Raw genomic sequence first — 57,671 nt, 5'->3', positions numbered from 1 at the left:
ACTTTTTTGAAGAAAACCAATCGCTGCGTTTTTCTAGAATTCCAATTTTTGAAGGAACACGTGATCACATCACTGGTATTGTTTTAAAGAGCGAGGTTTACCGTGAGATGGCACTAGATAATCACACAACAACTCTTAAAGAGATAGAACGTCCTATTTTAATAACAAAACGTAATTTGCCTATACCAGATCTTTTTGAAGAACTTATTTCTACAAAAAATCACATTGCCCTTGTGGTAGATGAGTATGGTACTATGAGTGGTCTGGTCACAATGGAAGATGTTATAGAAACTCTTCTTGGACTAGAAATTATGGATGAAAGCGATAGTGTAGCAGACTTACAAACGCTAGCCCGTCGCAACTGGCAAAAAAGAGCCAAAGCTCTAGGCCTTTATGACGAAAATAGCCCTAAAAGTGAGTAAACGCGCCATTTTATGCGGTTACGATATGCTTGTTTTTAATATTACGTACTAGCACGCTTAAAAACAGGGATACATCATAGGGTTTTACGAGAATGTCATCCATTCCTGCTTTATAGATTTTATGTCTTATCTCTTGTATCTCTACCGCTGTTAAGGCAACTATAGGTGTAGAATTATCAAATGTTCTAATTTCTTTTGTGGCCTGTATACCGTCTTTTTTAGGCATATGGATATCCATAAGTATAAGGCTATATTCTTGTTTTTTTGCCATCTCTACGGCCTCTTCACCATCACTGGCTAGACTACACAATAAACCTTTGCTCTCAAGAAGTTTTTGAGTGATTTTTTGGTTAATACGGTTATCATCTACCACAAGAATATGAGCATCTTGTAGCGTGTGTACGCTCTCTGTCTCTAACAGCTTATTTGATGTAATAACTTGACGAGGTAACGCTGTGCTCTTAGGTTTTTCAAATTTTATGACAAATGAGAAGGTTGCTCCTTGCCCCTCATCACTTTCTAGTACAACCTCACTGTTATATAATGCGAGTAGCTTTTTTACAATAGGCAAACCTAAGCCTGTACCTTGGTAATTATAATTTTTATTCTCAATCTGAGTAAACTCTTCAAAAATAGTTGCCTGACTGCTTTTGGGGATTCCTATACCATCATCTTTTACTACAAACAAGATGCTATGACTCCCATCATTTGTGCGAGCTTGCTGATGTATATTTACCCAGATATTGCCATTTTCATTAAACTTTATGGCATTACCTATAAGGTTCATTAGTATTTGAGAAAGCCTTACAGAATCACCTTGAAGCTCGTTAGGCACCTCTGGGTCAATATGTAAATGAAGTTTATTGTTGTTTTGCTCAAGGCTAAACTCGAATGAGCGTGTAATGCTATGTAATAAAGTAGTGAGTTTAAAAGGTGCGTACTCAAGTTTTATATCTTTTGCCTCCATCTTACTCATAAGGAGCACATCATTTATGAGAGCAAGTAAATAATCTGCCGAAAACTTAAGCGACTTTAAGTCATCACGATGGGTCTTAATTTTTTTATCCTCTAGTAAGATGGTTGCTATACCTATTACTCCATAAAGCGGTGTGCGTAACTCGTGGCTTATGGTAGAAAAAAATTGTGTTTTGAGCTTAGAGAGCTGTTCGGCTTCGTTTTTTGCTTTTGTAAGTTCTATGTTTTTTTCGCGTAAGCGATCACTATAGTTTTTACGGGATTTATACATCGTGAAAATGATAAAAAGCCCTAAAAACAATAAGGAGGAAGCCACAATGAGGACTGTATTTGCCTTGCGAGAACTTGCTGCGAGTATATCTGTAAGGCTTTTTTCTTTTTTGGTAATTTCTAGTTCGCGCTTATTCGCTCTATAATCAAACTGAGCACTTGCTTGTCTTATTTCTTGCTGCGTTTGTATTTTGTACAGTTGGTTTGCCAGTAATAATTGCCTTTGTGAGTGGTAATAGGCAGCCTCAAATTTTTTATCTTTTTCATAGAGTCTTGCTATTTGATGCTGTGCCTCCTCCTCTTCGGCAATGAGCTCTTGCTCAAAAGAAATATCTATGGCTTCTAGCAAAGCTTCTTCGGCTAGGGTGCTTTTGTCTTTGGCTATGTAGTACTTCCCGAGTAACGTAAGTATTTGCGCTCTGGGTTTATAATTTTGAGTATCCCTAAGGCTCATCATTTTTGCTTCCATAAGCGCAGGATACGCCTTTGCAATATTATCTTGAGCGAGATGCATACGGCTTAAGTCTATATACGACTGTAGTGCCATATCTCTCAAGTTGAGCTTTGTATATGCATCTATACTTTTTTTAAATAGAGCTGTTGCCCTTTCTTCAAATTCGGGGTAAATACTATAGGTCTTACCTAGATTGCTGTGAGAAATAGCAAGTAACGTGTCGTTTTTTGACTTCTGTGCCATTGTTAAAGCTCGTTCAAAAGCTTCGTGAGCACTAGGTGTATCTTTGAGTGTGAGATAAATGTCGCCTAGTAAAGTGTACCCTTGAAATTGCACTTTTACATCTTCTTCTACCAGCGGAGAGTTAAGTAATGTATCTAGCGTTTTAATGGCGCTGGTATATTCCTTTCTTTTATGCTGCTCTTGAGCCACATCTATTGTATACACACTACCTTCGTCTAGAACAAGTGCATTATCTTGCCCATAGACTAGATGGCTAGATAATAGTATAATAGGGATTATAAACAATATCAATAGACGCATACACCTGCCTTTAACTGTCAAATGTACTGACTTACAGCACAATATACAACATACTTAATCCCTATATTTGAAACTATGGAAGCAGCTATTATATCAACACCTCTAGGTTTATTATTATTAAAAGGAAGCCAAGAAGGACTTTGTGCTGCTACCTTTATTGAAGAAGAAGAAGCGATTACAAAAGCAATTCCAGTCGCTCTTCAAGAGGCTGTAAAACAACTTAAAGAATACTTTGCAGGAGAGCGGAGTCATTTTGACCTCTCTCTTACCCCTAAGGGTACTACTTTTCAGCAAAAGGTCTGGATGGAACTTTGCACCATCCCTCACGGCAAGACTACGACCTATCTCGCTATGGCAAAACAACTGGGTGACCCTAAGGTAATACGTGCAGCAGCCAGTGCAAATGGTAAAAATCCTATTTCTATCATCATTCCTTGTCACAGGGTAATAGGCAGTGATGGCTCTCTCACGGGCTATGCTGGAGGACTACACCGCAAGAAGTGGCTCTTAGAACACGAGAGTCCCGTGACGCAAGGTTCTTTATTTTAACTTAGGCTTTTATTAATAGGAGAGTAACGCTTTCGCGAAAGCAAAAAAATAATACTTTTAAAATATCAATCTTTACAAAATGAGGTATCTGAAAAATTTTTTTAAAGGCTTACTTTTTTTTATTGCTATCATTATAGCGGCTCTTTACATCACAGACTATGACTACATTTTAAAAGGTGTGCGCGTGGTATATATGACTGGCCATACTACGGCTTTTATAGACGACTATGATTATTTTGATAACGCAACTATTGAACCTAGCACCCCACAGACCTGGCCAAAGCATAAGCAATATAACAACGTTGTACCTACAGAGCGTCTATCTTCTGTTAATAGTGAGCTTGAGACTATTGCCTTTTTAATTATTAAAAATGATAGTATTTTATATGAAGACTATGCCACGGGCTATAGCGAGAAAAGCAAGACTAACTCCTTCTCTATGGCAAAGAGTATAACCAGCGCGTTGCTAGGTAAGGCCATACAAGACGGCTATATAAAATCACTAGATCAACCGGTGAGTGATTTTTTTATAGAATTTGCTGGTTCTGGTATGACTGTGGGAGATCTCTCCTCTATGGCATCTGGTCTTAACTGGGATGAGAGTTACTCTAGCCCCTTTAGCCTCACAGCGCGATCTTATTATGATGATGACCTTGCCGAAACTATTTTAAATCTCAAGGTTACAGAGCAACCTGGTCAATCTTTTAAATATCTCTCTGGCAACACACAATTGCTAGGTATGGTGATACAGAAATCTAGTGGCATACCGCTCCCGCAATACCTATCAGACAGCTTCTGGAAACCTATGGGTATGGAGCAAGAAGCACTATGGCAGCTAGATGATGATAATAACAAGCTTGCAAAAACCTATTGCTGTGTAGCAAGTAATGCTAGAGACTTTGCCCGTTTTGGGAAACTCTATAAAGATGGTGGCTCTTGGAATGGCAAAAGATTACTTCCCGAAGATTTTGTGACAACCAGCATACAACCACGTTTTGCTGAAGATACAGAGTATGGATACGGCTTCTGGCTAAGTAACTATCGCGATAAAAAAATATTTGCAATGCGAGGTATACTAGGGCAATATGTAATTACCATACCAGAAGACAATCTTATCATTGTAAGACTAGGGCACCATCGTGGTGACTGGGTAGAAGGAAAACCCTTTACTCAAGACTTTTATGATTACATAGACGCAGGGTATGAAATGACCCAAAACGTTGATTAGTATGGAGTTCTATTAATTTATTGTATTTTTCAATACATTCAATCATCAATCAATGCGATTATTTTCCCCTTCAGAATTTATGATTAAAGCACTCGCTGCTTTTAAGAGATTTCCGGTGACACTCATCTGGGTTATATTATTTACACTACTGCTAGTTGTACTTGCAGAAAGAGATATAGATGACATTTTTGAAACCTATAACAACATCTCACTAACAGCGGTATTAGGTGTGAGCTGGCTTATAGGAACTCAGTTTTACATTGAGCAGTTTAAAAGAAAAGGACTCTGGTGGATTAAGGTTATTATCATATTACTCCTTGTTGCATTCTATTTTACATTACCTGACTATGACTTTAAAAATAATAATGAGACCCCATATATAAGGTGGTTTGTACTACTTATAGTAGGTCATCTAGCGCTACTCTTTGCTCCTTTTATTACTGTATGGCATCCTAAAGCCTACTGGAATTATCTGGCAGATATGCTTATGGCAATCGCTAGGAGTGCCTTGTTTTCTGGAGTGTTTTATTTAGGTATTGTACTTGCGTTGCTAGCCATAGAGTACCTTTTTGATGTGAAAATAAATGGTAGGCGCTACTTCCAGTTATTCCTCCTGTGTTTAGGAATCATAAATACGTGGGTATACCTTTCAGATTTTCCTAAAGAGATACAACATAACATACATCTACACTTTCATAAAGCTATTGAAGTCTTCGTAAAGTTTATACTCATACCGCTTGCCGCTCTCTATATCACGATACTGTATGCCTATGCTCTTAAAATCTGTATACAGTGGGAATTACCTAAGGGCTGGGTGAGCTACCTTATTATCGCACTTGCTGGGCTTCTATTTATCATTCAGTTTATTATTCACCCATTAAAAGCAACTCATATCTCTAGGGTCTTTAAAAACTTTCAGCCGCTAGCATATTGGTTATTACTACCCCTGCTCATCTTGTTTTATGCTGCGATTTATAAAAGAGTATCAGATTACGGCATCACAGAGCCGCGATATTTTCTTATAGTAATCGCAATTTTTATAACAGGCGCTACGCTTTATTTACTCTTCAGTCGCAAGCAGCAGCTTCGGTTTTTACCTATCGCTCTTGCGGTTATGGGTTTATTGAGCACTTTTGGGTTTTGGGGAGCCTTCTCTGTGAGTAAACGCAGCCAGATGGATGAATTTGAAAAGATGTATACCGCTTTCGAGAAAGCAGAAAATAAAGAAAACTCAGACCCTATAGCTTATAGAAGATTTTCATCTATCACAAGCTACCTCGTAGTACACGATGCCGCAGAAGATCTAAAACCCATCATAGGTTACAACCCGGTAGAAAAACATACCGATGTAAACACCTGGAAGTTGTCTAACTATATTTTAAAAGACTTAGGGTATAAAATGACGGCTAGTGATATAGAGAAAAAACGCGTACACTTTAACAACGCCTCTAGTGCAGCATATAATATACGTGGCTATGACTGGAAGCAAGACTTTCACTTTAACCTCAACGGTCAGTCAGAATATATAGAAGAAGGCTTTTCTATGATGCTTAATGGGAAAGAAATTCTTATCACAACACAAGACAGCACAGCACTCACGATACCCACACAGGCATTTTTAAAACAACTAGAAAGTGAGGATATAAATAAACCCATTAACGACCGAGATAAACTTACACTCCGTAAAACAAATGGTCTTGTGGATGTAAAAATAATATTCAACTCCATAAATTTAAAGGTTGATGGTGGTGGTCAACGCGTTATAAATTATGCGAGTGGCAGCGTACTTTTAAAAGTAAAAAAATGATACAAAGGCTTCAACTAGAACATATCCTTTTTTTGGATATTGAGACAGTACCTCAACATCCAGATTTTTCTGATCTAGACGATGTAGAAAAGGCACTTTATGCAGATAAAACAAGATACCTACGCAAGGATGAGTTTACACCAGAAGACTATTACGAGCGTGCCGGCATCTGGGCAGAATTTGGAAAAATAGTGTGTATCTCTGTAGGCTATTTTAATACCAGTACAGATGGAAAACGCTTTAGAACCACCTCCTTTTTTGGTGATGATGAGACCAAGCTACTTAATGAGTTTAAAAACCTACTTGAAGATCATTTTAACCGCCGTGAGCACTTACTCTGTGCGCATAATGGTAAAGAGTTTGACTTCCCGTATATCGCGCGACGTATGATTATAAATGGAGTTACGCTACCACAAAAGCTTAATCTTTTTGGTAAAAAACCTTGGGAGATACCTCATATAGACACCCTAGATTTATGGAAGTTTGGAGACTACAAGCACTACACCTCTCTCAAGCTTATGACCAAAATTTTGGGAATCCCTTCTCCAAAAGATGATATAGACGGCAGCCAAGTGCGACAGGTATATTATGAAGAAAATGACATAGACCGCATAGTCGTATATTGTGAGAAAGACACCGTTGCCGTGGCTCAAATTTTACTCAAGCTACGCAACGAGCGCTTGCTAGATGAAGATGAAATAATATCGGTTTAAAAAATCCATAGTTATGAAAGTAAAACATATACTCGCTCTTTTTATTTTAGGGTTAATCTGTACTGTTCTAGGCGCATTATTTAAAATTATGCACTGGCCAGGAGCCCCAGAATTATTAACCGCTGGGACCTTCTTACAAGTTATCGCTGGCTTTTTGGGCATCTGGAAACTCTTTACTAACAAAGGGTTTAAGAACTTCTTAAATAAATAGTATTGCTTTATTTACGCTTTCGCGAAAGCATAATAACAACAAAAAAAAATCCCGACCTCATCTGAAGTCGGGATTTCTTATGTTTATAAATGACGGGCCTTACTTTTTGATAAAGCGTTTAATCATTTTTGAACCTTCAGTCTCTACTTGAATGACATAAACGCCAGCTTCAAGTCTCGACACATCAATTGTGTTTTCAAAATTACCTTTATGAACCGCTTGACCTAGAAGGTTAAATATAGTTACAGAGGTTGCTTCTGCTCCTTGTAAGCTTATATTTAATTCCCCACGAGTAACTGGGTTAGGAAAGATTGAGAAGTCTCCTTTTCCAAAGTCTGTAAATGCCGTATCACCTTCTGTATCTCCACCAAAGGCTGCACTACTTGATACATTTACAATGTAGTCTTCTACCTCTCCATAGTTAAAGCTTCCACAAGCAGCTGGCACAGCGTTATATCTCATAACTACTCTCATACGAGTCGCTCCTTGAGCCGCTCCAGATGGTACTGTGATAGTACCACTTACTGGTGTAGCCTGCGTTGCAGAGATGGTAAGAGCCGTTTCTCCAGCATCTGCAAAGTCACCATCACGATTCCAGTCTACAAAAACAGCATAACCTTCACTGTATGTGCTTCCTGGCCACTCTGGTGTTATAGTGATTGTTGCACTACCACTTAAGGCTGTTGAGATATTTGTAAAGTCTTGGTATCCGGCAGCATTTCTACCAGAGGCGTTATCTATACTTCCTATCTGCACACGTGCGATGTACTCTTCTGTACTGTTATTACCATTTGCTGCACAGTAGCCTGTAGGTGGAGTAGTATCACCACCTCCGCCACCGGCAGTAAGAGCAACGTTATCTATTGCAACATCAGACTGCCACGTGCTACCCGTAATACGGTTAAAACGTAACTGAACTGTACCTCCCGTATAAGCATCTAAGCTCACGGTAACTGCATTCCACTGGTTGCCTTGGTTTCCTGTCTGGTTCCATAGGCTTGTCCAGGTAGTACCACCGTCTGCACTCGCTTCTAGATCTACCTGACCTCCATTTGTAGAACCATACATATGATAATCAAATGTAAAGTTTGCTTCTGTCTCTGTAGATAGATCAAAACAAGGAGAGTTTAATATCGCTCTCTTGTTTGGGTATCCTGCCCCGTTACCAGATGCTTCTACAAACATATAGAAAGATCCTTGTGATCCAGAAGATGGTCCTGTACCACTAGAAGGTGTTCCAGATGCATCACGCGTCCAGTTTATATCATCACTGCTATCTTGAGTCCATTGACCAAGTCCAGCTTCAAAACTTTCACTATATCCTGCTCCAGCGGTTGCTGTACAACCCGATGGGACTGTAGTAGTCTCTGTAGTTGCTGTTGCCGCATTACTAGCTCCAGAAACATTACCTGCTTCGTCTTTTGCTCTTACAGTAAACTGGTATGTAGTTCCCTCTGCAAGACCAGTAACATTTGCGGTAGTCACTGTAACTTCTCCTAGGTTATTAGACCCTTGGTATACATCATAAGCAACAACACCTATATTATCTGTAGAAGCGTTCCAAGATAATGCAACACTAGAGGTTGTCACATCTGTAACAACAAGACTTGTAGGAGCTGTTGGAGCTTGCGTATCTGCCGGAGCAGTACCTTCTATAGCAAATCCATCTATAGCAATATCACCTTGCCAAGAGGCAGATGTTGTTGCTCTAAATCTCAATTGTGTCGAGGCATCATATGCCGCAAGGCTTACCGTTGCATCTTGCCAAGCTGCTCCTTGATCTCCACTTAGTGACCATAACTCTGTCCACGTTTGTGAGCTATCATCTCTAGCTTCTAGTCTCACTGTACCTACTGAGTTACCTGTCATCTGGTAACTGAAAGTAGCCTCTGGAGCATTTACTCCTGCAAGGTTAAAACAAGGTGAATTTATTGTAGTAGTCTTACTTCCAAAGTTAGGACTAGATGCTTCTACATAAATATAATATGATCCTTCATTTGCTCCAGAAGGTCCTGTACTGTTAGAAGGTGTTCCTCCTGTACGAACTGTCCAGTCAAAATCATCTGATGTGTCTTGTGACCAAGCTCCTAAGGTATTTTCAAAACTTTCAGAATATGGGAAAGAACTCACAGTAGAGTTACAAGATGCTGGTGGTGGTGGTCCAGAACAACCACTCGTAAATGAAGCGACTTGATCTGTATTGGTATTTGTACCACCGTTACTATTTTCTACAGCATCTACACCTACGCCTCTTCTTGCAAAAGCATCCCATATTAAACAGTTATATTGTCCTCCATAAAGATCTTGATCTGCTTGTAATATTCCATCACGTCCAGAAACATATCCAGGGTTATTAGCCGTATTCTTAAGACCTTCTATAACAAGAGCCATTGCGATATTGTTTCCACCTGTACCATTATACTGGTCATTGTCATATCCTTCTAGATCTATAAGATCCCAAGTCATATCCCATAGTATCGTTGCAAAACCATACCCAACACCGTGAGGTACTACAAGGCTACTAACATCATTATAAGTTGTACCATTTACAGCAAGATCTGTAGCATATCTTGTAGGTCTAATTCCTGCACCTGTAGTAGGCTGCCCTATAGCATATGTACCTACCCCTCTGGCAGTATCTCTAGTATCTCCTGGGCGTATAGTCATCACTAGACCTAACCAGTCTGACCATCCTTCACCCATTTGCTCACTACCTCCTAAAGCATTTGTGCTAGGACCTCCTACAAGACGTGTAGAAATACCGTGACCATACTCGTGAGCAATAATAACATTATCTAGGTCTCCATCTCGAGTAGGGTTAGTAAATAAGAACATTTGCATTCTCGGGTTACTACCATCTGGTGGTGTTGCAAAGTTTGCATTATTTGTACCACTACCATCTTGGGCATCTGCATTTACAGAATCACTCCCTATACCACCTTTTCCATAGTTATTTTCTTGAAAGTTACCTGCTGCCTCTGTAAACCCATACTGGTACCACACATCGTGCATAATATTATTCCAGTAAAAAAGGTTTGTAGTTGCTGCTGGTAAAAACGTTGAAGGATTATTATTAAGGTTAAGTGCAAAGTCAAAGTTAAGAGCACTACCACCATTAGGACTTGTTCCAGAACCATTGTTACCATTTGTATCATCTTGAGCTAGAACGTTATTTCCTCTTGTAGTAGTAAACTCTGCTCCTGCAGAACCGTTTGTATCGTGCCACCCGTATGGTGAAGCATTTGCCACAGCAGGATCTGTTACAATCGCGCGATTACCGTGACTAGGGCTTTCTATACCTAGTGGATATACATTATAAGAGCCTCCACCCACTACTGCAGCTGCAGTAGTAGCTTTTACTGGACCATAAACTACATCTTCTTTTACATTAGAACTAGTATGATTGTGCTCGCTGTGATTTGGGTCTTCCCAAGAGCAAGACACTACCCAGTCTTCGGTTTTTAATATCTCACCAGAAGTAGCATCTACATTAACATTCCACCAGTGTTGAGCATCTAGTTGATAGATTGATACATTCCAAGTAAGGTGTAATTTGTTTCCTACAGATAGGTATCGCTTTTCTACTTTAATAGGCTCTATACTTATACCTGAGTTTGCATACTCAAAAGTGTTACCACTAGATTTTGTTACAGAAAGATTGCGAGGTGCTTGCATCTTATGATGCTGTACCACTTTTTGTATCGCATTTTCTGGAGATAAGCTAGCTGTGCTGCCTGCGCTTTTTTCTGCTATGTCTTTAACAAACTGGTTAATCTCATAAGTTACCTGTCCATTTTTTACAGTAAGCTTATATGTTCCGTTTTGGATTGGAACTCCTTGATACTTTTGCTGTACGTAAACGTGCTGTATCTCGGGGTTAAGTGATGGGACAATATCTGTTATTTCCCATTGTGCAACGTCTGTAGATTTTAGACCTACTTCTTCTGCATTTCCGCTCAAATATTTTTGGACTACGCCATCTACATTTTGAGCAATTGCTGTCGATCCTGCTAGGAGTACCAGTAGGACAAAAGAGTACAATTTTTTCATAAGTTGATTATTTAATTAATGTTGGAGAAGATTGATTAAAAACGGATTATTTATAATTTTTTAATCAAAACTTTGTATTTGGATAGTAAATAACGTGAAATCTTTAAAGAAATCGTAATTTTTTCGATGAACTACACAATTTTTTTTAACAAAAAATTAATATTTAAGCTATGTTCTACCTTAATTAACTTATTGCTCAACAAAAATTAAAGATTTCACATTTGTATAATAAGGCTCAGACGCACTCACTATAATCTCATATGCAATCTGGTATTTAAAAAACGTATTTTTGAGTTATGCAATCTCAAGAACTTCTTTCTGTAAAACAGCTTCATCTATCTTTTCGACAGCAAGGAGAGGTCAATGAAGTGATACACGGTATCTCTTTTGATTTATACCGTAATGAGATACTTGCCATTGTAGGAGAATCTGGTTCTGGAAAAAGTGTTTCTTCACTAGCCATTTTAGGTTTACTTCCTAAAAAACATACTCACATAGGTGGGCTTATCTCATTTAATGGGCAATCACTAACCACACTTTCTGAAAAAGATTTTCAAACCATACGAGGGAATGAAATCTCTATGATTTTTCAAGAGCCTATGAGCAGTCTTAATCCTTCTATGCGCTGCGGAGATCAAGTAGCGGAGATTTTAAGAAGGCATACTACGCTTTCGCGAAAGCGTATAAAAGACGAAGTACTAGCTTTATTTGAAAAAGTAAAACTCCCTACAGTATCAAAAATTTATGAGACTTATCCTCACGAAATTTCTGGAGGCCAAAAACAACGAGTAATGATTGCAATGGCCATTGCTTGTAAGCCTAAAATTCTCATTGCAGATGAGCCTACGACGGCACTAGATGTCACCGTACAAAAGGAAATTATTTTACTTCTTAAACAGCTACAACAAGAAACCGAAATGAGTGTGATCTTTATATCTCACGATTTATCGCTGGTAAGTGATATTGCAGATCGCGTACTTGTTATGTACAAAGGTGATATAGTAGAAACAGCAGAAGCACAACAACTCTTTAAGTCACCTCAACATCAATACACAAAAGCATTACTAAGCGCAAGACCTTCACTTGACGAGCGACTTAAAAAGCTTCCCACAATACAAGATTACCTCGATAATAAAACACTATCTCAAGTAGAAACAGCAGATGAACGATTTGCACATCTTAAAGAGCTTTATGAGCAACCTCCACTTCTAGAAGTTCACAATGTAGAAAAAACTTATTTTTCTAATAGTGGCATCTTTACCAAAGCTGAGGGCTTTAAAGCAGTAGATGATGTTACTTTTAAAATCTACGAAGGAGAAACGCTAGGTCTAGTGGGTGAGTCTGGATGTGGAAAGTCTACGCTAGGTAATGCGATCTTGCAACTGGACCGAGCAACCGCAGGTCATATTTTATATAAAGGAACAGACATTACACGTTTACGTGGCAAAGCGCTACGTAGTTTACGTAAAGAAGTGCAAATCATTTTTCAAGATCCATTTGCTTCTCTAAACCCTAGGCTTACCGTGGGTCAAGCTATTATAGAACCGATGGAAGTGCACAAACTATATGCCTCTACAAAGGAGCGTAAAGAGCGAGTGATGCAACTATTAGAACGCGTAGGCCTTGAGAAAGAACACTATAATAGATACCCGCACGAGTTTTCTGGAGGGCAGCGCCAGCGCATAGGGATTGCACGTACCATAGCTGTAAACCCAAAACTTATTGTGTGTGATGAGTCTGTAAGCGCGCTAGATATCTCTGTACAAGCGCAAGTACTCAATTTACTTAATGAGCTCAAAAAGGACTTTGGGTTTACTTATATTTTTATTTCTCACGATCTCGCAGTAGTAAAATATATGTCTGACCAACTTGTGGTTATGAATAATGGTAAAATAGAAGAAATAGGAGATGCAGATGCAATTTATAAAAACCCCATAAAGGCCTACACTAAGCGATTAATAGGCGCTATACCTAAAGGCATCTAGTCACTATGATTATATCATAAAGACCTTTCTTGCTAGTTTTATACAGTTTGATGTAAAATAGAAAGTATTTTGAACTCCAGTTGCGAGTTGTCTGGCTGAGTTTGTGATTTTTTTCATTCTTGCGTCAAATAGGGATTAAAACAAAATCCGCAGGGCTCCCCCCGCGGATTTCTAACAAATCATAACTCAAAACACTCTTATACGTTTAAGCTATACTATATAATGAAGTGAAATGTAGATTATCGAATATACTTTACACTTCATCGGAATCAATTACTTGATTTGGGAATGTAAATGTAAGATAATATTATAAATAGACAACAACCAAAACAGTAGAAATAATCATCAAATGTTAATATTTTGTGTATTTCGTCGAATAATTAAGTTTTTAGTCGGCTTTTTGTCGAAACCTTTAAAATTAATGCAGGTGTGTTTTCATAAAAAAACTACTCTAAGAGTGGTTAAATATTTGTGAGATTCTTCTGTTTTTCCGTTTTCCTTTCTTTCGAGTATCTGTAACCTCTTCTACTTCATAATAACTTCTTCCATAATTAGACCTTTTATCTTCACCTAATCTTTTTACAACTTGGTTTGTCATTCTTATGACAAACTCCTCCTCTTTATTAGGATATGAGATGTCATTGCCCGCACTGTCTATTTTTTTCTTTCGAGACGTAATATTAAGTTTTCTAGCTTTATAATCGTCTGTTTCAAACAGTTCATTATAGCAGTGTATAAGCTCGTGCGCAAGTACAGCCATAGGAGAATTGTACCCCTTATTTTTTGAAAACCATCGCTTACGATGATTTTTTCTAAAAACGATACCGTGTGTATCGTAAAATCCCACCGTATTTGTAGACGGCCTATAATAATTCTTGCGCTGTGAGTACACGATATTAATACCATTTGCAACATCTGCAACGAGCACATCTATAATATCAAGTGTTTTCTTTTCTCCCTCGTCTATATATGTAATGGTAAGCGCATTTGTTTTGTAAAGAAAATCAAGTGCTTTATACGTATTTTTTAAAAACCTATCACTTAAACCCTGGTAGTCTCTATCTACCACATACGTATAATTATGAGGCTTATTATTTAAGTCATAGATAATCATTAGTTACAGCTGCATCTCTAGCACATCACCATCTATAATAAGTGTTCCCTCTGTGGCTGCTTGTATTTCTTCTACAGAAACTCCAGGTGCGCGTTCTAATAGTTTAAACCCATCTGGTGTCACCTCTAGTACCGCAAGGTTACTTACTATCTTCTTTACACAACCTACGCCTGTGAGTGGAAGACTGCAACGTTTAAGAAGTTTAGACGCGCCTGCTCTATTAGTATGCATCATTGCAACGATTATATTTTCTGCGCTTGCTACAAGATCCATAGCACCCCCCATACCCTTTACCATTTTCCCGGGTATTTTCCAGTTTGCTATATCTCCATTTTCGGCGACTTCCATTGCTCCTAGTATGGTTAAGTCTACGTGCTTACCACGTATCATACTAAAACTGGTAGCACTGTCAAAAAAGCTAGCGCCAGGCAGTGTTGTAATGGTTTGTTTTCCGGCGTTTATAATATCTGCATCCTCTTCTCCATCATAAGGGAAAGGTCCCATACCTAATACTCCGTTCTCACTTTGAAACTCTACTTCTATATCATCACGTACATAGTTTGCAACTAGTGTAGGTATACCTATACCCAGGTTTACGTAGTATCCATTTTGCACCTCTTTTGCGATGCGCTGTGCGATTTGATTTTTATCTAATGCCATAATTAATCTCTTGTTCTTACCGTGCGTTGCTCTATTCTCTTCTCGTACGTCTCTCCTTTAAAGATGCGTTGTACAAAAATACCTGGTATATGTATCTGGTTAGGATCTAGCTCACCTACGGGTACAAGTTCTTCAACTTCGGCCACAGTGATGGTTGCTGCTCCACACATATTAGGGTTAAAATTACGTGCCGTTCCTTTAAAAATAAGATTACCCGCTGCATCACCTTTCCAAGCTTTGACAAAAGCAAAGTCTGCCTTAAATGCGTGCTCTAGCACGTACATCTTTCCATCAAACTCTCTTGTCTCTTTACCCTCTGCTACTTCTGTACCATAACCAGCTGGTGTGTATATTGCTGGGAAGCCTGCTTGAGCAGCTCTACAGCGCTCTGCAAGTGTACCTTGAGGTATTAACTCTACATCAAGTTCTCCGCTAAGCATCTGGCGTTCAAACTCGGCGTTTTCCCCCACATAGCTAGAGATCATTTTTTTAACCTGCTTCTTTTGTAATAACAACCCTAGGCCAAAATCATCTACTCCCGCATTATTTGATATACAGGTGAGATTATCTACATTAAGTTCTACTAGTTTTGCAATAGCGTTTTCTGGAATACCACTCAGGCCAAACCCTCCTAGCATCATCGTCATACCGCTAGTTACACCTTCAAGAGCCGCATCTACTCCGGCAACTTCTTTTGTTATCATATTCTTGGTTTTGAATGATTAAAAATACGGATTTTGTAATTGATTACGCTTTCGCGAAAGCGTACTTATCATATTGATAGGCAAAAAAAAGAGTGTGATAGACTACCACACTCTTTTAAAACTTTATTGATACTACGTTTATTAAAAATCTAACTCATCTGGAAGCTCATCATTTACACTTTCACTTTTATAGTTTTCACAATCTATGGTAATAGAAAGATCCTTAGGCTTATCAAACTCACTTTTTGAGACTTTTAAATCTTCATTCTCATAAACTCCCTTCATATACATACCCCATATAGGTAAGGCCATTGTTGCTCCCTGACCGTAATTAATGCCTGGGAAGTGTACCGCACGATCATCTCCTCCTACCCATACTCCGGTAACGAGGTTTGGAACAATACCCATAAACCATCCATCACTTTGATTTTGTGTAGTACCCGTTTTACCAGCAATTGCGTTTGTAAATCCATAAGGATACCCTGTTACTGCTTTTCTATACACAGGGTCTTTGCCACGCCAGGTATGGCGTAATCTTGATCCAGAACCAGATCTGGTTACTCCCTCCATCATCTGTAAAGTTACATAAGCAGACTCTGCACTTAGTACATCACGTGTTTCTGGCACGTGCTGGTAAAGAATAGTCCCGTTTTTATCTTGTATAGTACTTACTATTTGTGGTTTTACGTAGACTCCCTGATTTGCAAAAGCCCCGTATGCAGAGACCATTTCATAAAGACTTAAATCTGCAGTTCCTAAGGCAATAGATGGTACCGCAGGAATGTTACTAGTGTCTACCCCTAGCTTGCTTACTAGGTCTATTACTGGTTGTGGTCCTACTTTATCCATCAATCTAGCAGATACTGTATTTACAGATTGTGCAAGAGCATCTTTCATAGTAATCATTCCCCCCATCTCGCCTCCAGAGTTTTCTGGACACCAGTCTTTAGTATTACCGTGACTTCCTGCCGCAATACAATAAATAGTATTAGGCAAGGTATCACAAGGAGAGATTTTGAGTTGGTCTACCGCTGTGGCATATAAAAATGGCTTAAAGGTAGATCCTACTTGTCTCTTTCCTAACTGTACGTGATCGTACTGAAAGTGTGTCATATTATTACCTCCCACCCAGGCACGTACTTCACCGGTTTGTGGGACCATAGACATCATACCGGTACGTAAAAACTTTTTGTAATAACGTATAGAGTCACGAGGAGTCATTACTGTATCAATCTCACCTCCCCAAGAGAAGATGGTCATATCTGTCTTTATATCAAAAGACTTTCTTATTACATCTTCAGACTTTCCTTGCGCTTTCATTTTATGCCATCTAGAAGAACTTTTTATCGCGTTGTTAAAAATTCTGTCTACATCGTCTTCTTCTATATCTCTAAAAGGAGCCGTTTTATTTTTTTCGTTTTGTCTATCAAACTCTTTTTGCAATCTAGGCATATGGGCTGCAACAGCGTCCTCTGCAATTTTTTGCATACGCGAGTCTATGGTAGTGGTAATGGTAAGACCATCTCTATAAATATTGTAATAAGTAAGATTACCCTCTAGGTCCTCACCCTTTGGGTTTTCTTTTATCCAGGAGGCCATAAACTTCTTTAGGTTTTCTCTAAAGTAGGTAGCAATCCCATCTGCGTGGCCTTCTGGTGTAAATTTTACTTCCATAGGTAGGGCTTGCAGCGAGTCCTTTTCGGCAGTGGTGATCATACCGTTTTTTTCCATCTGCTTGAATACCTGATTACGTCTTCCTAGAGATTTTTCTCGAGAAATTTTACGATAAGGGTTGTACTGACGAGGGTTTTTAAGCATCGCAACAATTACTGCGCTCTCGTGTAGCTCTAGATCTTCTACATCCTTATTAAAATAAATACGTGCAGCAGAGCTTACCCCTATGGCATTAAACAAGAAGTCTTGTTTATTAAGATACATTGCAATGATTTCTTGCTTTGTATACTGTCTCTCAAGGCGGGTTGCGATAACGTACTCCTTGATTTTTTGAGCATAACGCTTCCATCCTCTCGCTGCTTGACCTGTAAATAAAAGCTTTGCAAGCTGCTGTGTTACTGTACTTGCCCCACCCTTTTGACCTAAATAAGCAAAAGCTCTTGTAGTCCCTCTAAAGTCTATACCAGAGTGATCATAATAACGCTCATCTTCTGTAGCAACGAGAGCATCTACTAGATTTTGTGGTAATTGCTCGTACTTTACAGGAGTTCTATTTTCGTTATAATAAGTCCCTAACTGTTTTCCATCTACAGAGATGATTTTTGTGGCAAGATTGCTCTCAGGGTTTTCTAACTCTTCAAAGGTTGGAAGCTCTCCAAAGGCGTTCCAGCTAGCAAGTAAAAATACGAGTACTACCAGCGCTATACCGCCCACAAAAAGTCTCCAAAACCAAGAAATATATTTACTGTAATCCCCACTACTCTCGGCAGTTTTTTTAGGAGCTTTTTTTGTTGCCATAGTTATTTATTCTTGTTTTTCTATACGTAAGCCTACTTCGGTAAGTCCTTCAAGATTTGCATCTCCATCTATATTACCGTTTTTTCTTACTGCGTGCTTTATGGTAAAGGTGTAGGTTCCGCTTTCGCGAAAGCGCACTCCTTCTCTATATACTAATTTACTTTCTTTAATATCACCAAAACCGTCTCCCATCCAGGTGCCATCTGGGTTTGCCATCTCGTACTCTAGTGTATCTGTAATGGTTCTCCCACGCGGAAACTGCATTTCTGTTATTAAAAACAGGTTACTGTACGGGTATTCATTATTGTTGCGCACAGTGATAAATGTATCGTATACCTGCATACTATCTAGCTCTGTAACTTCTAATACAACGGGCTCGTCTATCTTCCAAGAGTCACCTAGCGAAATATAACTATGGTACACTTGCTTTGAATCGCAAGACGCACAAAGTATGATGAGTATACCTAGTAATACGTTACGCATTAGGTTTTGGTTTATGAGGACGCTTTTTATTTCTGTTATTTGGTTTTGTACCACCTTGTTTTTGTCCTTCTTTTTGAGGTTTTTGTGTGGTTTTAGCCTTCTGGCCGCCTTGCTTAGACTTTTTAGGACCTTTAGTTTGTGTGCGCTTTGCTTGTGGTTTATTATCGCTATTGCTACGCTTTTTCTTGCGATTGTTGCGGCGCTTATTAGAAGTTTTAGGCTTATCAAAACGGGTGAGGCTGTCTTGCCCTACCACGTTGCCAAAATCTACAGTAGTCTCTACAATAAGCTCTGATGCAAATTCTTCTAGACTTGCAACAGGTTCTTTTTTTCTATTTGCAGTGATAATCTCATTTGCGTGATCTGTAGTGAGCTCGTGCCAGTTCATCCACTCGCCTTCATAAGCATACCATAGTCTACCCTGAAAGATGTCTATCTTCTGGCATACTGCTGTACCCTTCTTAGTATAAAGTTTTGTTTCTGTTTTTGGAAAACTCTTTAAGGCATCCATATAAGCATCAAGCTCATAATTAAGACAGCACTTTAATTTACCACATTGCCCTGCAAGTTTTTGAGGGTTAAGTGATAGTTGCTGGTATCTTGCTGCACTGGTTGTTACAGATCTAAAATCTGTTAACCACGTAGAGCAACATAACTCACGACCACAAGATCCTATACCTCCCAGACGAGCTGCCTCCTGGCGTAAACCTATCTGGCGCATCTCTATACGAGTACGGAACTCTTGTGCAAATTCTTTTATGAGCTGTCTAAAGTCTACACGATCTTCTGCCGTGTAGTAAAAAGTAGCTTTTGAAGCATCTCCTTGAAACTCTATGTCTGAGATTTTCATCTGCAGTTGTAGGCGTATTGCGATCTGTCTCGCACGTACCTTCATAGGTTCTTCCTTCTCACGAGCAGTAGTCCAGATATCTATATCACGCTGTGATGCTTTACGATAAATCTTAAGAGTGTCTGGTGTATCTTGTTTTATTTTCTTGCGTTTCATCTGCACGCGCACAAGTTCTCCCGTGAGGGTTACCATCCCTATATCGTGACCAGACTCTGCCTGTGTCGCAACAATATCACCTATACTAAGGGTGATTTTATCATCATTTTTATAGTAGTTCTTACGTCCGTTTTTAAACCGTACTTCTACATAATTAAAAGCTTCTTGTCCCTCTGGAAGAGACATATTAGAAAGCCAGTCAAACACCGTAAGTTTATTACATCCATCTGTCCCACAGGTTCCGTTGTTTTTACAACCCTTAGGAGATCCGTCTGCACCTGTGCCACAATTGCCACACGCCATATTATTTATATTTAGAAGGTTTATCACTCTATATCAATCACTGTGACTGCAACAGTAGTGTAAACACGTTATTTTTTTGTTCAAAACTGAACTATGGATAAAGATAGGTAATCTCAAGCGCCTTTGCCAAACAGAAAATTGTAAGTTCTACTTCTACAGTCTTACTTCTTAAAAGCTAGCTTCTCAGATCTTCCTTTTTTAAATATCTTATTACTATTTCCTTTACCAGAACGTAATTTCTTTTGCTCTTCGTATGGGAGTGCGTTTATCTCTGCACACTCTGTAGAGCAGCAATTTTGGTTTGCTTCTGCACACTCTTCACATTGTATAAATAGAAGGTGGCAAGCCTCATTTGCACAGTTTACGTGCTCATCACAAGGCTTTCCACACTGGTGACAGTTAGAAATCACATCGTCAGAGATGCGCTCCCCACGACGATGGTCAAAAACAAAGTTTTTACCCTTAAATTTATTATCAAGCTTCTCTGCCTCTACCTGGCGAGCATATTCTATAATACCTCCCTCAAGCTGAAACACGTTTTTAAACCCTTTATGTTTAAAATAAGCACTAGCCTTCTCACATCGTATCCCACCGGTACAATACATTACTAGTTTTTTATCTTCTTTGTGATTTTTAAGATCTTCTTCTATAATATCAAGACTATCTCTAAAGGTATCTACATCTGGAGTGACTGCATTTTTAAAGTGACCTATCTCACTCTCATAGTGATTGCGCATATCAACCAGCACCGTATTATCATCTTCTATGAGCTCATTAAAGGTAGATGCATTTACGTGCACACCCTTATTAGTCACATCAAAAGTCTCATCCTCTAGTCCATCTGCCACAATCTTGTGGCGCACCTTTACCTTGAGCTTTAAAAAAGATTTATTATCCTGCTCTCTAGCTATATTAAGGCGTACATTTTCTAAGAAGTTTATACCGTCTAGGTGTTCCTTAAACTCAGTAAATCGCTTTGCCGGCACAGACATCTGGGCATTAATCCCTTCGTGAGCGACGTATATTCTACCTAAAGCCTCCATCGCATCCCAAGCAATGAAAAGGTGATTTCTAAAAAGTTCTGGATTACCAATTTTATGGTACTTGTAAAAGGAGAGTGTAAGACGTTCTTCTCCAGCTTGTTCTATAAGCTGAGCTCTCTCTTTTGCGCTTAGTTTATTGTACAGGTGCATACTATACTTTGTTTAAGTTAAAAGAAAAATAATTGCGGCAAAGGTACATTTTCTAATGTCAAGGCACAAAAAATGCCTTTACATCGATATAAAGGCATTTTTTGTGAATCGTGGCTAATTCAGATTTTTACTTATTTCTTTTGTCATAAGCACTCTTTATATATCACTATGTCGCTTTGGGCCTTCCTTTTCATATGTGCGTGCATCATTTTAAAACGGACCTATGTTAAGGGAATTATTGTTTTAAACGGGTTAATAATTCAACTTTCAATACTACTTCATAGTAAAGACGCCATAATTCTAAAAGGTTGCGTGTTTAAAGAAAAAATTACATTACACACTAGCTGCTAGACATTTACTTCTCTTTTTTAATTAGAAACCTATTTATTCTACACGAGATTGGAATAATTCCTTTTTAAATTAGTAAAGATTCCAAATTTTAGTATCTTCGCCATACAAACTTCCTATATACTTCATTTACATAAGTATATTAATTAAGAGATGATGTTGAGAACTATTACGCTTTCGCGAAAGCGTACCTTGCCAAAGCCTCTTTTAAAAGTTATTTTTACAAGACAAAAAAGAAGATATGAGCAGCGAAAAAGATGCAAAACTAAAAGCCCTAAAACTCACCCTTGATAAACTAGATAAAACTTATGGTAAGGGTGCCGTAATGAAAATGGGTGACCAAGCCATAGTAGATGTTGAGTCTATACCTACAGGATCTTTGGGTCTTGATGTGGCGCTGGGCGTAGGAGGATATCCTCGCGGTCGTGTTATTGAGATTTATGGCCCAGAATCTTCTGGTAAAACAACCTTAACACTACACGCCATTGCAGAGGCACAAAAGGCTGGAGGTATTGCAGCATTTATTGATGCAGAGCACGCCTTTGATCGTTTTTATGCAGAAAAACTAGATGTAGATATAGACAACCTTATTATCTCACAACCAGATAATGGAGAGCAAGCTCTAGAGATTGCAGATAATTTGATACGCTCTGGCGCTATTGATATCGTAGTAATTGACTCTGTAGCGGCGCTTACTCCAAAAAGCGAGATAGAAGGAGAGATGGGAGACTCAAAAATGGGACTTCACGCGAGATTAATGTCACAGGCACTACGTAAACTTACGGGATCTATAAGCAAGACTAATTGTACGGTTATCTTTATTAACCAGCTTCGTGAGAAGATAGGAGTTATGTTTGGAAACCCAGAGACTACTACGGGTGGTAATGCTCTTAAGTTTTATGCTTCTGTGCGTTTAGATATACGTCGTTCTACACAAATAAAAGACAGCAATGCAAACGTAATGGGTAACAAAACTCGCGTTAAGATTGTAAAAAATAAAGTCGCTCCACCTTTCCGTATGGCAGAATTTGATATTATGTATGGAGAAGGAGTTTCAAAAGTAGGAGAGATTATAGATATAGGTGTGAACTATGAGATTATAAAAAAAGCTGGTTCTTGGTTTAGCTATCAAGATACTAAGCTTGGGCAAGGTAGAGATGCTGTAAAAGCATTACTACTAGACAACCCAGATCTTATGGAAGAGCTAGAGACAAAAATACACGCTGCTATAAAAGCTAGCAACGAATAATTTACCCACTCATATTTTATATAAAAACCTCCTGCTCAGGAGGTTTTTTTTATTACCACGCAACCTTTGCACCTTTTTTGCATCTATAAATTGCAAACTAGAATATAAAACCCCTGTTATACGAATAGACGTGATTTTACGGTATCACAAAGTGGAAGAAAGAACCCTTTAAAAAGATATCTGTTCTTATATTTATGAGAACATAAACAAAACCAACAACAGTTGAGTCAAGACCAACTCATAAAAAACTGTAAAAAGAAGCAACCTAAGGCACAGGCCGATTTATACAAGCGCTATGCGAGTGTACTCTTTTCTGTTTGTCTCAAATATGCTCCTAATTACACCGAAGCAGAAGATGTTCTGCAGGATGCGTTTATAACTATTTTTGATAAAATCACTCAGTATAAAAATAAAGGTTCTTTTGAGGGCTGGTTAAAAAGGGTTGTGATAAACACAGCGTTACAGCGATATCGCAAACCAGGAGTTTATAGTCTTGTAAATGAAGAAAATATTAAAGAGGTAGAAGTTGAGGTAGAAGAAGATGCTATCCCACTAGATTACTTACTTAGTATTATACAAGAGTTACCAGATCGTTATAGAATGGTTTTTAACCTTTATGTAATGGATGGTTATTCACATAGAGAAATATCGGAATTGCTTACTATTTCTCAAGGCACCTCAAAGTCAAATCTTGCGCGTGCTAGAATGATATTAAAAGAAAAAATTGAGACGAGTCTGCATAGCTTGCAGAGTAAATCTCACCTATAGTAATGAAGGAGAAGAAGAACATAGACAGACTTTTTCAAGAAAAGTTCAAAAACTTTGAAGCACACCCTAGCGAGCGTGTATGGGCAGGTATTGTCAAAAATCAAAAAAAAGATAACCGCAGAGTTATACCTCTATGGTGGAAAGTGGGTGGTATTGCCGCAGGGCTTTTGTTACTTTTTGGACTTGGCACATTATTACTCCCTTCAGATTCTACTGAGGCGACACCTCTTGTAAATCAAGATATAATCACCACACAATCTGAAACAAATCAATCTGTAGTAAAAAATTCAATAGATACTAGAGAACAACAAACAACAGATCAAATAACGATTACTAGCAACGAGCAGGTTATCGCTACGACCAACTTATCTCAAAGAAATTCTCAAACAAAGAGCAACATAACTACTACTAGTAACGCTAGTGGATTAAAGAGTGGTAAGACATCTAGAAGTAATTCTAAAATTAATACATCGCCCCTTAGTAGTGAATCAAATGGACTTATTGCATACAGCGATGTAAATAATACGACTACATCTTCTACAGAAAAGAAGGCAACTACCACAAATCAAGTAACAAAAGATCAAAAAACAATAATAGGAAAAGAAGATAAGCCTACTACTGTTGCAGCAAATGAAACGGTTGCCACAAAAGAAAAAGACCTCGTAGAAGAAGCAAAACAAATTGAACTTAGCAAAGAAGAAAACACAGTTGCGCTAGAAGAAGAAAACACAAACAACTCAAGATGGGATGTAGGCGCTGTAGCAGCACCTGTATATTATGGAGATTTTGGAGGGTCTGGGCTTGATAAGCAATTTGCAGATAATGATAAGTCTGGTGATGTAAATCTGAGTTATGGAGTACAAGTAAGTTATGCCGTCAGTCCTAAATTAAAAATACGTACTGGTGTAAACAATGTAGATCTTAGTTATAACACAAATGACATTTCATTTTCTACTAACAGCTTGGGGCGTGCACTTAGAGGAGTAAATTATGCAGATAATGCAAAAACTATTGCCATTGCAGACAATAGTACGACTCAAAATAATTTTAATGCAGAGGGCGCTATTCCAAACATTGGAGTCACTGCAAATGGGTCATTACAACAGCAACTAAGTTACCTCGAAGTACCTCTTGAAGCAGTTTATGTGATCTCAGATAAACGCGTGGGGGTATCACTAGTGGGAGGTGTAAGCACATTATTTCTTAATAATAACGAAGTAATTCTTTCATCAAACGAGTTTAGTACCAACCTAGGTACAGCAAGCGGAGTAAATGACGTAAGCTTTACCACAAACATAGGGGTAGGATTAGATTATAAAATGACAGATAAGGTCATATTTAATATAGAACCGTCACTTAAATATCAACTCAACAGTTTTGATAATACAGTGGTAGACTTTCAGCCGTATTACTTAGGGGTATACACGGGTGTTCGTTATAAGTTCTAGTAAGATGCTATGCCAAGTGTAGTTTACTTGGTATTAGGTTAGTTTTTTAGTTGGTTAGGTAATCATTGCGCTTGCAGTGGTAACAAAAAAGGCTCCGCTGGTTACGGAGCCTTTTATTTTTTATGGAGGTTATTACGCTTTCGCGAAAGCGTACTCAAACCCCTTTCAATTCTTCTAGAATAATGGCTCTAGTTTGTTCTCTAAGCGGCTTTTTATCGTCTTGAGTCATTCCTTCTGTAGGTATAAATGAATGTACTTTTGCACGCATCACCCCAGGTTCACCCTCAAAAAATGAATAAGGAAATCTCTTTTTATTATCATAAAACGTCATAGGCACGATAGGCAGCTTATGATCTATGGCAAGTCTAAAAGCACCGTCCTTAAAAGTGTCTAGCACTATAGAAGTATCATCTGGCACGCCACCTTCTGGAAAAATACAGATACTAAACCCCTGACTGAGCCTGCGCTGTGCTTGATCAAAAACCTGCTTGCGGCTACGCGCATTACCTCTATCTACAAGAATACAGGTACGTTTATAGAAAAACCCAAAGAGCGGGAGCTTTGCAAGCTCTGCTTTCCCCACAAACACAAAAGGACTTTTTGCAAGGTGCAACATAAGCAAGATATCCATCATAGAGGTGTGGTTACTCACCAGCATATATCCTTTGCCACGCACAAACTTTTCTTCACGAGTCACTTTTGGAAATAATCCCATAAGGAGCATAATTGTGCGTGCCCATATTTGAGCAAGTCTAAAAAACATACCATACCAGGTTTCCTTAAGGATACTTATAATAAGTAATGGAGATAATATGAGAATGACCACGAGCATTAAAAAGTAAAACCATACTTTCCAAAGTGCGACCGCTATTTTTCTTAATATGTGCATTCTTCCAAAAATAGGTAATTCACCCTATGCAATGAACAGAAAAAGTTAACTTTGCTTTTTACTTAAATTTTATGTCAAGAATACTTACCGGAGTGCAAAGTACAGGCACACCACACTTAGGAAATTTACTTGGAGCTATTATACCAGCGATTGAGATGGCAAATAACCCTGCAAATGAGTCTTTTCTCTTTATTGCAGATATGCACTCGCTCACGCAAATAAAAGACGGAGCACAGCTACGTCACAACACCTACAGTACAGCAGCTACGTGGCTGGCCTTTGGTCTTGACATTAATAAAACGGTTTTTTACAGACAGAGCGACGTACCACAAACGGCAGAGCTTACTTGGTATTTGAGCTGTTTCTTCCCGTACCAGCGACTTACACTTGCTCACAGTTTTAAGGATAAAGCAGACCGTCTAGAAGATGTAAACGCAGGTTTATTTACCTACCCTATGCTTATGGCGGCAGATATCTTGCTGTATGATGCAGAGGTTGTGCCCGTGGGTAAAGATCAAGCGCAGCATATTGAGATGACGCGCGACGTGGCAAGCCGTTTTCACGCAGCTACAAAAACAGAAGTTTTTGTACTACCAGAAGCAAGTCACAATGAGGATACAATGTACATACCAGGTACAGACGGCGCAAAGATGTCTAAGTCTAAAGGAAATATTATAGATATCTTTTTACCAGATAAGAAGCTACGTAAGCAAATTATGGGGATAAAAACAGACAGTACTCCTATGGAGGAACCTATGGAAACTGAGGGCTGTAATGTGTTTAACCTTTATAAATTACTAGCAACTCCAGAACAAGTAGACCGCTTACGCGAAAATTATAAACGTACAGATTTTGGCTACGGTCACGCAAAGCAAGCTGTATATGAGGTAATCATAGAGAAGTATGCTGCACAACGTGAGAAGTATGCGTACTATATGGATAACCTCAACGAGATAGATGCTGCATTAAAAGTAGGAGCAGAAAAAGCAACCAAGGTTGCAAATGGAGTGATTGATCGTGTGCGTAAAGTGGTTGGGTATTAACAAACTAAAATAGAAATAGTATGGACATTATGAGCTTTTTAAGCGGTAACGGTTTGTTCCTCATCTTGGGACTTGTATTGATTATCGTAGTTTTGTACAACAAATTTAGAAACAGACGTTAAGTCGTATAGGTTTCAATTTTCGCGAAAGCGAAAACCAATAATACAGTATGTCAAAAATTAGAATCACAAAACAGTTTACCTTTGAGACAGGTCACGCGCTTTATGGCTATGACGGCAAGTGCAAGAATGTACACGGACACAGTTACAAACTTAGCGTTACCGTAATAGGAGAGCCTATTACAGATACAGGCAACGCAAAGCTGGGAATGGTTATCGACTTTGGTGACTTAAAGAAAATTGTAAATAGAGAGATTGTAAACGTTTTTGATCACGCTACCGTTTTTAATAAAAACACACCGCACGTAGAGCTTGCAAAAGAACTATCTGATCGTGGTCACGATGTACTACTTGTAGATTACCAGCCTACGAGTGAGATGATGGTGATAGACTTTGCTGCAAAGATTCAATCATTTTTACCAGATACAATAAAATTACACTCACTACGCCTTTCTGAAACAGCAACAAGTTATGCAGAGTGGCACGCGGCAGATCAACTCTAGATGACTATTAACCTCCCAAAAGGAAAGAAAATATACTTCTCAAGTGATAATCACTTGGGTGCTCCCACTATGGAGGAAAGTAGACCGCGAGAGCGCATATTCTTGCAGTGGCTGGAGATGGCTCGCAAGGATGCGCAGGCTATTTTCTTAATGGGTGATCTTTTTGACTTTTGGTTTGAGTATAAAACTGTAGTGCCTAAAGGTTTTGTGCGCACACTAGGCAAACTTGCCGAGATGCGTGATGAAGGCATCGAGATTTATTTTTTTGTAGGGAATCACGACCTATGGATGAACGGCTATTTTGAAGAAGAGCTGGGCATTCCCGTTTATCACGACCCTAAGGTGTTTACTATAGATGATAAGAAGTTCTTTTTAGGTCACGGAGACGGCTTAGGCCCTGGAGATAATGGCTATAAGCGTATGAAGAAAGTCTTCCGTGGTAAGTTTTTTCAGTGGTTATTTCGCTGGGGACATCCAGATATTGGGATGAAAATTGCTCAGTATATGTCTGTAAAAAACAAGCTCATCTCTGGTGATGATGATCACGTGTTTCTTGGGGAAGAAAATGAGTGGCTTGCAGCTTATGCAAAGCGCAAACTTGAGACTGCTCACTATGATTATTTTGTTTTTGGGCACCGTCACTTACCTATGACCATACAGGTGGGAGAAAACAGTACCTATTACAACATAGGTGACTGGATTGCACACTACACTTATGGAGTGTATGATGAGAATGGCTTTAAACTCGAGGAGTTTCTCAAGAAATAAATTGTCATAAGGAAAGGCCTAGATATTACTTAATATCTTTTAGTCTGAGCTGGAGGCTTACATTACCATTCCACTCATTTTCATCTATGGCGTAGGCTGCCATAAATGGCTTTTTATTTGTAATTAAATCATACTTATCGCCTAGATTAAAACCTATACACCCTATCTGTGTGCCTCGGCTGTTTTGAACAACAGCCGCTTTAAGATGTGTTTGATCTGCTCCTACTTTTTTACCATAACCCGTATCTGTCAAGTTTTTAGTCATAAAAGTAGGTGACATATTACGTGGCCCAAACGGTGCAAACTGCTTTATAATACGGTGAAACTTAGGCGTAATATCTGCGAGGTTTATCTCACTATCTATAGAAATTTCTGGCACTAGCAAGCGCTCATCACAACTAGCGGCAACCACCTCCTCAAACTTTGCTTTAAAAGCCTCATATTGCTCTGGTAACAAAGTGAGTCCTGCAGCATATTTATGTCCACCAAACTGCTCTATATGCTCCGCACACTCGTGTAGAGCATTATAAACATCAAAACCTTTTACAGATCTCGCAGAGGCTGCATACTTATCACCACTTCTTGTAAAAACAAGAGTGGGTCTGTAATATGTCTCAATAAGTCTAGAAGCCACAATCCCTATCACCCCTTTATGCCAGTCTTCTTGAAAAACAACGGTAGTTTTATTTCCCTCCTCTTGATTCTCTATAATTTGATCTAGAGCTTGCTGAGTAATACTCTTATCTGCTTCCTTTCGGTCGGAGTTATATTGCTCTATCTCTGATGCAAACTTGGTTGCTGTCTCTAGATCTGTCTCTCGTAATAAGCTCACCGCGTGGTTACCGTGCACCATTCTTCCCGCGGCATTTATACGTGGGCCAATAATAAAAACAACATCTGTGATGGTAAGGGTTTCCTTTTTGACTTGCTTTATAATGGCTTCAAATCCGGCTCGAGGTGCTTGGTTAATTACATTAAGCCCGTGATAGGCAAGTATTCTGTTTTCGCCTGTGATAGGTACAATATCTGCGCCTATTGCGGTGGCAACAAGATCTAGGTAAGGAAGAAGCTCTTCAAAATTTTGCTTTCGCGAAAGCGCAATTGCACTTATAAGTTTAAAACCTACACCACACCCGCATAACTCATCATAAGGATACGTGCAATCTTCTCTTTTTGGGTCTAAAATAGCAACCGCATCCGGCAGCTGATCACCGGGTCTGTGGTGATCACAAATAATAAAGTCAATTCCTTTTTCTTTTGCATAAGCGACTTTCTCAATCGCTTTCACACCACAATCTAGTGCGATAATGAGTGTCATATCATTATCTGCAGCAAAGTCTATACCCATATAAGAAACACCATAACCCTCTGCATAACGGTCTGGAATGTAGGTTGCCACCTGCGGGTGAATGGTGTCGAGATAAGAACTCATCAAGGCGACACTCGTGGTACCATCTACATCATAATCACCAAATACTAGGATGTTTTCGCCTTGAGCTATTGCCTGCTCGATACGTGCTACAGCTTTATCCATATCTTTCATCAAGAATGGATCGTGCAAAGCATCTAGCGAAGGTCTAAAAAAGCTTTTTGCTTTCTCAAACGTGTCAATATCTCGCTGTATAAGGAGTGTTGCAATAGGAGCTTCTACTCCCAGCTCTTGTGCTAGTTTTGCTATTTTTTGTGCTTCTGGTTTTGGTTTTAAAGTCCAGCGCATTAATTAAGGTTCGTTTTAAGCATCCACGTTTTTTCTAAACCTGGTATTTGTTTAATCACTTTAAGTTTATCGTACATAGAGGCGGCATCCTTACCCGCCTCTGTAAATACATAAAAGAGCTCATTATCTGGGCGGTAAAACATTTGTGGCTGTAAATCTTTTTGTTGCAACGTTTTCATCCACCGCTCTGCATTTGAAATGTTAGAAAATGCGTTTGTAATAATGTAATACCCCGGCGCTATACCTTCTATAGTAATTGACGGCTTTTCTAATAAAGCGGCTAGGTCTTTATTCACTACCGCTGGTGGCTCGTATTTTTTCTCTTCGTTTACGGTAACATCTGGCACCGCAATTGCTACTTTTTGGTTTACAATAACTTTTTTAGGCTTAGGTACAACCGGTTCTTTTACAGGAGCAACGGTAGCAGTCTCTGCGGTAGGCGATCCTACACGCTTCTCATTATAATAGCGCTCACTTATGGTGGTTTGGAAAGCGGTAAAAAATAAAAAGAAACGATCTGAGCGTGTTTTAAATTTCATTTTTACACCACCCGTGCTGTTTGCAATAATCTTATTTTGAGCTGTAGGTATTTTAATTTTTGCAAGGTCAAAACCTAACGTATTAAGACTGCTAGGCACTCTTTTTGTAAACCGCTTGTCGTTTATAGTAATGGTACTGTTAAAGAAGTTGCTCGAAGCTCTCACCTCATTATCTAGTGTGACAAATATTTTAGTTTGTGGATCAAAAATACTTATCTCATCACGACCTAAGTTACCATCACCCTCCAGTGCTCCTATAGTTACAGCTGTCTCTAGCTCACCATTTTCTGAGGATTGAAAATTTCCAAAATCAATTTCTACGGCTTTTTTATTTACAAATTCAAGTCCATTAAACGTAGTGATATATTGTAGTGGCTCACTATCGTCTTCATACACCACGTATAGTAACCATCCAGCAGAGCTTCCTCCTATAATTTCACCTTGAGTGGCACTTACATTTGCGACTGTAACCTCCCCATCTACAAAAGCCTGCATTTGTTCTGTTACATCTGCCACGCACGCATATGGTGCTCTAGATTTTACAGAAACATTAGTTGCATTTTCTCCATCATACACTAGGGAACCACGCACGCGTTGATAAGTTCCGTTAGGTAATTTTAGTAGTACTTCTTGTATGTCGTGAGCACGCTCATCAAGCATTTTATGATAGACCTTACCATCTTTCATACGTTTGCCACTGCGCTCACCATTATAGGTGCCAGACCAGTGCAAACCAGCATAAACAATCTTAACATCTTTTTTAAGATTAAGATATGCGCTACTAGAGCTCCAGGTACTGGCATCATTATCTATGTCTACATACTTCATCTTAAACTCATCGTTCACCTTTTCTAAGTCATTAAATGGCTTTTCGGTGTTTTTGCTCAAGATATTATTGCCTATTACAGCTGTGTTACCACGCACATAAAATTCTTTATCACGTGTAAAAGCTTGTGAATCTTGAGCGATTGCAATGGTAGGTAGCGCGCAGAGTAAGAGTAACAGTTTTCTCATTACTGGCTGGGTTATGAGTTGCTAGTTTCTAAGGCGGCTTCTGGGTGGTAGTGAACCGCTATTTCTAGCTTACAGAATTTTCTAAACATTTCCATAACCCCACAGTATTGCTCTTCAGAGAGTGTTACTGCTTTTTGGATTTTTTCTTCATTTAAGTCATCACCATAAAAGTGATAATCTAGCCATACGGTGTGATATGTTTTAGGGTGCTCCTCTGTGAGTTCTCCTTTTACGACCATTTTAAATTTAGGTACATCTACCCTCATCTTGTTGAGTACAAATACCACATCAAGACCAGTACATCCCGCAAGACCAGAAAGCATCATTGCCTTAGGACCCATCCCGTCGTTATTACCTCCATTTTCTGGAGAAGTATCTATGAGTACTTTATAACCTGTAGGGCTATCTGTCTCAAATTGCATTCCTTGTTTATAGATTGTAGTTACTGTATGTCCAGCCATTTTATGTGTGATTTTCTTAAAAAATGAAGGTACAAAATTGGTAGATAAAATGCCTATATTGCTTTCGCGAAAGCGTAAATAAGAACATTAATTTAAAATATATACGATGCCATTAGTAACACCACTCTCTGCCGAGCACGACGAAACAACCAAAGAACTTGCCCTGTTTTTTAATGAGACACTAGGCTTTTGTCCCAACTCGGTACTTACAATGCAGCGTCGTCCAGATATCTCACGTGCATTTATAAATCTCAACAAAGCCGTGATGGCAAACCAAGGCCGAGTAACTTCTGCCTTAAAACGTATGATTGCTTGGGTGTCTAGTAATGCAACTGGATGTCGTTACTGCCAGGCGCACGCTATACGTGCTGCAGAGCGTTATGGAGCAGAGCAAGAGCAACTAGATAACATCTGGGAGTATCGCACACACGATGCCTTTTCTGATGCTGAGCGTGCTGCGCTAGATTTCTCTCTGGCAGCAAGCCAAGTACCGAATGCCGTAGATGCAAAAATCAAGGAAGAATTATACAAATACTGGGATGAAGGTGAGATTGTAGAAATGCTGGGAGTGATTTCACTCTTTGGATACCTTAACCGCTGGAACGACTCGATGGGAACTACGCTAGAGGAAGATGCCATAGATTCTGGAAATCAATACCTCGGAAAGCACGGATTTGAAGTAGGGAAACACGTGTAAATCACCTTATCATATATAAATTTATTATACTCGAAGTGCCTCAAGATGTTATCATCTTGAGGCACTTCTTTATTGCCTAAAAATCCCGTAAATTCGCGCACAACATTTAAAGACTACAAAATGAGCGCTAAGTTCACTGAATATAAAGGATTAGACCTTCCTAACATCGCTAGCGAGGTACTTGCCTACTGGAAAGAAAATGACGTTTTTGAGAAGTCGGTTACTTCTCGAGAAGGAGCAAAACCGTATGTGTTTTTTGAAGGACCACCTTCGGCAAACGGACTACCGGGTGTACACCACGTACTAGCGCGAGCGATTAAAGATATTTTTCCTCGTTATAAAACGATGAAAGGCTTTCAGGTTAAGCGTAAAGCGGGATGGGATACACACGGACTTCCTGTAGAACTTGGTGTTGAAAAAGAACTTGGTATTACCAAAGAAGATATCGGCACAAAAATCACTGTAGAGGAGTATAACGAAGCTTGTAAAAAAGCCGTGATGCGCTACACAGATATCTGGAACGACCTTACAGAAAAAATGGGCTACTGGGTAGATATGGAAGATCCATACATCACCTACAAGGCCAAGTATATGGAAACCGTATGGTGGCTACTTAAGCAAATCTATAACAAAGATTTACTATACAAAGGGTACACCATCCAGCCGTATTCTCCTAAGGCGGGAACGGGATTAAGCTCTCACGAACTTAACCAGCCTGGCTGTTACCGCGATGTGACAGATACTACGGTGGTGGCACAATTTAAAATCACAAATCAAGGTGAAAATCCACTTGCAAAAGAACTTGCAGACGGGAATACTTACTTTATCGCCTGGACGACGACTCCTTGGACACTACCTTCAAACACGGCACTTACCGTAGGGAAAAAGATAGATTATGTTCTCGTTGAGACATTTAACCAGTACACATTTGAGCCAGTAAAAGTTATCCTTGCAAAGAATTTAATCTCTAAGCAGTTTGACAAGAAATTTATTTCCGCTTCCGCGAAAGAAGAACTGGACGCATATACTGCTGGAGATAAAAAAATACCATACTTCGTAGCTAGAGAATTTAAAGGAGCAGACCTTCTTGAACTTCGCTACGAGCAACTATTTGACTTTGTACAGCCTAATGATAATCCTCAAGATGCTTTCCGAGTAATTGCAGGAGACTTTGTAACGACAGAGGATGGAACGGGTATCGTACACACGGCACCTACTTTTGGTGCAGATGATGCTTTGGTTGCAAAACTAGCTTCACCAGAAATTCCGCCACTTCTTATTAAAAATGAAGATGGTAACCTTGTGCCGCTTGTGGATCTTCAGGGGAAATTTCGCCCTGAGCTAAAAGAGTTTGGAAATAAGTATATCAAGAATGAATATTATGCAGATGGTGAGGCTCCAGAACGTTCTATGGACGTGGAACTTGCGATACGCTTAAAAGAAGAAAATAAAGCCTTTAAGGTAGAGAAGTACGTGCACAGTTACCCACATTGCTGGCGTACAGATAAGCCGGTACTTTACTACCCGCTCGATTCTTGGTTTATAAAAGTGACCGATTTTAAAGATCGTATGCACGAGCTTAACCTTGGTGTAAACTGGAAACCTAAGTCTACAGGAGAAGGACGTTTTGGAAACTGGCTTGCAAATGCAAACGACTGGAATTTATCACGTAGCCGTTTCTGGGGAATACCGCTTCCTATATGGCGTACCGAAGATGGAAAAGAAGAAATACTCATAGGCTCTATAGCCGAACTTAAAGCCGAAATCCAAAAAGCACTTGACAAAGGTGTGATGGACACAGATCCTTTTGAAGGGTTTAAAGTGGGCGATATGAGTGAGGAGAATTATGAACTTGTAGATCTCCATAAAAACATTGTAGATAAAATTACGCTAGTCTCAGACAGCGGCCAGCGTATGACACGTGAGGCAGACCTTATAGATGTATGGTTTGACTCTGGATCTATGCCTTATGCGCAATGGCACTACCCTTTTGAAAATAAAGAGCTCGTAGAAGACACTTGGCGTAAAGCAGATTTTATAGCCGAAGGTGTAGACCAAACTCGTGGATGGTTTTATACACTCCACGCGATTGCAACGATGATCTTTGATGATGTTGCCTATAAAAATGTAGTTTCTAACGGACTTGTACTTGACAAGAATGGGCAGAAGATGTCTAAGCGTCTTGGTAATGCAACAGATCCTTTTGAGACCTTAGAAAAATATGGGCCAGATGCAACGCGCTGGTATATGATTTCTAACGCAAACCCTTGGGATAACCTCAAGTTTGATTTGGAAGGAATAGAAGAAGTAAAACGTAAGTTCTTTGGAACACTTTACAACACGTATAACTTCTTTGCGCTGTATGCAAATCTTGATAATTTCGCTTTCGCGGAAGCGGAAATAGAACTTTCTCAACGTCCTGAAATAGACAGATGGATACTATCAGAACTTCACAGTCTTATAGCAGTAGTAGATAAGTTTTATGCCGAATATGAGCCTACCAAAGCAACAAGAGCGATAGACACTTTTGTACAAGAAAACCTGTCTAACTGGTTTGTACGATTAAGTAGAAGACGTTTCTGGAAAGGTGAATATGCTACCGATAAAATCTCTGCATACCAAACATTATACACCTGTCTTGAGACGGTAGCAAAGCTTAGTGCTCCCGTAGCACCATTCTTTATGGAAAAACTCTATAAAGACCTCAACGCTGCTACTGGAAAAGAAAATTTTGAGAGTATACACCTCGCAGAATTCCCGGTGAGCGATGCCGCTTATATAGACACTGCGCTTGAGCACAAAATGCAAAAGGCACAGATAGTAAGCTCACTAACACTCTCATTAAGAGCAAAAGAGAAGATAAAAGTACGCCAACCTTTACAGCGTATTATGATCCCTGTGCTTAATGAAAATGACAAAAATGAGATCCTAGCCGTAGCAGATTTGATTAAATCTGAGGTAAACGTCAAGGAGATTGAGCTCATTTCTGATGATTCTGGGATCTTAGTGAAGCAAATCAAGCCTAATTTTAAGGTATTAGGACCTCGTTTTGGAAAAGATATGAAGCTGGTTGCCAGCAAGATAAATTCTTTACAAGCTGAGGATATCGCAAAAATTGAGCAAGATGGAGAATTAACCGTTGAAATTAATGGGGAAAATACTATTTTGCAGGCAGGGGACGTTGAGATAACATCGCAAGATATTGAAGGCTGGCTAGTTGCGAGCAACGCTGGAGTAACTGTTGCACTAGATGTAACGATAAGTGATGAGCTTAAAAAAGAAGGTGTGGCACGAGAATTGGTTAACCGTATACAGAACCTGCGTAAGGACTCTGGATTTGAAGTGACAGATCGCATACACATACAGTTACAAGATGAGCCAGCAATTGCTCAAACGGTAGCTGCAAATGCAGACTATATTAAAGCAGAAACACTAGCAGATACTCTAGAAATTGTACCTACACTAAGTGAGGGGCTAGAGATTGCTTTTGACGATATAACAACATTTTTAACCATTTCAAAACACTAGTAATGGCAAACGACACACAAGAAAGATTTGGCGATGCACAGCTCGCTGAGTTTAGAGAATTAATAGAAAAGAAGATTGAGAAAGCACAACACGATCTCGAGCTTATCAAAAGTGCATACCTCAACGATGGTAACAACGGTACAGATGATACGTCACCGCAGTTTAAATCTTTTGACGAAGGTAGCGCGACGATGAGTAAAGAAGCAAACAGTGCACTTGCTATACGTCAAGAGAAATTTATACGTGATCTTAAAAATGCGATTACTCGTATTAATAACAAAACGTACGGTATATGCCGTGTGACTGGGAAGCTTATCAACCCAGAACGTTTAAAATTAGTTCCTCACGCAACTTTAAGTATTGAGGCAAAGAATATGCAGTCATAATAGTTGTTATATATCAATAAATAAAAGCGTTCTTATGAGCGCTTTTTTTGTAACCGGTCTTTAAATTTTTGAATTTACGTTTATCCATATTGTTTATACTAGTCACGATGAGTTTATATGCTCAAAAACGACTTACGCAAACCTATGATTCAACAGCTATAAAGGAGTTGTATATACATAGTAATGAGATTTTTAAAATTAAGATTACTACAGGAGAGGTAAGAGAGATTACAGTAGCAACCATTATAGATGGGGAGACCTTTGCAAGTACGATGCTTAATACTTCCACAAACGATGGAGTACTTAAAATCACTACAGGAAAGACTCCAGATTACATCCCTTTTAATGATAAACTAGCTGCCCATAAGGTGCTGGCTATTGAGCTTGAGATTATTATTCCTATAGGTTTAGATGTTTCTATTTACTCAACTTTGGCTAGTGTAGATACCTATGGAAAGCTTGGCCAAGTACGCATAGATCTAGGTCGCGGGCATTTTAAGGGGGAAGAATTCCGCTTTCGCGAAAGCGGAAAAATAAACACCATATCTGGGAGTATTTATATCTCCAGCAATCTGGTGAATGTGACCGCACAATCTAGAAATGGAAAAGTTGATATCCCTCCTACTCAAGCAGAAGGCCCATTACTCGCAATCAAAAGTATACACGGTGATGTGACGGTAGTAAAATCGTTGTGAATACCCTATTTTTGTCACGTTTCAAAACTATATTATGTCTTTAAAAAAAGTTGCTCTTATTGTGTTCTTGATACTTCTAGTAGATCAAGTACTTAAGGTATATATTAAAACTAATTTTTACCTACGTGAGAGTATACAGGTTTTTGGTCTAGACTGGTTTCAGATTTTCTTTGTAGAAAATCAAGGAGCTGCCTGGGGCGTAGAGCTACCTGGTAAATATGGTAAAATCACGCTCTCTCTCTTTAGGCTTATTATAGCTCCAGTGATAGGCTATTACTTATATAAGTCTGTAAAAAACAATGCGCCAAAATTGCTGGTTGTCGCACTGTCACTCGTCTTTGCTGGTGCTGTAGGTAATATTATAGATTCTCTTATTTACGGATCTATTTTTAGCGCGAGCACGCCTAGCCAGATTGCGACCTTTATGCCAGAAGGTGGTGGGTATGCAGACCCTCTCTTTGGAAAAGTGGTAGATATGCTCTACTTCCCTTTTATACAAGATGCTGTATGGCCAGAATGGGTTCCTTTTGTAGGAGGTAAAACCTTTACATTTTTTAATGCCATATTTAATATAGCAGATATGGCGATAAGTACGGGCGTAGGTATCCTACTTGTATTTAACAAGCGCGTGTTTCCTCAAGAGGAAAAAGTAACTACGGCACAGTAGGTGCTTCTGAAAATATCTCGATCAGCTCGTTAGGACCTATAGGTTTTACAATAAAGTCTTTTACGAGGTTAAAGTGCTTAGAGCGCTCTATATCTACGGGGTTTATAGAGCTACTCACAATATACAGTGTACAGTTGTTAAGTGCAGGAAAGTCGTGCTTGCTTAATTCTTCAAGAAATCCCCATCCATCCATTATAGGCATATTGAGGTCTAGTAAGATTATTTGCGGGACAGGCTGTCCTTGAGGATCTTTAAAACTACTTACGAAGTGATTTAACGCCTCTTCACCGTTTTTAAATACAAGTATTTCTTCTGCTAGTTTACGTATGTCTATGAGCTTTGTAAGTAGGCTCACGTACATATCATCGTCATCTATGAGACAAGCTAGTTTTATGGGGTAATTCATATATGATTGGGGGAATTAACTTAAATCTGCTGTAATGTAACAATAAATTTTGAACCTTTATCTACTTTGCTTTCTACAGTAATGTCTCCGCCCATTGCTTGGACTTCATTATGTGTTAGAAAAAGTCCTAAGCCTAAAGCATTTTTATTACCGTGAAAGGTTTTATACAGTTTAAAAAGATCTTTACCGTGCTTCTCTAGATCTATACCTAAACCATTATCTCGTACCATAAGGTATTTCTTGCCATTTTCTTCATAGGTAAAGACAGTTATTTCTGGGTCACGGTCTGGATGTTTGTATCGCAACGCATTAGTTATCAAGTTTTGTAATATACTTTCTAGATAGGCCTCTATGTACATCACCTCTTCTACTTCAGAAAATTCTGTATACATAACCGCCCTACTCGCTCTAATATCTTGGTTAAGGCCAGCGACTACACGGTCATAAACGTCTTTTATAACAACAGGTTCTAATTTTGTATTTGAGATATTATGAACACTTACAATCTTATTAAGATGCTGAAGAGTAACGTCTAGGCTATTGCCTATTTTTTCAAAGTTATTTACTAGCTCTATTTGATCTTCTGTAAGAGTAGATCTATCCATTAATGCAGAAGACATTTGTAAATTGCTCACCTGTGACCTTAAGTTATGAGATATAATATGTGCAAAGTCATAGAGCCTAGAGTTATGACCTTCTATGAGCTTAAGAGATTGCTCCAGTTGTTGCTCTCTTTTCTTTTGCTCATCTATTTTTCTAAAAACGCCTCGTATCCCTATAATCTCTCCGGACTCATCTCTAAGCGGTTTTCCTTTTGCAATCGCCCAGAAAATCTCTCCGTTATAGGTTTGCATTTTAATTTCTGTAGAGAATGGTTTCCCTTCAGCACAACCAAAAAAGAACTCTGTTGCTCGATCTAGATGCTCTTCTGCATAAAATGCATAGCCGGACCTTAATGTGGGTACGTAATCTTTAGGAACATCCAGTATGACACGTGCCTGATGGTCAAAATGACTGGTTTTATTTTTAAAATCTACACTCCAGCCACCAGCCTCTGTTAATGCAGAAATTTCTTGATAGTAAAATTTATCAATAGAAAACTGATCAGACTTTTCCATAGGTGATGAGTGGGTATGAGAACCTCTCCTTCTCTTCATTGTAAAGGCAGTTATATTCAAAAATATGATTTGGGATTATGAATATACCAAATAAATCAAAAGAGCCTAAAAATGATATACCTTTTTCGGTGTAATACAGCTATTTAGCGCAATGTCTTGGCTGTTTTTTGCGATTACCTCTTCTTCTGGCTCAAAAAAACTAAGCCCTACTTTTACCACATCACTCTTACATTGAGATAAAAAGCGATCATAAAACCCCTTGCCGTAGCCCACTCTGTTACCTTCTTGATCATAAGCTAGTAGAGGTATAAAAACAACATCTATATTTCTTGCTGGTATCTCGATACCGCCAGCTGGTTCTGGAATGCCATACTTATTTACAACAATTTTTGTGCTGTCTGTAAGCAAATAATGCTTCATTGTATTGTCGTTAAAATCTGATGACGAGAGTACAATATTCTTGTCTTTACCTCCTAAAATCGAAAGAAGAAACTCCGTGTTAATTTCGCGTAAGCGTTCTATAGGCAAGAAGATGTGATAAAACTCGTGCTCCCATATATCAAGACTCAATACTTGATTTGCAATTTCAAGACTTAGTTCATCTAGCTTTTCTAGAGTTAAGGCATTACGAAGGTTTTTATACTTCTTCCTCAGCTCCTGCTTCATCTTGGTCTTCATTATGTTCTCTAGAGATATTAAAAATTGCATCACCTTGATACACAAGTGATGCCTCATTTACATTAATAACATATCCCTCATTTTTTGCCTTCACCACGTGTCTAAATTTTCCATAAGGATCTGTAATGGTTGCGATATGTTGTCCTACAGTAAGGCGCTCACCACAAGAAACTTTAGTATGTAGTAACCCTGAATATTGTGCGCGCATCCAGCGAGTGCTCTCTACGAGTACTGAGGGTTTTGGTGCTTCTGGTACTGTAAATTTATCATCAAGCATATCTAAATGATTAAGTACTCGCATTGTACCAAAAACACCTAGTCGAGCAATTTCTTTATCGCTTACTTTAGATTTACCTCCCTCAAAGAGAATGGTAGATTTATTCATTCTAGAACAAGTGGCTCTATATGATTTTGAAATTACTTTGGAGTGTAATGTAAATGGTGCATTAAAGATAGTTGCATACTTCATAGAGTCTACATCTAGCGGGTCTATACGAACTTGTGCTACGTTAAAACGGGAGGCACCTCCGGTATGAAAGTCTAGACAGAGATCTGCTACGGGTAAAATTTTCTTTACAAACTGGTAGGCAAATCTACTGGCCAGTGACCCTCTAGGATTACCAGGAAACACTCTATTGAGGTCTCTCCCATCTGGAAAGGCACGTTTCATATCTAAAAAACCAAAAATATTGACCACTGGTACACAGATAATGGTTCCTATTTTAGGTTTATTTATCTTCTTTGCTATAAGCTGCCTTACAATCTCTACACCATTTATCTCATCACCGTGTATGCCGGATGTAATTAATATGACAGGGCCAGGCTGTACGGCCCTTTCTATTATTATAGGCACCTCAACAGAGGAGGCCGTATATAATTTTGCAATATTAAAATTTACTGTTGCGCTCTTACCTGGTAAGATTTGCTCACCTAGTATGGTGAGCACATTATGTTCATCTATGTGTGCCAAATGTTTTGATAATTATATGCTACGCTCTATATAACGTATGATGGTCTTTGCTATATCTTTTCCAGTTGCTTTCTCTATTCCTTCTAGACCAGGTGATGAGTTTACCTCAAGTATAAGCGGCCCGCGCTCACTTTGTAGCATATCTACACCTGCTACGCCTAGTCCCATTGCTTTTGCCGCCTTAATGGCTGCATTTTCTTCTTCGTCAGATAGGGTTATAATCTCTGCAGTACCACCGCGATGAAGGTTTGATCTAAACTCTCCTTCTTTTCCTTGTCGCTTCATAGCGCCTACTATCTGCCCGTCTACTACAAAGGCTCTTAAATCTGCTCCCTTTGCTTCTTTGATATACTCTTGCACTATCACGCGCGCTTCTAGTCCATTAAAAGCTTCTATCACAGACTCTGCTGCATTTTTTGTCTCTGCTAGAACAACACCTAGTCCCTGTGTACCCTCAAGTAGTTTTATAATGAGAGGTGCTCCACCTACGTGAGCAATCATCTCTCCTACGTCACGAGAGTAGTTTGTAAAAACAGTTTTAGGTAAGCCCAGTTTAGATCTAGATAAGATCTGAAGGCTACGCAGCTTGTCCCTACTGCGTACAAGCGCCTGTGAGGTAGTGGTGGTAAATGTATTCATCATCTCAAACTGTCTCACAACGGCAGTGCCATAAAAGGTGATTGACGCCCCTATGCGTGGTATGACAGCATCTGCAGTCTCAAGGGTTCTATTTTTATAGAATACGGTAGGGTTTTTCTTCTCTATAATAAGATCACACTTAAGCGGGTCTATGACCTCTACACTGTGGCCTCTTTTGAGCCCAGCTTCTTGCAGCCTTGCCGTACTATATAAATTAGGATTACGAGATAAAATTTTTAGATTCATTCTTTTTGAGGTTATAAGACACATCTGTAAGCGAGGTGTCTACTATGAATTTATTGGTAAGGAACTTACGACCTAGAAGTACAGGAAATCGCATATCTTCCCTAGAGGTTAGGGTGAGTGATATTTTATATGTTTTTCCATATACGGTAATCTTGCTCTGCACCTCATAACGATACTGTATCTCTCCATTACTACTGCGCACCGCAGCAATATCATAATCGCTAAAAGTCATCACTTGGCCATTGTATAAAGGGTGCTTTTTATCAAAAAATGTACAAATAAGGTTATCCTTCTCTTCCACAATGTTATGACAGTGTATGGATGAGGTATAAGCTCCCGTATCAACCTTTACATCGATATCTTGAAGTCCCAATTCTGGAAAGTCTACTTTGTCTGTGCGACCTATTATACGTTTTGGCATATGATAGCAAGGTATAAAATATGCGCTTTCTTTAAGTAGATTTTAACGTGATTTTTTATGCTTTCGCGAAAGCGTAATACCAATCATATATTATCTTTGGGTATGCCTGCTGCTCCAATAGAACTTCAACTCAAGACCCTCCCCACCAGCCCGGGGATATACCAATATTACGATAAGAATGAAAAACTACTATACGTAGGTAAGGCAAAAAATCTCAAAAAACGTGTGTTATCTTATTTTAACAAAACACACGATAACGGGCGTATACGCACAATGGTGAAAAAAATTTACGAGATGAAACACATCGTCGTAGAGACCGAAACAGATGCGCTCCTTCTGGAAAATAGCCTTATAAAAGAGTATCAGCCGCGGTATAATGTCTTGCTTAAAGATGATAAAAGTTACCCGTGGATTTGTATTAAAAACGAGCGCTTCCCAAGGGTGTTCCCTACGCGTAGATTAATTAAGGATGGTAGCGAGTACTTTGGCCCATACACGAGTATGAAAACGGTGCGTACACTTCTAGATTTAATAAAAAATCTTTACAAATTGCGCACCTGTAACTATGACCTATCCAAAGAAAAAGTAGACGCTGGTAAATTTAAGGTTTGTCTTGAATATCACTTAGGTAATTGCGAGGGGCCCTGCGAAAACAAGCAGTCAGAACAAGAATATCACGAGCATATAGAGCACATACGACAGATTGTGAAGGGAGATTTTAAGGACTCTCTGGCTCGCTTTCGCGAAAAAATGAAAGCCCACGCCGAAGCAATGGAGTTTGAAGATGCACAGCGCATTAAAGAAAAACTTGACATACTAGAAGGCTACCAGTCTAAGAGTACCGTTGTAAATCCAAAAATAAGTAACGTAGATGTTTTTTCTATTATAAGTGATGAAGGCTACGGCTATGTAAACTTCTTACAGATAAGCCACGGTGCTATTATAAAATCACACACCTTAGAACTCAAAAAACAACTAGACGAAACAGATAAAGAGCTACTAGAGCTAGGTATTATAGAAATACAACAACGTTTTGATCATAACTCAAAAGAGATATATGTGCCATTTCCGGTAGACCTTGGCTCTAGATTTAAAATCACTGTACCTAAGCTAGGAGACAAAAAACGCATACTAGAACTCTCTGAGCGTAACGCAAAATACTACCGTATGGAGCGTTTTAAACAAACTAAAATTGTAGATCCAGATCGCCATACTAATAGAATTATGGCACAAATGAAAGTAGACCTACGACTTAGTGAAGAGCCTAGACACATAGAGTGTTTTGACAACTCAAACATACAGGGTACAAACCCCGTTGCCGCTTGCGTGGTGTTTAAAAATGGTAAACCCAGTAAAAGTGACTACCGTAAGTTTAATATAAAAACTGTCGAGGGTCCAGATGATTTTGCAAGTATGGAGGAGGTCGTATTTAGAAGATATAAACGCTTGCTTAATGAAGGAGAACCTCTACCTCAACTCATTATAGTAGATGGTGGTAAAGGACAACTATCAAGCGGTGTAAAAGCACTTGACGACTTAGGCTTGCGTGGTAAAATAGCCATTATAGGTATTGCAAAAAGGCTAGAAGAATTATTTTATCCAGGAGATAGTATACCTTTATATCTAGACAAGAAGAGCGAAACACTTAAAATCATACAGCATTTACGCAACGAGGCTCACCGTTTTGGTATCACCTTTCACCGCAACCAGCGCAGTAATGCTGCACTAGGGACAGAACTAGATACCATAAAAGGTATAGGTGAAAAAACTATCGTAGATTTACTTAAACATTATAGATCTGTTTCAAAAGTAAAAACTGCTTCAAAAAAGAGTCTTACAGAGGTGATAGGGCCAGCAAAAGCAACAATTATCTATAACCACTATCACGTAAAACAATGAGAAAACTCCTCCTCATCGCAATAACGCTACTCACCATACCTATCTATGCGCAAGATGTGCCAGAAGGTGATGTAAAAGTAGGTCTTGTGTTAAGCGGTGGCGGTGCAAAAGGACTTGCTCACATAGGTGTTCTTAAAGCTATAGAAGATGCAGGTGTGCGTATAGATTATATTGCCGGTACAAGTATGGGGGCCATCGTAGGCGGTCTTTATGCATCTGGTTATAATGCTCAACAACTAGATTCTATTTTTACTGCGGTAAATTTTGATAATATCATTCAGGATAATTTACCTCGTAGAGCAAAAACTCCTTATGAGCGTCAAGATGATGAGCGATATGCCATCACCCTCCCTTTTGACAATTTTAAGGTCTCCCTACCTAGCTCACTTAGTAAAGGACAAAACACCTATAATCTTCTTGTTAAGAACCTTGATCACGTGTCTGACCTTACAGATTTTAGTAAGCTGTCCATTCCCTTTTTGTGTATCGCTACAGATGTAGAAAATGGAGAACAGGTAGTCTTAGAAGAAGGTTACCTACCAGAGGCCCTAGGTGCTAGTGGGGCTTTACCATCGCTTTTTAGTCCTGTGTTGCTTGATGATAAAGTCCTCATAGATGGTGGTGTGGTAAATAATTATCCGGTAAAAGAGTTACGTGATAAAGGGATGGAGATTATCATAGGCGTAGATGTACAAGATACCTTGCGAGGTAGAGATCACCTCAAATCTGCCACAGAAGTACTCTTACAGATTAATAACTATCGCACTGCAAAAGCGATGGAAACAAAAAAGAAGAACACAGATGTTTATATAAGACCCGCCATAGATGACTATTCTGTGGTCTCTTTTGATCAAGGTCGTGAGATAATAAACCTTGGGGAAACTAAGGCAAAGGAGCAGTTTCAAACTTTACAAGCTATAGGGATGAGGCAAAAACCGCTTTCGCGAAAGCGTGTTTCACCCACCATAAAAGATTCAATACAAATTGCTACCGTTAGTATTACTGGTAATGAAAAATACACACGTGCTTACGTACTGGGGAAACTTAAGCTCACACCACCGGTTAAAATTTCTTATGAAGATTTTTATAATGGATTAAATAACCTCTCTGCAACCGAAAATTTTGAAAAGATAGGCCACCGCTTACAGAATGTAGCGGGTGAAAAAGTATTGCACTTAGAGCTTCAAGAGTCAAAAAGCACACAATCATTGCGACTTGCGTTACACTATGATGATTTATATAGAACTGCGGGCCTTGTGAATTTTACAAAAAAAAGAGTTCTGTTTAAAAATGACGTTGCCTCTTTTGATCTTATACTGGGTGACAACATCCGGTATAATTTTGATTACTATATAGACAAAGGTTTTTACTGGAGCGTAGGTCTTAAATCTTCATACACCTCTTTTGAAAAAGGCGTAAATGCCCAACTTTTTGATGCCACAGATGGGGTTTCTCTCGAAGGTATAAATCGTGTTAACCTAGGCTATCAAGATGTATCAAATAGGATATATTTACAAACCATACTGGCAAAACAATTTTCTTTTAATATAGGTGTACAGCATAAGTTTCTTGATGTAGAAACAGAGACTGTACTACCTACTACAGAGGGAGAAACCGCTGTAATCTTTGACAAAAGTCATATGGGTGGGGCTTATTCTCAACTCAAATATGACTCGCTTGATAACAAGTATTTCCCAAACTCTGGAGTGCTATTTGATGCAGATTTTGATGTTTATTTATTTTCATCAGACTATAATAATAATTTTAGTCAGTTTGGTATTGCAAATGCAAGGTTTATGTATGCCGCAAGTCTTTCAGATCGCATCACGACAACAGTTGAAGCCGCTGGCGGATTTAAATTAGGTGGTACAAATAATAGGTCACTAGACTTTGCACTAGGCGGATATGGTGCAAAAAGAATAAATAATATTATCCCATTCTTGGGGTATGATTATTTAAGCATACTAGGTGACGGTTATGTAAAAGCTGTATTTGATATAGACTATGAGATTTTTCCCAAAAATCACATCAATGCCTCTGCAAATTTTGCAAATGTAGGGTATGACCTTTTTGATAGTACTAAGTCCTGGTTACCTCCACCAGAGTATTCTGGATACTCCTTAGGTTATGGCGCAGAGACCCTACTGGGTCCTCTTATAATAAAATATACATATAGTCCAGAAGTAAAGAGTAGCGAGTGGTTTATAAACCTTGGTTTTGAGTTTTAATTTGCGTTAAGGCAATAATAGCAAGGGCTAAGCGTTGTCGTAGTTTTATCATTTTTTTAACGACACCTCAGTAATTTGTGGCACATATCGTGGTTTCTCTTGATACATTGTTTAACCAAAATCATCAATTATGAAAAACCACATCTTCACCCTTGCTATTATTTCAATTGTAACATTAGCTAGTTGTAACTCTAAGTCTAATAAGGAGGAACTGCAACAAAATAATGAGCTTATTGCGATCGCCTCTCCCAGTAATGAACTTACAGAAACTTACTATTATGTAAATGCAACTTCAGGCTTATCTCTGCGCTCTGGTACAAATCTTAAATCAAAAAAACTTCTTGTTCTCCCTTATGGTGCTCAAGTAAAATACTTAAGTACTCCACAACATACAGCAATGACCCTAGGAGGTATCTCTGGCGAGATGGTTGAGGTAAGTTATCAAGGAGCTACTGGTTTTGCTTTTAATGGATATCTCACTACTCTAGCCCCTCCGCAACCTCGAGAGACGGTAAAAGATTATGCAAATCGCATAAGTACAAAAGATCATATAGTAAATGTGGTTACAAAGGCTCATAAAGACGGAGAGGCATATGGTATGACAACATCTATAGAGCTACCCTCTAAAACTTGGGAAGAAACGTATAAAATCACACAACGCCTATTTAATTTACCTAAAGAAATTCAGCCCAATTTCAACACTAAAGGCTCGGTAACAATTTTGAACAAAGAAAAAAGAGAAAGAACACTTACAGACGAGCTTACTATAAATGTAAGTTCCAAAGGTAAAATACAAAACCTAGCATATGCCTATAATCTTAAAAACTATAAGCGTACGGTTATAGTAACAAAAACACAGAATGGATTTCTCATTACAGAAGTAGAAGACTCTAAATAGTGCGTGACAAAATCTAGAGCATAAAAAAGGAGCCATATAGGCTCCTCTCTTATATTAATTTAAAGCGTTTATACTTCTGAAACTCTTAATGTATTTACCATACCCTTCTCTGGTAATGGCATTGCTACGAGATTAATAAGCATATCTCCTTTATGTACAATACCAGTATCTACCGCGAGCTGTCTTATATCTTCTACGGTCTCATCTGTACTTACAAACTTGTCGTAAAATAATGCTTTTACCCCCCAAAGTAAGTTGAGTTGTGTAAGTATGCGTTTATTTGATGTAAAAACAAGTATATGTGAAGATGGTCTCCACGCCGAAATTTGGAAAGCAGTATACCCACTATTAGTAAGCGTTGTAATCGCTTTTGCATCTATCTCATCTGCCATATGAGCAGCGTGATAACATATTGCTTTTGTAATGTAACGTTTAGTCTTAATGTGTGGTGGTGCTTGTGGCACTTTTATTAGGTCTGAATCTTCTACATTACGACATATAGACGCCATTTTTTCTATTACTTGTACTGGGTACTTCCCTACAGATGTCTCTCCAGACAGCATTACAGCATCTGCTCCATCCATTACAGAGTTTGCCACATCATTTACTTCTGCACGCGTAGGTGTAAGGCTTGAGATCATAGTTTCCATCATCTGGGTAGCTATAATTACTGGTATTCTTGCCTTTTTTGCTCTTAGAACTAATTGCTTTTGTACAAGTGGCACTTCGTGTGCTGGTATCTCTACACCTAGATCGCCACGAGCAACCATAAGAGCATCACAATAAGCCACAATCTTATCTATATTTTCTACAGCTTCTGGCTTTTCTATTTTTGCAATAATAGGCACTTTATGATCTGAGTGCTCTTTAATAAGTTTTTGTAATTGCTGTAAATCCTCTGCGTGACGCACAAATGAGAGTGCCATCCAGTCTACTTTAAGCCCTAGCGCAAAAATGGCATCTTTTACATCCTTTTTTGTAAGTGCTGGTAACGATATATCAGTGTTAGGTAGGTTTACTCCCTTTTTAGAACGTAGTGGTCCACCTTGTATCACCTTTGCTTCTACTTCTGTCTTACCGTCTGTTTTAATGACCTCAAACATAAGCTTACCGTCATCTAGTAAGATGCGCTCACCGTCTTTTACATCTCTAGGAAACTGCTTATAGTTCATATAAACGCGTTCCTTTGTTCCTTCAAATTCTTTTTCGGTTGAGAAGGTAATGATGTCTCCCGGGTTTACGATTACCTCTTCTTTCATTTTACCAACTCTAAGCTTTGGCCCTTGTAGGTCTGCAAGTATAGAGGTGTTAAATCCAGTTTCTTCACTGAGCTCACGTATCATTGCAACGCGCTCCTTAACGTCTTCATAATCTGCGTGCGAAAAATTGATACGGAAAACGTCTACCCCGGCATTCATCATATCGAGTAAAACTTCTCTCTTGCTAGTTGCTGGCCCTAAGGTTGCAACAATTTTGGTTTTTTTTCTTTTCGACATTATTCAAAAATTAAGTGTTCTTTATTTTTTAGTGTGCTTACGTCTACGTCATATGCCGTAACGATTTGCGGTATTTGATTTAAGGTTTTTAAGGTTTTTGCTTTCGCGAAAGCGTTACCATCCTCAATAACTTTTATAAAATAGTCTACTTGTTGTAGTTCTGGTATAAAATAAGCCGTTTTAAGGCTTTGTTGTGCTTCAAATAGCCCTGTGGAGACCTCTGAATTTATGGCCACCTTAGACTTGTTTGAAAACACGTAGTAGTCTATATACTGTTGCTTATCATTAAATTCAAAACAAGGATATCTTGTTGTGCTATCATATTGTGTTAATAAGAGGTCTTCGCGGGTTCTGGATAAGCGAACTTCTAAATTTTTATTAAGTAAATATGCTAGATAATAGGGCTCTAATGAACCGTGTATGGCTATGAGTGTGAAGTCATAACCAATGGAATCTTCTAAAAGAATTTTATACATTCCCATAGTGATAAAGCAAGTGAGAAAGATACAAAGAAGCATCTAAAGCAAGTGGGGGGATATGTAAAACTTACGTAAACGTTTTCGTTAAATTGGGTGTTTTTTATGATTTTAAAGGTAATGTAAATGTGACTATGGTTCCTTTACCTTCTTGAGATTCTATACTTAACTCACCGTTGTGGGTTTTTATAAACTCATTAGATAATATAAGGCCTAACCCTGAGCCTTTCTCATTACGTGTTCCTTTTTGAACTGTAGTTTCTGTAAGACTGAGTATTTTTTTTCGATAAGCATCTGTCATCCCTATCCCGTTATCTTCTATTGTAAAAATAAAATCTTGAGCTGTTTTTGAGAACTCTATGACTATGATATCATTGTCATTTGAAAACTTAATCGCGTTAGATAATAAATTTCTTATCACTGTTGCAATCATATTTTTATCGCCCTCTACTGTGCCTTTAAAACTAGATTCTAGACGTACGTTAATCCCTTTTTGCTTTAAATTATCGCTATATACCTTAATTTGATCTTTTGTAATAGCTAGAATATCTAGGGGTATAGGTTCATACTTTATTTGACCTGTTTCTAGCTTAGACCACTTGAGCAAGTTATCTAGTAAGGATATGCTGTTGCGACTAGAATCTTCTAGTGAATTTATAATAGCAGCAGTTTGCTTACTCTTAAACTCTTCTTGCTTTAAAACATCCAAAAAATTTATCACAGAAGATAGAGGGCTTCTTAAGTCGTGAGCTACAATAGAGAAAAATTTATTTTTTGTAGCAACTACCTCTGAGAGTCGTTTATTTTGAGCTGCTATCATTTTGTCCTTACGCTCATAAACGTAAAACTGTATAACTAAAAATAGCATAAAGCCTAGTAAAGCTAAGTACCAAATCAAAGAGGTTATAAACATAACCATACTATTCTCTTGTGGGCGTTTATATGCGGTACTCACTACAAATTTTTTGTTATAAAAATTTACTGTGGTTGATACATATGACTCATCTGGGATGTTAAAGTTTTTAAAGTACTCTGGGTCTTCTGTTTTTGCATAACACTTTTGACCATTATAAGATTTTGCACGGTCAAAGTAATTTCCGTTTCCTGCTTGAAATCTATAGACAAAATCTTCTTTGTTTACATTCTTGTAAACACGATCTATTATAGGCGCAAACTCTGCTACGGTCGTAATATAGCCTTTAGATACTCCATTGTCATCTAGTATACCAAAACCTAACGGAAGCCCTACAATACCTTCTATAAGGTTTGTAGGATTTGATGCATAATATTTACTACTACGCATTAAGGTATCCATCCTACTTATACCAGATTTACCTATGATTTTTTCTAAAGAAGTACCCTCCAAATTTTCAAGGGCAGCCTTTTTCATTGTAAAATCAAATTGAAAAATATGATTTGTATCTAAGTATGAAATACTAAATGGTGGGGGTATGGACAGATCGCTAAGCTGCATATCTAAGAGGTACTTTATGTCTTCCTCTTCTAGATACTCACCATCTGTGATTTCTATATATGCTTTAATGCCAGAAACAAGAGCAGCATAAGTGGTTAAAGAGCTTTGTAACTCAAATGCGGCTCTTTTATTTGCTCTATCAAGTTGTAAGTATTGTGTCTCTTCTTTTTGTTTGGCAATATTTGAAGTTACCCAGTTTACCGCAAGTGCTGTAACTAGTGCGAGTAGTGTAAATACGAGATAATATTTTTTTGGAAACTTCACTGACATAATTATGAGCATTTCTGCTCTAGAACTTAATCTGCTAAGGTAAAGATGATTACGTCGCTAATGTAGTGAAATGATTTATAAATTAAAGTCTACTGTGACTCAATTTCTCGTTGATATGCATAAAATGCACGTTTTGAGGCTATCTCTTCGGCTTTTTTCTTACTTGTAGCACGTGCCTTAGCAATAATTTTACCATCTATATGTAGACGCACACCAAAGTGCTTTACTGCATCTTGACCCGTATCTTCAAAAGTTTCAAACTTGAAAATATGTTTTTCCTTTTGACACCACTCTATAAGAACGCTCTTATAACTTATAATCCGCCCCTCTAGTTTTTCAATATCTACATAAGGCTCTATAACTCGTTTTGCTATAAACTTCTCACAGTAACGATAACCGCGATCTAGATATATAGCTCCCACAAGGGCCTCAAAGAGATTACCGTGTATGTTTGCACCAAAGTTATCTATAGGTATACTGGCCTTCACATATCTTACAAGGTTAAGATCACGCCCTAGCTCATTGAGATGTTTACGACTTACTACTTTAGATCGCATTTTTGTGAGATACCCTTCATTACCTCCTTGTACTTCATTAAAAAGGTGCGCTGCAATGACAGACCCTAGCATAGCATCCCCTAAAAACTCAAGTCTCTCATAGTTGAGAGGATTTCCATCTTCCTTTTTAAGGCCTAGAGATCTATGTGTAAATGCCTTTTCATAAATCGCAATATTTTTAGGTTTAAAACCTATAATGGATTGCATACGCATAAAAAAACTCCCGTCCTTTTCAGCACGAGAGTTAAATATTTTTTTAAACGTACTCATCTATATATTAAGCGTCTAATTTTTTAAATAATACACAAGCATTGTGCCCTCCAAAACCGAAGGTATTGCTCATTGCAACATTTACTTCTTTTTCTTGCGCTTTGTTAAGCGTAAGGTTAAAAGATGGGTCTATATTTTCATCTACAGTAGTATGATTTATAGTAGGAGGAACGAGACTGTGCTGCATTGCAAGTATTGCTGCAATAGACTCTATAGCTCCAGCTGCACCTAGTAGGTGACCTGTCATAGATTTTGTAGAATTAATATTAATATCTGCGGCGTGCTCACCAAAAACTTTTGAAATAGCCTTAAGCTCTGCAACATCTCCTAGAGGTGTTGATGTACCGTGGGTGTTAATGTGGTCTACATCTTCAGGGTTTAAACCTGCATCTCGTAAACAATTAAGCATCACTCGCTCTACACCTATACCGTCTGGATGTGGTGCTGTCATATGATAAGCATCACTTGACATACCTCCACCTAGAACCTCTGCATAAATCTTTGCACCACGTGCTTTTGCGTGTTCATATTCTTCTAGTATTAATGCTCCTGCTCCCTCACCTAGTACAAAACCATCTCTGGTTGCATCAAAAGGTCTAGAAGCCGTCTCCATATCATCATTTTTGGTAGATAAGGCGTGCATTGCATTAAAACCTCCCATACCTGCTGGTGTAACAGCAGCTTCACTTCCTCCAGTTACAATAATATCACAATGACCTAAACGTATATAGTTTAGAGCATCTATCATCGCATTTGCAGAAGACGCACAGGCAGAAACCGTTGTATAGTTAGGCCCCATAAAACCGTGCTTGATAGAGATATTACCAGGAGCAATATCTGCAATCATTTTTGGGATAAAGAATGGGTTGAACCTAGGGGTACCGTCTCCAGCACCAAAGTTTAGCACTTCGTTCTGAAAAGTTTCCAGACCACCTATACCGGCTCCCCATATAACCCCAACTCTAAATTTATCAACCGAGTCAAGGTCTATGCCCGCATCATTGATAGCCTCATCTGAGGCTACCAATGCGTACTGAGCAAATCTGTCTAGCTTACGAGCCTCTTTCCTATCAAAGAAGTCGAGAGCATTAAAGTTTTTAAGTTCACAAGCAAACCTCGTTTTAAACTTTTCTGCATCAAAATAGGTGATGGGCGCGCACCCGCTTTTCCCTGTAGAAAGTCCTTCCCAGTATTCCTGAATATTATTTCCTATCGGGGTAAGTGCACCAAGTCCGGTAACTACTACTCGCTTTAACTCCATATGTAGGGACTTATTTAGCCTCTTCTATATAAGATACTGCTTGACCTACGGTCGCAATATTTTCTGCTTGATCATCTGGAATCTGGATATCAAATTCCTTTTCAAACTCCATAATGAGTTCCACTGTGTCTAGTGAATCAGCGCCTAGGTCGTTTGTGAAGCTTGCTTCAGTTACAACTTCGTTTTCGTCTACTCCTAATTTGTCTACGATAATCGCTTTTACTCTTGATGCAATGTCTGACATAATTTTCTAATTTAAATTTTTATTTAAGTCGCAAAAATAACAAACTTTACGGTTAAACAAGTTTGCAACTCAAAAATGTGAAGGTAATTTACGGAAATATAAAATAAGTTCCTTTCTATAACCTTCAAATAGTTACTAATATTTCTTTATTTCGCACCCACAACAGCAACAAGAAAAATGAAACGAATTGTGATTTTTGCCTCGGGTAACGGTACAAATGCCCAGCGTATTATAGAGTATTTTCGGGATCGTACGGATGCACAAGTCGTGCAAGTACTTACTAACAACCCGCGTGCCAAAGTTTTACAACGCGCCACAAAGCTAGATGTACCCGCATTAAGTTTTAACAGAAAAGCTTTTTATAAAAGTGATGATGTACTGCATTTACTCACTGCAACAAAGCCAGATCTTATCGTTCTTGCTGGCTTTTTATGGCTTTTTCCAGAAAAAATCATTTCGGCATTTCCAGATAAGGTCATAAATATACACCCCGCGTTGCTCCCTAACTTTGGCGGTAAAGGGATGTACGGGATGAATGTGCACGAGGCTGTTTACGCTTTCGCGAAAGCGGAATACCTTAAAAATCCCACTCAAAAAATTCACACAGGCATCACCATACACAAGGTAACACCCGAGTATGATAAGGGAGATTTTTTATTTCAAGCCAAAGTTGAAGTCACTCCAGAAAACACCCCAGAAGCAATTGCCAAAAAAATACACCAGCTAGAATACACGCACTTTCCAGAGGTAATCGCAAAGTTCTTATCTTAGAGAGATGGCAAAAAAAGAAAAATTCTATGTGGTCTGGGAAGGTAAAAAACCTGGAATCTATACATCTTGGAAAGATTGCAAGGCAATGATTACTGGTTATGCTGGGGCAAAATACAAGAGTTTTGACACCTTTGCTAAAGCAAAAACCGCTTACAATGGAGACTATAATGACTTTAAAGGCTCCTCAAAAAAGAAAAAAATACTCACCGCCGAAGAAAAAGCAAAATACGGCGAGCCTAACCTCTACTCTATCGCGGTAGATGCGGCAAGCTCTGGTAACCCAGGCGTGATGGAATATCGTGGTGTAGATACTCAAACAGTAAAGCAACTCTTTCACCAAGGGCCTTTTAAACAAGGGACTAATAATATAGGAGAGTTTCTAGCGCTTGTACACGGGCTGGCCTACTTAAAAAAGATAGGTAGCGACCGTCTTATATATAGTGACTCACGCATAGCAATAGGCTGGGTAAAAAAGAAGCATTGCAAGACTAACCTCAAACAAAGTCAAAAAAACAAAGATGTTTTTGACCTCATCACACGCGCAGAGCAGTGGCTTAAAACAAACACCTATACAACAACCATCGTAAAGTGGGAAACCAAAGCCTGGGGAGAAATCCCAGCGGATTTTGGAAGGAAGTAAATAATCTTATGAAAACAGAAAAAAAGAGAATATATACGATAGCAATTTCGGCTTTTCTTACCACGCTGGTTATAAGAAACTGGGATGCTTTAAAAAGTTTTATTGCCAGTTTATTTGCATAATTTAATTTAAAATTTTGGCGAAAGCGGTCTCCTTAAAGTTGAGTTGTCAAACATTCAAAACCGTATATTTGCACAAAAATTATAGATGAGTAAATTGGTTATTGTTGGTTCTTGCGCTTTTGATGCTATAGAAACACCTTTTGGAAAAACAGATAAAATTATTGGGGGAGCTTCTCCTTATATAGGACTTGCTGCGGCACAGTTTGATAATGTTGATCCAGCCATTGTAGCCGTAGTAGGTGATGACTTCCCACAAGAGTATCTTGATTTTCTTGCAGAGAGAGGTATTAACACAGACGGTATAGAGGTTGTAAAAGGTGGTAAAACATTTTTCTGGAGTGGTAAATATCATAACGATATGAACTCTAGAGATACACTAGCAACAGAGCTTAATGTACTAGCAGATTTTTCTCCTAAGGTTCCTGCATCTCATAAGGAAGCACCTATTGTAATGCTAGGTAACTTGCAACCACAAGTGCAGCTTAGTGTTATCGAGCAAATGGATGTAAAGCCTAAGCTTGTGATACTAGACACAATGAACTTCTGGATGGATATCGCGCTTGATGAGCTTAAAACTACTCTCAAAAAAGTAGATGTTATTACTATAAATGACGAGGAAGCTCGCCAGTTGAGTGGTGAGTACTCTCTTGTGACTGCTGCAAAGAAGATTCACGAGATGGGGCCTAAGTATGTAGTCATTAAGAAGGGTGAGCACGGAGCACTTATTTTTGAAGGAGATAAAATGTTTTTTGCGCCAGCACTGCCACTGTCTGACGTTTTTGACCCTACGGGAGCTGGAGACACCTTTGCAGGAGGATTTGCAGGTTATATTGCACAAGCAGGAGACACTTCTTTTGAAACAATGAAGACGGCTCTTATATATGGCTCTTGTCTAGCATCCTTTACTGTAGAAAAATTTGGAACAGAGCGATTACAATCTGTAACCCCAGAAGAAATCAAAGAAAGATTGCATCAGTTTAAACAACTTGTTCAATTTGACATAAACATAAACGACTAAATCCTGCGCTCCAATTTTTTGGAGCGCTTTTGTTTTATAAAGCTATGAGTGACGCTATTAAGCACGAATGTGGTATTGCAGTAATAAGACTAAAAAAACCACTAGAATTTTATAAAGAAAAATACGGTACCGCTTTTTACGGTGTAAACAAGATGTACCTTATGATGGAAAAACAGCACAACCGTGGTCAAGACGGAGCTGGTTTTGCCAGTATAAAACTAGATGTTGCTCCTGGCGAGCGTTACATCTCAAGACAGCGCTCTACGGCACAACAACCCATACAAGATATTTTTGCAGAGATTAATGGGCGTATCAATACCCTTATGACGGCAAATCCAGATAAAAAGGATGATGTAGCCTGGCAAAAAAGTAATGTCCCTTACATAGGTGAGCTACTATTAGGTCACGTGCGCTATGGCACCTTTGGAAAAAACAGTGTAGAGAGTGTACACCCTTTCTTGCGTCAAAACAACTGGATGCACCGTAACCTCATAGTTGCGGGTAATTTTAATATGACTAATGTAAACAAGCTTTTTAACAAGCTCGTGTCATTAGGACAGCACCCTAAGGAGCAAGCAGATACCATCACAGTGATGGAAAAAATAGGTCACTTCCTTGATGATGAGGTAGCAAAACTTTACAAAAAACTAAAAAAGGAAGGCTTTAATAAACAACAAGCCTCACCTCAAATTGCAGAGCGCCTTAAGGTGGCAAAAATTTTACGCCGTGCCTCAAAAGATTGGGATGGCGGTTATGCAATGGCCGGACTTCTAGGTCACGGAGATGCATTTGTACTAAGAGATCCAGCTGGTATACGTCCCGCATATTATTTTGAAAATGACGAGGTAGCCGTGGTAGCAAGTGAGCGCCCAGTTATACAAACAGCCTTTAATGTACCTTTTGAAGAGGTAAAAGAGCTAGATCCAGGTGCCGCAGTTATTGTAAAGAAAAACGGAACGCTTACTGTAGAGCAAATTTTAGAACCGCTTACGCGAAAAGCTTGTTCCTTTGAGCGTATCTATTTCTCAAGAGGCTCTGATGCCGAAATATATAAAGAGCGTAAGATGCTAGGTCGTCTTCTTATGCCTCGAGTATTAGAAAGTATAGATCACGATACAAAAAACTCTGTTTTTTCTTTTATACCTAACACTGCCGAAACATCTTTTTACGGGATGGTAGAAGCAGCGCAAGATGAGCTCAATAGACAAAAAGGACAAAAAATTCTCGCTGCAAAGGGAGACCTTACAGAAGCACAGCTCACAGAGATTTTATCACAGCGACTACGTACCGAGAAAATAGCTATAAAAGATGCAAAGCTTCGTACGTTTATTACAGAAGATAGTAGTCGCGATGATCTAGTAGCACACGTTTATGATGTGACCTATGGAGTAATAAAGCCAGAAGACAAGCTAGTAATTATAGACGATAGTATCGTGCGAGGTACTACTCTTAAAAAGAGTATTATCAAAATGATGGCTCGTTTAAATCCAGCCAAAATCATTGTAGTATCAAGCGCCCCTCAGATTAGATACCCAGATTGTTATGGTATAGATATGGCGAGACTTGAGGATTTTATAGCATTTAGGGC

50 protein-coding genes (2 of these 50 cut by a window edge) are annotated in these 57,671 nt (G+C 38.7%); 25 read left to right on the top strand and 25 right to left on the bottom strand.

The annotated features are described in order from the left end of the window. Window positions 1–422: the 3' end of a CNNM domain-containing protein gene (locus tag ACFO5T_RS02520; RefSeq protein WP_038598006.1), read on the top strand. Its footprint begins 682 nt before the window's first position; only the last 422 of its 1,104 coding nucleotides appear in the window; its start codon lies beyond the left edge, outside the window; its stop codon occupies window positions 420–422. Window positions 423–432: 10 nt separating this feature from the next. Here the strand turns inward: ACFO5T_RS02520 and ACFO5T_RS02515 are convergent, their stop codons facing one another. Beyond that, the gene (locus tag ACFO5T_RS02515; RefSeq protein WP_380031761.1) at window positions 433–2,664 is read right to left on the bottom strand and encodes a tetratricopeptide repeat-containing hybrid sensor histidine kinase/response regulator; all 2,232 of its coding nucleotides are present in this window, start codon (window positions 2,662–2,664) and stop codon (window positions 433–435) included. A gap of 75 nt (window positions 2,665–2,739) precedes the next feature. Between ACFO5T_RS02515 and ACFO5T_RS02510 the strand changes: the two genes are divergently transcribed. The 5 genes from ACFO5T_RS02510 (at window position 2,740) to ACFO5T_RS02490 (ending at window position 7,172) form a co-directional block, all read left to right on the top strand. Further along, entirely contained in the window at window positions 2,740–3,213 is a 474-nt protein-coding gene (locus tag ACFO5T_RS02510; protein WP_375252231.1) for a methylated-DNA--[protein]-cysteine S-methyltransferase, read from the top strand. A gap of 79 nt (window positions 3,214–3,292) precedes the next feature. After that, window positions 3,293–4,441, top strand: a complete 1,149-nt coding sequence (locus ACFO5T_RS02505; protein WP_380031759.1) for a serine hydrolase domain-containing protein — start codon at window positions 3,293–3,295, stop codon at window positions 4,439–4,441. A 52-nt stretch (window positions 4,442–4,493) separates the two neighbouring features. Beyond that, window positions 4,494–6,248, top strand: coding sequence for a DUF4153 domain-containing protein (locus ACFO5T_RS02500; RefSeq protein WP_380031757.1), 1,755 nt, complete (start codon window positions 4,494–4,496; stop codon window positions 6,246–6,248). Further along, window positions 6,245–6,961 carry a 3'-5' exonuclease gene (locus tag ACFO5T_RS02495; RefSeq protein WP_035334986.1) on the top strand — a complete coding sequence of 239 codons (717 nt, stop codon included), beginning with the start codon at window positions 6,245–6,247 and terminating at the stop codon, window positions 6,959–6,961. The genes ACFO5T_RS02500 and ACFO5T_RS02495 overlap by 4 nt, the downstream gene beginning before the upstream one ends. A gap of 13 nt (window positions 6,962–6,974) precedes the next feature. Beyond that, window positions 6,975–7,172: a GldL-related protein gene (locus ACFO5T_RS02490; protein ID WP_375252228.1), complete on the top strand. Its 198-nt coding sequence runs from the start codon at window positions 6,975–6,977 to the stop codon at window positions 7,170–7,172. Window positions 7,173–7,271: 99 nt separating this feature from the next. Here the strand turns inward: ACFO5T_RS02490 and ACFO5T_RS02485 are convergent, their stop codons facing one another. Beyond that, window positions 7,272–11,222 carry a M36 family metallopeptidase gene (locus ACFO5T_RS02485; protein WP_380031754.1) on the bottom strand — a complete coding sequence of 1,317 codons (3,951 nt, stop codon included), beginning with the start codon at window positions 11,220–11,222 and terminating at the stop codon, window positions 7,272–7,274. 296 nt (window positions 11,223–11,518) lie between these two features. Between ACFO5T_RS02485 and ACFO5T_RS02480 the strand changes: the two genes are divergently transcribed. Then, window positions 11,519–13,207: an ABC transporter ATP-binding protein gene (locus tag ACFO5T_RS02480; RefSeq protein ID WP_380031752.1), complete on the top strand. Its 1,689-nt coding sequence runs from the start codon at window positions 11,519–11,521 to the stop codon at window positions 13,205–13,207. A 451-nt stretch (window positions 13,208–13,658) separates the two neighbouring features. Here ACFO5T_RS02480 and ACFO5T_RS02475 read toward each other — a convergent pair whose 3' ends face one another. From ACFO5T_RS02475 to trhO, 7 genes are all read right to left on the bottom strand, one after another. After that, complete coding sequence (locus tag ACFO5T_RS02475; protein ID WP_380031750.1) at window positions 13,659–14,321, bottom strand: hypothetical protein; 663 nt, start codon at window positions 14,319–14,321, stop codon at window positions 13,659–13,661. A 3-nt stretch (window positions 14,322–14,324) separates the two neighbouring features. Then, entirely contained in the window at window positions 14,325–14,981 is a 657-nt protein-coding gene (locus ACFO5T_RS02470) for a CoA transferase subunit B (RefSeq protein ID WP_035326089.1), read from the bottom strand. 2 nt (window positions 14,982–14,983) lie between these two features. Further along, window positions 14,984–15,685, bottom strand: coding sequence for a CoA transferase subunit A (locus ACFO5T_RS02465; protein WP_375252224.1), 702 nt, complete (start codon window positions 15,683–15,685; stop codon window positions 14,984–14,986). 141 nt (window positions 15,686–15,826) lie between these two features. Further along, a complete protein-coding gene (locus ACFO5T_RS02460; RefSeq protein WP_380031748.1) occupies window positions 15,827–18,157 on the bottom strand; it encodes a penicillin-binding protein 1A in 2,331 nt (776 codons plus the stop codon). A gap of 6 nt (window positions 18,158–18,163) precedes the next feature. Continuing rightward, the gene (locus tag ACFO5T_RS02455; protein WP_375252222.1) at window positions 18,164–18,640 is read right to left on the bottom strand and encodes a gliding motility lipoprotein GldH; all 477 of its coding nucleotides are present in this window, start codon (window positions 18,638–18,640) and stop codon (window positions 18,164–18,166) included. Beyond that, complete coding sequence (locus ACFO5T_RS02450) at window positions 18,633–19,949, bottom strand: PSP1 domain-containing protein (protein ID WP_380031745.1); 1,317 nt, start codon at window positions 19,947–19,949, stop codon at window positions 18,633–18,635. The genes ACFO5T_RS02455 and ACFO5T_RS02450 overlap by 8 nt, the downstream gene beginning before the upstream one ends. A 161-nt stretch (window positions 19,950–20,110) precedes the next feature. Then, entirely contained in the window at window positions 20,111–21,142 is a 1,032-nt protein-coding gene (trhO, locus tag ACFO5T_RS02445; RefSeq protein ID WP_380031743.1) for an oxygen-dependent tRNA uridine(34) hydroxylase TrhO, read from the bottom strand. A 589-nt stretch (window positions 21,143–21,731) separates the two neighbouring features. Here trhO and recA point away from each other — a divergent pair. The 3 genes from recA (at window position 21,732) to ACFO5T_RS02430 (ending at window position 24,955) form a co-directional block, all read left to right on the top strand. Next, a complete protein-coding gene (gene recA, locus ACFO5T_RS02440) occupies window positions 21,732–22,739 on the top strand; it encodes a recombinase RecA (protein WP_035326099.1) in 1,008 nt (335 codons plus the stop codon). A 222-nt stretch (window positions 22,740–22,961) separates the two neighbouring features. Then, a complete protein-coding gene (locus ACFO5T_RS02435; RefSeq protein ID WP_380031739.1) occupies window positions 22,962–23,507 on the top strand; it encodes an RNA polymerase sigma factor in 546 nt (181 codons plus the stop codon). A gap of 2 nt (window positions 23,508–23,509) precedes the next feature. Beyond that, window positions 23,510–24,955: a porin family protein gene (locus ACFO5T_RS02430; protein WP_380031735.1), complete on the top strand. Its 1,446-nt coding sequence runs from the start codon at window positions 23,510–23,512 to the stop codon at window positions 24,953–24,955. 154 nt (window positions 24,956–25,109) lie between these two features. Here ACFO5T_RS02430 and ACFO5T_RS02425 read toward each other — a convergent pair whose 3' ends face one another. Next, on the bottom strand, window positions 25,110–25,844 hold the full coding sequence (locus ACFO5T_RS02425) for a lysophospholipid acyltransferase family protein (RefSeq protein ID WP_035335003.1): 735 nt from the start codon (window positions 25,842–25,844) through the stop codon (window positions 25,110–25,112). Between the two features lie 71 nt (window positions 25,845–25,915). On the opposite strand from ACFO5T_RS02425, the gene trpS reads away from it, so the two are divergent. From trpS to ACFO5T_RS02410, 3 genes are all read left to right on the top strand, one after another. After that, complete coding sequence (gene trpS / locus ACFO5T_RS02420) at window positions 25,916–26,887, top strand: tryptophan--tRNA ligase (protein WP_380031733.1); 972 nt, start codon at window positions 25,916–25,918, stop codon at window positions 26,885–26,887. 169 nt (window positions 26,888–27,056) lie between these two features. Further along, window positions 27,057–27,509, top strand: coding sequence for a 6-pyruvoyl trahydropterin synthase family protein (locus tag ACFO5T_RS02415; RefSeq protein WP_038598050.1), 453 nt, complete (start codon window positions 27,057–27,059; stop codon window positions 27,507–27,509). Between the two features lie 6 nt (window positions 27,510–27,515). Continuing rightward, entirely contained in the window at window positions 27,516–28,277 is a 762-nt protein-coding gene (locus ACFO5T_RS02410; RefSeq protein WP_035328878.1) for a UDP-2,3-diacylglucosamine diphosphatase, read from the top strand. A 25-nt stretch (window positions 28,278–28,302) separates the two neighbouring features. Here the strand turns inward: ACFO5T_RS02410 and recJ are convergent, their stop codons facing one another. From recJ to ACFO5T_RS02395, 3 genes are read right to left on the bottom strand one after another with little or no spacing between them, the layout of a single operon-like run. Next, window positions 28,303–29,994: a single-stranded-DNA-specific exonuclease RecJ gene (gene recJ / locus ACFO5T_RS02405; protein ID WP_380031730.1), complete on the bottom strand. Its 1,692-nt coding sequence runs from the start codon at window positions 29,992–29,994 to the stop codon at window positions 28,303–28,305. Next, the gene (locus tag ACFO5T_RS02400; protein WP_380031727.1) at window positions 29,994–31,547 is read right to left on the bottom strand and encodes an SPOR domain-containing protein; all 1,554 of its coding nucleotides are present in this window, start codon (window positions 31,545–31,547) and stop codon (window positions 29,994–29,996) included. Before ACFO5T_RS02400 ends, recJ begins: the two co-directional genes overlap by 1 nt. 11 nt (window positions 31,548–31,558) lie before the next feature. Continuing rightward, window positions 31,559–32,008, bottom strand: coding sequence for an OsmC family protein (locus ACFO5T_RS02395; RefSeq protein WP_035326110.1), 450 nt, complete (start codon window positions 32,006–32,008; stop codon window positions 31,559–31,561). Window positions 32,009–32,114: 106 nt separating this feature from the next. Here ACFO5T_RS02395 and ACFO5T_RS02390 point away from each other — a divergent pair, with 106 nt between their 5' ends. From ACFO5T_RS02390 to ACFO5T_RS02370, 5 genes are all read left to right on the top strand, one after another. Then, a complete protein-coding gene (locus ACFO5T_RS02390; protein WP_035326111.1) occupies window positions 32,115–32,705 on the top strand; it encodes a carboxymuconolactone decarboxylase family protein in 591 nt (196 codons plus the stop codon). Window positions 32,706–32,825: 120 nt separating this feature from the next. Continuing rightward, complete coding sequence (gene ileS / locus ACFO5T_RS02385) at window positions 32,826–36,233, top strand: isoleucine--tRNA ligase (RefSeq protein WP_380031724.1); 3,408 nt, start codon at window positions 32,826–32,828, stop codon at window positions 36,231–36,233. Between the two features lie 2 nt (window positions 36,234–36,235). After that, the gene (locus ACFO5T_RS02380) at window positions 36,236–36,619 is read left to right on the top strand and encodes a TraR/DksA family transcriptional regulator (protein ID WP_035326112.1); all 384 of its coding nucleotides are present in this window, start codon (window positions 36,236–36,238) and stop codon (window positions 36,617–36,619) included. A 68-nt stretch (window positions 36,620–36,687) separates the two neighbouring features. Further along, window positions 36,688–37,314 carry a hypothetical protein gene (locus ACFO5T_RS02375; protein ID WP_380031721.1) on the top strand — a complete coding sequence of 209 codons (627 nt, stop codon included), beginning with the start codon at window positions 36,688–36,690 and terminating at the stop codon, window positions 37,312–37,314. A gap of 34 nt (window positions 37,315–37,348) precedes the next feature. Beyond that, entirely contained in the window at window positions 37,349–37,981 is a 633-nt protein-coding gene (locus ACFO5T_RS02370; RefSeq protein ID WP_375251874.1) for a lipoprotein signal peptidase, read from the top strand. Here ACFO5T_RS02370 and ACFO5T_RS02365 read toward each other — a convergent pair. From ACFO5T_RS02365 to ACFO5T_RS02340, 6 genes are all read right to left on the bottom strand, one after another. After that, window positions 37,968–38,387 (bottom strand): response regulator, encoded by a 420-nt coding sequence (locus tag ACFO5T_RS02365; RefSeq protein ID WP_375251873.1) that lies wholly within the window; start codon window positions 38,385–38,387, stop codon window positions 37,968–37,970. The genes ACFO5T_RS02370 and ACFO5T_RS02365 overlap by 14 nt on opposite strands. Before the next feature lie 20 nt (window positions 38,388–38,407). After that, a complete protein-coding gene (locus ACFO5T_RS02360; RefSeq protein ID WP_380031718.1) occupies window positions 38,408–39,544 on the bottom strand; it encodes a sensor histidine kinase in 1,137 nt (378 codons plus the stop codon). Between the two features lie 66 nt (window positions 39,545–39,610). After that, complete coding sequence (locus ACFO5T_RS02355) at window positions 39,611–40,183, bottom strand: 5-formyltetrahydrofolate cyclo-ligase (RefSeq protein WP_380031716.1); 573 nt, start codon at window positions 40,181–40,183, stop codon at window positions 39,611–39,613. Continuing rightward, on the bottom strand, window positions 40,143–41,153 hold the full coding sequence (locus tag ACFO5T_RS02350; RefSeq protein WP_035326119.1) for a succinylglutamate desuccinylase/aspartoacylase family protein: 1,011 nt from the start codon (window positions 41,151–41,153) through the stop codon (window positions 40,143–40,145). Before ACFO5T_RS02350 ends, ACFO5T_RS02355 begins: the two co-directional genes overlap by 41 nt. Window positions 41,154–41,165: 12 nt before the next feature. Next, window positions 41,166–42,038: a 30S ribosomal protein S6--L-glutamate ligase gene (rimK, locus tag ACFO5T_RS02345; protein WP_038598070.1), complete on the bottom strand. Its 873-nt coding sequence runs from the start codon at window positions 42,036–42,038 to the stop codon at window positions 41,166–41,168. Beyond that, window positions 42,013–42,459: an ATP-dependent zinc protease family protein gene (locus ACFO5T_RS02340; RefSeq protein ID WP_035326121.1), complete on the bottom strand. Its 447-nt coding sequence runs from the start codon at window positions 42,457–42,459 to the stop codon at window positions 42,013–42,015. The genes rimK and ACFO5T_RS02340 overlap by 26 nt, the downstream gene beginning before the upstream one ends. A gap of 102 nt (window positions 42,460–42,561) precedes the next feature. Between ACFO5T_RS02340 and uvrC the strand changes: the two genes are divergently transcribed. The 3 genes from uvrC (at window position 42,562) to ACFO5T_RS02325 (ending at window position 47,484) form a co-directional block, all read left to right on the top strand. Next, window positions 42,562–44,358, top strand: coding sequence for an excinuclease ABC subunit UvrC (gene uvrC / locus ACFO5T_RS02335; protein WP_380031713.1), 1,797 nt, complete (start codon window positions 42,562–42,564; stop codon window positions 44,356–44,358). Continuing rightward, entirely contained in the window at window positions 44,355–46,586 is a 2,232-nt protein-coding gene (locus ACFO5T_RS02330) for a patatin-like phospholipase family protein (RefSeq protein ID WP_380031711.1), read from the top strand. Before uvrC ends, ACFO5T_RS02330 begins: the two co-directional genes overlap by 4 nt. Window positions 46,587–46,716: 130 nt before the next feature. Continuing rightward, window positions 46,717–47,484: an SH3 domain-containing protein gene (locus tag ACFO5T_RS02325; RefSeq protein WP_380031709.1), complete on the top strand. Its 768-nt coding sequence runs from the start codon at window positions 46,717–46,719 to the stop codon at window positions 47,482–47,484. A gap of 68 nt (window positions 47,485–47,552) precedes the next feature. Here the strand turns inward: ACFO5T_RS02325 and pyk are convergent, their stop codons facing one another. From pyk to ACFO5T_RS02295, 6 genes are all read right to left on the bottom strand, one after another. Then, window positions 47,553–48,980 (bottom strand): pyruvate kinase, encoded by a 1,428-nt coding sequence (gene pyk / locus ACFO5T_RS02320; RefSeq protein ID WP_380031707.1) that lies wholly within the window; start codon window positions 48,978–48,980, stop codon window positions 47,553–47,555. Beyond that, complete coding sequence (locus tag ACFO5T_RS02315; protein WP_380031705.1) at window positions 48,980–49,462, bottom strand: IPExxxVDY family protein; 483 nt, start codon at window positions 49,460–49,462, stop codon at window positions 48,980–48,982. Before ACFO5T_RS02315 ends, pyk begins: the two co-directional genes overlap by 1 nt. A gap of 97 nt (window positions 49,463–49,559) precedes the next feature. Beyond that, on the bottom strand, window positions 49,560–51,200 hold the full coding sequence (locus ACFO5T_RS02310; RefSeq protein WP_380031703.1) for a sensor histidine kinase: 1,641 nt from the start codon (window positions 51,198–51,200) through the stop codon (window positions 49,560–49,562). Window positions 51,201–51,289: 89 nt separating this feature from the next. After that, complete coding sequence (gene rnc, locus ACFO5T_RS02305; RefSeq protein WP_035326134.1) at window positions 51,290–52,027, bottom strand: ribonuclease III; 738 nt, start codon at window positions 52,025–52,027, stop codon at window positions 51,290–51,292. A 7-nt stretch (window positions 52,028–52,034) separates the two neighbouring features. Continuing rightward, on the bottom strand, window positions 52,035–53,288 hold the full coding sequence (gene fabF, locus ACFO5T_RS02300) for a beta-ketoacyl-ACP synthase II (protein ID WP_035326136.1): 1,254 nt from the start codon (window positions 53,286–53,288) through the stop codon (window positions 52,035–52,037). A gap of 10 nt (window positions 53,289–53,298) precedes the next feature. Beyond that, a complete protein-coding gene (locus ACFO5T_RS02295) occupies window positions 53,299–53,532 on the bottom strand; it encodes an acyl carrier protein (RefSeq protein ID WP_013750595.1) in 234 nt (77 codons plus the stop codon). A gap of 177 nt (window positions 53,533–53,709) precedes the next feature. On the opposite strand from ACFO5T_RS02295, the gene purN reads away from it, so the two are divergent. From purN to ACFO5T_RS02275, 4 genes are all read left to right on the top strand, one after another. Next, window positions 53,710–54,303: a phosphoribosylglycinamide formyltransferase gene (purN, locus tag ACFO5T_RS02290; RefSeq protein ID WP_380031700.1), complete on the top strand. Its 594-nt coding sequence runs from the start codon at window positions 53,710–53,712 to the stop codon at window positions 54,301–54,303. A gap of 4 nt (window positions 54,304–54,307) precedes the next feature. Then, complete coding sequence (locus ACFO5T_RS02285) at window positions 54,308–54,943, top strand: ribonuclease H1 domain-containing protein (RefSeq protein ID WP_380031698.1); 636 nt, start codon at window positions 54,308–54,310, stop codon at window positions 54,941–54,943. Window positions 54,944–55,150: 207 nt separating this feature from the next. Beyond that, the gene (locus ACFO5T_RS02280) at window positions 55,151–56,083 is read left to right on the top strand and encodes a PfkB family carbohydrate kinase (RefSeq protein WP_035326150.1); all 933 of its coding nucleotides are present in this window, start codon (window positions 55,151–55,153) and stop codon (window positions 56,081–56,083) included. 44 nt (window positions 56,084–56,127) lie between these two features. Next, window positions 56,128–57,671 carry the 5' portion of an amidophosphoribosyltransferase gene (locus ACFO5T_RS02275; RefSeq protein ID WP_038598094.1) on the top strand. Its footprint extends 355 nt past the window's final position, so 1,544 of the gene's 1,899 nt are visible here — the first part of the coding sequence; its start codon is at window positions 56,128–56,130; its stop codon lies off the right edge, out of view.

Source organism: Dokdonia genika, assembly GCF_042652845.1.
GTDB lineage: Bacteria > Bacteroidota > Bacteroidia > Flavobacteriales > Flavobacteriaceae > Dokdonia > Dokdonia donghaensis.
The sequence above is the reverse complement of the archived record's forward strand: the minus strand, read 5'-3'. Positions and strand labels throughout refer to the sequence as shown.

Bases quoted from the DNA above. Each gene is read 5' to 3' on its own strand.
- ACFO5T_RS02515 (WP_380031761.1), bottom strand. From the start codon at position 2,664: ATGCGTCTATTGATATTGTTTATAATCCCTATTATACTATTATCTAGC.
- ACFO5T_RS02510 (WP_375252231.1), top strand. From the start codon at position 2,740: ATGGAAGCAGCTATTATATCAACACCTCTAGGTTTATTATTATTAAAA.
- ACFO5T_RS02505 (WP_380031759.1), top strand. From the start codon at position 3,293: ATGAGGTATCTGAAAAATTTTTTTAAAGGCTTACTTTTTTTTATTGCT.
- ACFO5T_RS02500 (WP_380031757.1), top strand. From the start codon at position 4,494: ATGCGATTATTTTCCCCTTCAGAATTTATGATTAAAGCACTCGCTGCT.
- ACFO5T_RS02495 (WP_035334986.1), top strand. From the start codon at position 6,245: ATGATACAAAGGCTTCAACTAGAACATATCCTTTTTTTGGATATTGAG.
- ACFO5T_RS02490 (WP_375252228.1), top strand. From the start codon at position 6,975: ATGAAAGTAAAACATATACTCGCTCTTTTTATTTTAGGGTTAATCTGT.
- ACFO5T_RS02485 (WP_380031754.1), bottom strand. From the start codon at position 11,222: ATGAAAAAATTGTACTCTTTTGTCCTACTGGTACTCCTAGCAGGATCG.
- ACFO5T_RS02480 (WP_380031752.1), top strand. From the start codon at position 11,519: ATGCAATCTCAAGAACTTCTTTCTGTAAAACAGCTTCATCTATCTTTT.
- ACFO5T_RS02475 (WP_380031750.1), bottom strand. From the start codon at position 14,321: ATGATTATCTATGACTTAAATAATAAGCCTCATAATTATACGTATGTG.
- ACFO5T_RS02470 (WP_035326089.1), bottom strand. From the start codon at position 14,981: ATGGCATTAGATAAAAATCAAATCGCACAGCGCATCGCAAAAGAGGTG.
- ACFO5T_RS02465 (WP_375252224.1), bottom strand. From the start codon at position 15,685: ATGATAACAAAAGAAGTTGCCGGAGTAGATGCGGCTCTTGAAGGTGTA.
- ACFO5T_RS02460 (WP_380031748.1), bottom strand. From the start codon at position 18,157: ATGGCAACAAAAAAAGCTCCTAAAAAAACTGCCGAGAGTAGTGGGGAT.
- ACFO5T_RS02455 (WP_375252222.1), bottom strand. From the start codon at position 18,640: ATGCGTAACGTATTACTAGGTATACTCATCATACTTTGTGCGTCTTGC.
- ACFO5T_RS02450 (WP_380031745.1), bottom strand. From the start codon at position 19,949: ATGGCGTGTGGCAATTGTGGCACAGGTGCAGACGGATCTCCTAAGGGT.
- trhO (WP_380031743.1), bottom strand. From the start codon at position 21,142: ATGCACCTGTACAATAAACTAAGCGCAAAAGAGAGAGCTCAGCTTATA.
- recA (WP_035326099.1), top strand. From the start codon at position 21,732: ATGAGCAGCGAAAAAGATGCAAAACTAAAAGCCCTAAAACTCACCCTT.
- ACFO5T_RS02430 (WP_380031735.1), top strand. From the start codon at position 23,510: ATGAAGGAGAAGAAGAACATAGACAGACTTTTTCAAGAAAAGTTCAAA.
- ACFO5T_RS02425 (WP_035335003.1), bottom strand. From the start codon at position 25,844: ATGCACATATTAAGAAAAATAGCGGTCGCACTTTGGAAAGTATGGTTT.
- trpS (WP_380031733.1), top strand. From the start codon at position 25,916: ATGTCAAGAATACTTACCGGAGTGCAAAGTACAGGCACACCACACTTA.
- ACFO5T_RS02415 (WP_038598050.1), top strand. From the start codon at position 27,057: ATGTCAAAAATTAGAATCACAAAACAGTTTACCTTTGAGACAGGTCAC.
- recJ (WP_380031730.1), bottom strand. From the start codon at position 29,994: ATGCGCTGGACTTTAAAACCAAAACCAGAAGCACAAAAAATAGCAAAA.
- ACFO5T_RS02400 (WP_380031727.1), bottom strand. From the start codon at position 31,547: ATGAGAAAACTGTTACTCTTACTCTGCGCGCTACCTACCATTGCAATC.
- ACFO5T_RS02395 (WP_035326110.1), bottom strand. From the start codon at position 32,008: ATGGCTGGACATACAGTAACTACAATCTATAAACAAGGAATGCAATTT.
- ACFO5T_RS02390 (WP_035326111.1), top strand. From the start codon at position 32,115: ATGCCATTAGTAACACCACTCTCTGCCGAGCACGACGAAACAACCAAA.
- ileS (WP_380031724.1), top strand. From the start codon at position 32,826: ATGAGCGCTAAGTTCACTGAATATAAAGGATTAGACCTTCCTAACATC.
- ACFO5T_RS02380 (WP_035326112.1), top strand. From the start codon at position 36,236: ATGGCAAACGACACACAAGAAAGATTTGGCGATGCACAGCTCGCTGAG.
- ACFO5T_RS02370 (WP_375251874.1), top strand. From the start codon at position 37,349: ATGTCTTTAAAAAAAGTTGCTCTTATTGTGTTCTTGATACTTCTAGTA.
- ACFO5T_RS02365 (WP_375251873.1), bottom strand. From the start codon at position 38,387: ATGAATTACCCCATAAAACTAGCTTGTCTCATAGATGACGATGATATG.
- ACFO5T_RS02360 (WP_380031718.1), bottom strand. From the start codon at position 39,544: ATGAAGAGAAGGAGAGGTTCTCATACCCACTCATCACCTATGGAAAAG.
- ACFO5T_RS02355 (WP_380031716.1), bottom strand. From the start codon at position 40,183: ATGAAGACCAAGATGAAGCAGGAGCTGAGGAAGAAGTATAAAAACCTT.
- rimK (WP_038598070.1), bottom strand. From the start codon at position 42,038: ATGAATCTAAAAATTTTATCTCGTAATCCTAATTTATATAGTACGGCA.
- ACFO5T_RS02340 (WP_035326121.1), bottom strand. From the start codon at position 42,459: ATGCCAAAACGTATAATAGGTCGCACAGACAAAGTAGACTTTCCAGAA.
- uvrC (WP_380031713.1), top strand. From the start codon at position 42,562: ATGCCTGCTGCTCCAATAGAACTTCAACTCAAGACCCTCCCCACCAGC.
- ACFO5T_RS02330 (WP_380031711.1), top strand. From the start codon at position 44,355: ATGAGAAAACTCCTCCTCATCGCAATAACGCTACTCACCATACCTATC.
- ACFO5T_RS02325 (WP_380031709.1), top strand. From the start codon at position 46,717: ATGAAAAACCACATCTTCACCCTTGCTATTATTTCAATTGTAACATTA.
- pyk (WP_380031707.1), bottom strand. From the start codon at position 48,980: ATGTCGAAAAGAAAAAAAACCAAAATTGTTGCAACCTTAGGGCCAGCA.
- ACFO5T_RS02315 (WP_380031705.1), bottom strand. From the start codon at position 49,462: ATGGGAATGTATAAAATTCTTTTAGAAGATTCCATTGGTTATGACTTC.
- ACFO5T_RS02310 (WP_380031703.1), bottom strand. From the start codon at position 51,200: ATGTCAGTGAAGTTTCCAAAAAAATATTATCTCGTATTTACACTACTC.
- rnc (WP_035326134.1), bottom strand. From the start codon at position 52,027: ATGAGTACGTTTAAAAAAATATTTAACTCTCGTGCTGAAAAGGACGGG.
- fabF (WP_035326136.1), bottom strand. From the start codon at position 53,288: ATGGAGTTAAAGCGAGTAGTAGTTACCGGACTTGGTGCACTTACCCCG.
- ACFO5T_RS02295 (WP_013750595.1), bottom strand. From the start codon at position 53,532: ATGTCAGACATTGCATCAAGAGTAAAAGCGATTATCGTAGACAAATTA.
- purN (WP_380031700.1), top strand. From the start codon at position 53,710: ATGAAACGAATTGTGATTTTTGCCTCGGGTAACGGTACAAATGCCCAG.
- ACFO5T_RS02285 (WP_380031698.1), top strand. From the start codon at position 54,308: ATGGCAAAAAAAGAAAAATTCTATGTGGTCTGGGAAGGTAAAAAACCT.
- ACFO5T_RS02280 (WP_035326150.1), top strand. From the start codon at position 55,151: ATGAGTAAATTGGTTATTGTTGGTTCTTGCGCTTTTGATGCTATAGAA.